The sequence below is a fragment of the Kineococcus rubinsiae genome, assembly GCF_011839805.1.
Classification (GTDB): domain Bacteria; phylum Actinomycetota; class Actinomycetes; order Actinomycetales; family Kineococcaceae; genus Kineococcus; species Kineococcus rubinsiae.
In genome coordinates this window covers 1-45654 of sequence record NZ_VWPY01000035.1, presented here as the reverse complement: position 1 = coordinate 45654, position 45654 = coordinate 1, and the positions used below count along the sequence as shown (strand labels likewise).

The 45654-nt window shown below is 75.5% G+C and carries 43 protein-coding genes, 1 rRNA gene and 1 pseudogene; 24 read left to right on the top strand and 21 right to left on the bottom strand.

The genetic code is table 11. From position 1 onward, the window contains the following. A pseudogene (locus F1544_RS15940) lies at positions 1-719 on the bottom strand (hypothetical protein); the annotation flags it as partial. Positions 720-874: 155 nt separating this feature from the next. Between F1544_RS15940 and murJ the strand changes: the two are divergent. Then, entirely contained in the window at positions 875-2593 is a 1719-nt protein-coding gene (murJ, locus tag F1544_RS15935; RefSeq protein ID WP_208971992.1) for a murein biosynthesis integral membrane protein MurJ, read from the top strand. A 6-nt stretch (positions 2594-2599) separates the two neighbouring features. Here murJ and F1544_RS15930 read toward each other — a convergent pair whose 3' ends face one another. Together F1544_RS15930 and F1544_RS15925 are read right to left on the bottom strand one after the other, a co-directional pair. Then, positions 2600-4819 carry a DUF6049 family protein gene (locus F1544_RS15930; RefSeq protein ID WP_167587057.1) on the bottom strand — a complete coding sequence of 740 codons (2220 nt, stop codon included), beginning with the start codon at positions 4817-4819 and terminating at the stop codon, positions 2600-2602. Between the two features lie 7 nt (positions 4820-4826). Continuing rightward, positions 4827-5303, bottom strand: coding sequence for an NUDIX hydrolase (locus F1544_RS15925; RefSeq protein WP_167587056.1), 477 nt, complete (start codon positions 5301-5303; stop codon positions 4827-4829). A 135-nt stretch (positions 5304-5438) separates the two neighbouring features. On the opposite strand from F1544_RS15925, the gene F1544_RS15920 reads away from it, so the two are divergent. After that, on the top strand, positions 5439-6920 hold the full coding sequence (locus F1544_RS15920; protein ID WP_373368089.1) for a CCA tRNA nucleotidyltransferase: 1482 nt from the start codon (positions 5439-5441) through the stop codon (positions 6918-6920). Between the two features lie 48 nt (positions 6921-6968). Here the strand turns inward: F1544_RS15920 and F1544_RS15915 are convergent, their stop codons facing one another. Beyond that, complete coding sequence (locus F1544_RS15915; protein ID WP_167587055.1) at positions 6969-7613, bottom strand: PilZ domain-containing protein; 645 nt, start codon at positions 7611-7613, stop codon at positions 6969-6971. Between the two features lie 224 nt (positions 7614-7837). Between F1544_RS15915 and F1544_RS15910 the strand changes: the two genes are divergently transcribed. Continuing rightward, positions 7838-8464, top strand: a complete 627-nt coding sequence (locus tag F1544_RS15910) for a hypothetical protein (protein ID WP_167587054.1) — start codon at positions 7838-7840, stop codon at positions 8462-8464. Positions 8465-8474: 10 nt separating this feature from the next. On the opposite strand, the gene F1544_RS15905 is transcribed toward F1544_RS15910, so the two are convergent. After that, a complete protein-coding gene (locus F1544_RS15905) occupies positions 8475-8921 on the bottom strand; it encodes a ChaB family protein (RefSeq protein WP_167587053.1) in 447 nt (148 codons plus the stop codon). A gap of 71 nt (positions 8922-8992) precedes the next feature. Further along, positions 8993-10600, bottom strand: coding sequence for an MFS transporter (locus tag F1544_RS15900; RefSeq protein WP_167587052.1), 1608 nt, complete (start codon positions 10598-10600; stop codon positions 8993-8995). 87 nt (positions 10601-10687) lie between these two features. On the opposite strand from F1544_RS15900, the gene F1544_RS15895 reads away from it, so the two are divergent. Next, positions 10688-11251 (top strand): TetR/AcrR family transcriptional regulator, encoded by a 564-nt coding sequence (locus F1544_RS15895; protein ID WP_167587051.1) that lies wholly within the window; start codon positions 10688-10690, stop codon positions 11249-11251. Between the two features lie 117 nt (positions 11252-11368). Then, on the top strand, positions 11369-12709 hold the full coding sequence (locus F1544_RS15890; RefSeq protein ID WP_167587050.1) for a GGDEF domain-containing protein: 1341 nt from the start codon (positions 11369-11371) through the stop codon (positions 12707-12709). Positions 12710-12716: 7 nt separating this feature from the next. Here the strand turns inward: F1544_RS15890 and F1544_RS15885 are convergent, their stop codons facing one another. Continuing rightward, positions 12717-14498, bottom strand: a complete 1782-nt coding sequence (locus tag F1544_RS15885) for an ABC transporter ATP-binding protein (protein WP_167587063.1) — start codon at positions 14496-14498, stop codon at positions 12717-12719. 105 nt (positions 14499-14603) lie between these two features. Between F1544_RS15885 and F1544_RS15880 the strand changes: the two genes are divergently transcribed. Further along, positions 14604-15086 carry a MarR family winged helix-turn-helix transcriptional regulator gene (locus tag F1544_RS15880; RefSeq protein WP_208971991.1) on the top strand — a complete coding sequence of 161 codons (483 nt, stop codon included), beginning with the start codon at positions 14604-14606 and terminating at the stop codon, positions 15084-15086. A gap of 105 nt (positions 15087-15191) precedes the next feature. Here F1544_RS15880 and F1544_RS15875 read toward each other — a convergent pair whose 3' ends face one another. From F1544_RS15875 to F1544_RS15845, 7 genes are all read right to left on the bottom strand, one after another. After that, entirely contained in the window at positions 15192-15761 is a 570-nt protein-coding gene (locus F1544_RS15875) for a hypothetical protein (RefSeq protein WP_167587049.1), read from the bottom strand. Between the two features lie 8 nt (positions 15762-15769). Further along, the gene (locus tag F1544_RS26490; RefSeq protein WP_167587048.1) at positions 15770-16321 is read right to left on the bottom strand and encodes a DUF6286 domain-containing protein; all 552 of its coding nucleotides are present in this window, start codon (positions 16319-16321) and stop codon (positions 15770-15772) included. Then, positions 16318-16764 carry an Asp23/Gls24 family envelope stress response protein gene (locus F1544_RS15865; protein ID WP_167587047.1) on the bottom strand — a complete coding sequence of 149 codons (447 nt, stop codon included), beginning with the start codon at positions 16762-16764 and terminating at the stop codon, positions 16318-16320. The genes F1544_RS26490 and F1544_RS15865 overlap by 4 nt, the downstream gene beginning before the upstream one ends. Then, entirely contained in the window at positions 16757-16936 is a 180-nt protein-coding gene (locus F1544_RS15860; protein ID WP_167587046.1) for a DUF2273 domain-containing protein, read from the bottom strand. The genes F1544_RS15865 and F1544_RS15860 overlap by 8 nt, the downstream gene beginning before the upstream one ends. 42 nt (positions 16937-16978) lie before the next feature. Next, entirely contained in the window at positions 16979-17239 is a 261-nt protein-coding gene (locus F1544_RS15855) for an Asp23/Gls24 family envelope stress response protein (RefSeq protein WP_167587045.1), read from the bottom strand. A 35-nt stretch (positions 17240-17274) separates the two neighbouring features. Then, positions 17275-17730, bottom strand: a complete 456-nt coding sequence (locus tag F1544_RS15850; RefSeq protein WP_167587044.1) for an Asp23/Gls24 family envelope stress response protein — start codon at positions 17728-17730, stop codon at positions 17275-17277. A 149-nt stretch (positions 17731-17879) separates the two neighbouring features. Further along, entirely contained in the window at positions 17880-18521 is a 642-nt protein-coding gene (locus tag F1544_RS15845; protein ID WP_167587043.1) for an FMN-dependent NADH-azoreductase, read from the bottom strand. Positions 18522-18661: 140 nt separating this feature from the next. On the opposite strand from F1544_RS15845, the gene F1544_RS15840 reads away from it, so the two are divergent. Both F1544_RS15840 and F1544_RS15835 read left to right on the top strand, forming a co-directional pair. Next, positions 18662-19273, top strand: coding sequence for an RNA polymerase sigma factor (locus F1544_RS15840; RefSeq protein ID WP_308470115.1), 612 nt, complete (start codon positions 18662-18664; stop codon positions 19271-19273). Between the two features lie 7 nt (positions 19274-19280). Next, positions 19281-19718 carry a hypothetical protein gene (locus F1544_RS15835; RefSeq protein WP_167587042.1) on the top strand — a complete coding sequence of 146 codons (438 nt, stop codon included), beginning with the start codon at positions 19281-19283 and terminating at the stop codon, positions 19716-19718. A 6-nt stretch (positions 19719-19724) separates the two neighbouring features. Here the strand turns inward: F1544_RS15835 and F1544_RS15830 are convergent, their stop codons facing one another. Beyond that, positions 19725-20906, bottom strand: a complete 1182-nt coding sequence (locus tag F1544_RS15830) for a PucR family transcriptional regulator (protein WP_308470114.1) — start codon at positions 20904-20906, stop codon at positions 19725-19727. A gap of 154 nt (positions 20907-21060) precedes the next feature. Here F1544_RS15830 and F1544_RS15825 point away from each other — a divergent pair, with 154 nt between their 5' ends. The 4 genes from F1544_RS15825 to F1544_RS15810 all read left to right on the top strand — a co-directional run bounded on the left by F1544_RS15825 (position 21061) and on the right by F1544_RS15810 (position 24561). Continuing rightward, positions 21061-21987, top strand: a complete 927-nt coding sequence (locus F1544_RS15825) for a proline dehydrogenase family protein (RefSeq protein ID WP_167587040.1) — start codon at positions 21061-21063, stop codon at positions 21985-21987. A gap of 80 nt (positions 21988-22067) precedes the next feature. Then, the gene (gene pruA / locus F1544_RS15820) at positions 22068-23693 is read left to right on the top strand and encodes an L-glutamate gamma-semialdehyde dehydrogenase (protein ID WP_167587039.1); all 1626 of its coding nucleotides are present in this window, start codon (positions 22068-22070) and stop codon (positions 23691-23693) included. 50 nt (positions 23694-23743) lie between these two features. Then, the gene (locus F1544_RS15815; RefSeq protein ID WP_167587038.1) at positions 23744-24217 is read left to right on the top strand and encodes a phage holin family protein; all 474 of its coding nucleotides are present in this window, start codon (positions 23744-23746) and stop codon (positions 24215-24217) included. Next, positions 24214-24561 carry a DUF3618 domain-containing protein gene (locus F1544_RS15810; RefSeq protein ID WP_167587037.1) on the top strand — a complete coding sequence of 116 codons (348 nt, stop codon included), beginning with the start codon at positions 24214-24216 and terminating at the stop codon, positions 24559-24561. The genes F1544_RS15815 and F1544_RS15810 overlap by 4 nt, the downstream gene beginning before the upstream one ends. Positions 24562-24615: 54 nt before the next feature. On the opposite strand, the gene F1544_RS15805 is transcribed toward F1544_RS15810, so the two are convergent. After that, positions 24616-25656: an LLM class flavin-dependent oxidoreductase gene (locus F1544_RS15805; protein WP_167587036.1), complete on the bottom strand. Its 1041-nt coding sequence runs from the start codon at positions 25654-25656 to the stop codon at positions 24616-24618. A 144-nt stretch (positions 25657-25800) separates the two neighbouring features. Between F1544_RS15805 and F1544_RS25885 the strand changes: the two genes are divergently transcribed. After that, a complete protein-coding gene (locus tag F1544_RS25885) occupies positions 25801-27873 on the top strand; it encodes a PP2C family protein-serine/threonine phosphatase (RefSeq protein ID WP_167587035.1) in 2073 nt (690 codons plus the stop codon). On the opposite strand, the gene F1544_RS15795 is transcribed toward F1544_RS25885, so the two are convergent. After that, positions 27804-28250, bottom strand: a complete 447-nt coding sequence (locus F1544_RS15795; RefSeq protein ID WP_208971989.1) for a hypothetical protein — start codon at positions 28248-28250, stop codon at positions 27804-27806. The two genes, F1544_RS25885 and F1544_RS15795, sit on opposite strands and share 70 nt — an antisense overlap. A gap of 20 nt (positions 28251-28270) precedes the next feature. Then, positions 28271-28573: a DUF427 domain-containing protein gene (locus F1544_RS15790; RefSeq protein WP_167587034.1), complete on the bottom strand. Its 303-nt coding sequence runs from the start codon at positions 28571-28573 to the stop codon at positions 28271-28273. A gap of 171 nt (positions 28574-28744) precedes the next feature. Here F1544_RS15790 and F1544_RS15785 point away from each other — a divergent pair, with 171 nt between their 5' ends. From F1544_RS15785 to F1544_RS15760, 6 genes are all read left to right on the top strand, one after another. Then, positions 28745-29629 (top strand): oxidoreductase, encoded by an 885-nt coding sequence (locus F1544_RS15785; protein ID WP_167587033.1) that lies wholly within the window; start codon positions 28745-28747, stop codon positions 29627-29629. Between the two features lie 73 nt (positions 29630-29702). After that, positions 29703-30686: an HAD family hydrolase gene (locus F1544_RS15780; RefSeq protein WP_167587032.1), complete on the top strand. Its 984-nt coding sequence runs from the start codon at positions 29703-29705 to the stop codon at positions 30684-30686. Further along, entirely contained in the window at positions 30683-31504 is an 822-nt protein-coding gene (locus F1544_RS15775; protein ID WP_167587031.1) for a thymidylate synthase, read from the top strand. Before F1544_RS15780 ends, F1544_RS15775 begins: the two co-directional genes overlap by 4 nt. A gap of 13 nt (positions 31505-31517) precedes the next feature. After that, entirely contained in the window at positions 31518-32036 is a 519-nt protein-coding gene (locus F1544_RS15770; RefSeq protein WP_167587030.1) for a dihydrofolate reductase, read from the top strand. A gap of 87 nt (positions 32037-32123) precedes the next feature. Next, on the top strand, positions 32124-32429 hold the full coding sequence (locus tag F1544_RS15765) for a pilus assembly protein (RefSeq protein WP_167587023.1): 306 nt from the start codon (positions 32124-32126) through the stop codon (positions 32427-32429). A 78-nt stretch (positions 32430-32507) separates the two neighbouring features. After that, entirely contained in the window at positions 32508-33227 is a 720-nt protein-coding gene (locus tag F1544_RS15760) for a DsbA family oxidoreductase (protein WP_167587029.1), read from the top strand. Positions 33228-33254: 27 nt separating this feature from the next. On the opposite strand, the gene F1544_RS15755 is transcribed toward F1544_RS15760, so the two are convergent. Continuing rightward, positions 33255-33833, bottom strand: a complete 579-nt coding sequence (locus F1544_RS15755) for a TerD family protein (RefSeq protein ID WP_167587028.1) — start codon at positions 33831-33833, stop codon at positions 33255-33257. 173 nt (positions 33834-34006) lie between these two features. Between F1544_RS15755 and F1544_RS15750 the strand changes: the two genes are divergently transcribed. The 4 genes from F1544_RS15750 to F1544_RS15735 all read left to right on the top strand — a co-directional run bounded on the left by F1544_RS15750 (position 34007) and on the right by F1544_RS15735 (position 40355). Further along, the gene (locus F1544_RS15750) at positions 34007-35251 is read left to right on the top strand and encodes an MFS transporter (RefSeq protein ID WP_167587027.1); all 1245 of its coding nucleotides are present in this window, start codon (positions 34007-34009) and stop codon (positions 35249-35251) included. Between the two features lie 146 nt (positions 35252-35397). Further along, positions 35398-36897 (top strand): amino acid permease, encoded by a 1500-nt coding sequence (locus F1544_RS15745; protein WP_208971988.1) that lies wholly within the window; start codon positions 35398-35400, stop codon positions 36895-36897. Between the two features lie 246 nt (positions 36898-37143). Continuing rightward, entirely contained in the window at positions 37144-38391 is a 1248-nt protein-coding gene (locus F1544_RS15740; RefSeq protein WP_167587026.1) for a multidrug effflux MFS transporter, read from the top strand. Further along, positions 38388-40355, top strand: coding sequence for a M13 family metallopeptidase (locus F1544_RS15735; protein ID WP_167587025.1), 1968 nt, complete (start codon positions 38388-38390; stop codon positions 40353-40355). The genes F1544_RS15740 and F1544_RS15735 overlap by 4 nt, the downstream gene beginning before the upstream one ends. Before the next feature lie 27 nt (positions 40356-40382). On the opposite strand, the gene F1544_RS15730 is transcribed toward F1544_RS15735, so the two are convergent. Both F1544_RS15730 and F1544_RS15725 read right to left on the bottom strand, forming a co-directional pair. After that, positions 40383-41963, bottom strand: coding sequence for a diguanylate cyclase (locus F1544_RS15730; protein ID WP_167587024.1), 1581 nt, complete (start codon positions 41961-41963; stop codon positions 40383-40385). Between the two features lie 140 nt (positions 41964-42103). Beyond that, positions 42104-44752 carry an MGH1-like glycoside hydrolase domain-containing protein gene (locus tag F1544_RS15725; protein WP_167587058.1) on the bottom strand — a complete coding sequence of 883 codons (2649 nt, stop codon included), beginning with the start codon at positions 44750-44752 and terminating at the stop codon, positions 42104-42106. 719 nt (positions 44753-45471) lie between these two features. Here F1544_RS15725 and F1544_RS15720 point away from each other — a divergent pair. Further along, positions 45472-45654 (top strand): 16S ribosomal RNA (locus F1544_RS15720); the annotation flags it as partial.

Sequence of the window (45654 nt, the reverse complement as noted above, 5' to 3'; positions counted from 1 at the left end):
GCGTCGGCGACGCCGGCGGCGGCGGCGCGGGCGGCCGCGGCGGCCAGGGCGTCGCGCCGGGCCTGCTCCTCCTCGGCCGCGACGGCCTCCACGACGGCCCGGTCGGCGCCGGCGAGCAGGCCCTGCTGCTCCGCGAGGGCGGACTCGACCTCGGTGCGGGCCGCGGCAGCGGCCTCCCGGGCGGCGACCTGCTGCCGGCGCACCTCCGTCAGCCGGGCCTCGGCGCGCGCCGCGTCCTGCGCGGACCCGTGCGCCGTGACGACCGTCGCGGCGTCCGCGGCGACGACCGTGCGGGCCAGGCGCAGGTGCGCGGCCACGGCGTGCAGGTCCCCGGCGCTGCTCAGGGCACTGGACAGGACGGCGGGGGCGCCGCCGCCCATGTAGAGGGCGCGCACGCGCCGGGTGGCGGCGGAGTGGCGGCGCAGGCTGGTGCCGTCGGCCGCGTCGAGCACGGCCTGGGCGCGCACCTCGGCGGTCATCGCCGCCTGTGCCTCGGTCTGGGCCGTGCTGTACGCCTCGGTGGCGATCTCTGCCTGCAGCCGCAGCCCCTCGACGCGGGCGCGCAGGGCGTCGGCGCGCTCCTGCAGGCGGGCGCTGCCGGGAGCGGCCGCGGTGACGCCGGGCTCGGCGTGGGCGGGCGGGGCGGCGAGGGAGCTGGCAGGGACGAGGAGCGCGGCGGTCAGCAGCGAGGCCGCCGCCGCACGCGCTCCCCTTCCCATGCCGTGGTGGTCGGCACGCAGGCCCCGCGCCTTGACGGCGTCGCGGGGCCGGACGGGTGGGCCGGGCGCGTCGGCGGCGCCCGTCGGGTCCCCGCACGGGGGCGGTCGCGGGGTGCCGGGCACACGACGGGCCGCGGATCGGCGACCATCGTGGCGTGAGCACCGCACCCGACCCCGCGCCCGGCGGTCCCGCCGCGACCGACCCGGCCCCGCCCGTGCCCCGCCGAGACGCGGGCGACGGCGCGGCCTCGCTCGCGCGTTCCAGCGCGCTCATGGCGTCGGGGACGCTCGTGTCGCGGGTGCTGGGGTTCGTCCGGGCCGCCGTGCTCGTCGCGGCCGTCGGGGGCACGTCGGCGGGCGTCGGGGGTCAGGTGTTCGACGTCGCCAACAAGGCGCCGAACAACTTCTACATCCTCATCGCGGGCGGCGTCCTGAACGCCGTCCTCGTGCCGCAGATCGTCAAGGCGTTCCGCCTGCCCGACGGCGGCCGGGAGTTCGTCGACCGGCTCATCACCCTGGCCCTGCTGATGATGGCGGGCGCGACCGTCGTCATCACCCTCGCCGCCCCGCTGGTCGTGCGCCTGTACGCGAAGGACTGGACCCAGGACTGGCTCGTGCTCGGGGCGGCCATGGCGTTCTGGTGCCTGCCGCAGGTGTTCTTCTACGGCCTCTACACCGTGCTCGGGCAGGTCCTCAACGCCCGCGGCAGCTTCGGGCCGTACATGTGGGCGCCCGTGCTGAACAACGTCGTCGCCATCGCGGGCATCGCCGTCTTCATCGCCCTCTTCCCGGACGGCGACGTCCTGACCGCCGGTGCGTGGACGCCCGGCATGGTCGCGCTGCTCGCGGGTACCGCCACGGCGGGCGTCGCGCTGCAGGCGGTGATCCTCGTGTGGCCGCTGCACCGCGCCGGGTTCCGCTACCGCCCGCGGTTCCGCTTCCGCGGCATGGGCCTCGGCAGCGCCGGCCGGGTGGCGGGCTGGACCTTCGCCGGGGTCGCCCTGGGTCAGCTCGCGTTCATCCCGACGTCGCAGGTCATGACGTCCGCGGGCTTCGCGCTGAACCGCGCCGGCGTCAACGGGGCCTCGGGCAACTCCTACACCTACGCCTACCTGCTGTTCATGCTGCCGCACGCCCTCGTCGCCGTGTCCCTCGTGACGGCGCTGTTCACGCGCCTGAGCCGGTCCGCGGTGGCCGGTGACGTGCGCGCCGTGCGCCGCGACTTCTCCTCCGGCGCCCGCACGGTCGCCGCGGCGGGGGTGCTGGCCACCGCCGCCTTCGTGTCCCTCGGCCCGTCGATCGGCGCCGCGATGTTCGACCGGGGCCGGCCCATCGGCTGGGTGCTCGTCGCCATGGCCGCGGGGCTCGTGCCGTTCAGCGTGACGTACCTCGTGCAGCGGGTGTTCTACGCCTACGAGGACGCGCGCACGCCCTTCACGGTGCAGGCCGTCGTCGCCGTCATCACGACCGTCGGCAACGCCGTCTGCTGGTTCCTGCTGGAGCCGCGCTGGCAGGTCATCGGCATCGGCGCCTTCATGAGCCTGTCCAACGTCGTCGGCTGCGTCCTGGGCCTCGTGCTGCTGCGCCACCGCTTCGGCGCGCTCGACGGCGGCGGGATCGACGGGCACCGGCTGCTGCGGACCCTCGTCCGGCTGCTGATCGTCGGCGTCGCCTCGGCGCTCGCGGGCACCGCGGTCGCGCGGCTCGGCGCCGGCTTCGACGACACGCGGCTGGGCAGCGCGGGCATCGTGGTGGTCGGCGGCCTCGTCGTGCTGGCCGTCTTCGCGGTGCTCTGCCGGCTCATGCGGGTCCGGGAGCTCGAGGACCTGCTGTCCCCGCTGCTGCGCCGCGTCCCGGGCCTGCGGCGGGGCTGAGCCCGGTCAGCCGCGCTCGGCGCCCGACGCCTCGCCGACGGGCAGCGCCTGCTCGGCCTCGTCCATCCGCCGCCGCGGGCGGCGCACGGCCCGCACCACCCCGACGACCAGCAGCAGGGCCGCGAGCCCGCCCACGGCCCCGGTGATCCAGCCCTCCACGCCCATGCGGACGTTCAGGGTCACGGGCACGGTCGCGCCGATCGGGAAGCCGCCCGGCGAGCGCAGGGTGGCGTCGACGACGACGCTGCCGTTGGCCAGCGCCCGCACCGGCACGGCGACCCGGACCTGGCTGTGCGCGGCGATCGTCTGCTCGGGCACCGCGGTGAGCTGCACGCGGGGGGCCCGGGCGCGCAGGACGACCTGGACGCGCACGGGGACGTCGAGCTCGTTGACGACCGTCACGGGCAGCTCGCTGCGGGTCGCGGCGAGGTTGCGGGTGCTGCCGCCCACGATCCGGACCCCCTCGGCGAGGGCGCCGATGGCGTCCGCGAGCCGGCGCCGGGCGTCCGGCAGGCCGCCCGCGTGCCCCCGCCAGCTCGCCGACAGCAGCGCCAGCGCCGCGCGGCGCCGGTCCTCCAGCGCCGGGTCCTCCCCCTGCAGGGCCGTGCCGAAGGCGTCGACGTCGGCGACGGCCGCGCTCACCGCGGCCACGTGCGCCGTGGGCAGCTGCGCCCGGGCGGCGTCGGCCGGGAGCACCGGGCCGCTGCGCGCGACGTCGGGGGCGGGCGTGGCCAGCAGCTCCTCGACGCCCTGCAGCTGCGCGAACCCCGAGTCCTGCAGGGCGGTGGTCAGGGCCGTCATCGTCGCCGGGTCCGGGTCGACGGAGCGGGGGGCGACGGCGAGCAGGCTCCGGCCGTCGTTGGGCCGCTGCAGGCTCGTGGTGGCGGCCTCGGCGACGAAGCGCTGGACGAGGGCGGCGCCGGCGTCGGGCCGGGAGACGTCGGCGAGCACGCCGGACAGCGTCGAGTCCGCCACGAGGCCCGCGAGCTCGGTGCCGTCGACGTCCAGGTCGCTGCGGCCCGTCGGGGTGTAGGTCAGGTCGTCGTCGGTCGTGGGGGTGCTGTCGTCGTCGAGCACGACCGCGCGGTCCCCGGCCCCGGCCAGGACCTCCAGCAGGGCCGGGCCCGCGGCCTCGTCGGCGGGCCACGCGACCCCGTCGAGGACGTCGGCGCCCGCGTCGCCGAGCTGGCTGCGCACGGCATCGCCGCCGCTCGCCGCCGCCAGCAGCGATGCGCCCGCCGTCGTCCGGGCCAGCGAGGCCAGGTCGGGGTCGGCGTAGGGCAGCGGGAGGACGTCGCGGCCCGCGGAGGCGGTCCGCAGCGCGGCCAGCCACGCCGCCGCGGCCGCCTGCTCGCCGCTCGCGGCGCTCGGCGACGGGGTCGTCCCGGCCGCGGCCGCAGCGGGCGCGGCCGCCGCGGCGGGGGTGGCGAGCGCCGCGACGGAGTCCAGCAGCGCCGGGTCCACGGCCCAGGACACGCGGGGGTCGGGGACGGCCTGGAGCAGGTGGGTGAGGCGGCCGTCGGCGCCGAGCTGCTCGCCCACCTCGTCCGCGCTCAGGAGGCCGTCGACGGGGGCGTCCCCACCCGCCTCACCGGTGCGCCCGGCGACCAGCGGCAGCAGCAGGGTCACCTTCGTCGGCGCGGTGCCGGGGGCCGCGGCCGTGACGAAGGTGCGGACCAGCCCCGCCCGGCGGGTCCCGGACTGGACCTCGACGGCCGCGGCGTGCGCCCCGCCGGCGCGCGGCAGGTCGGCGGCCGCGAGCGTCAGGACGACCTCCGCCTCGCCGCCCGCGAGCAGCTCGCCGCCCCCCTCGGCGGGCGCGCCCACGGCGACCCGCTCGGAGGTGACCGTGCTGCTGCCGAGCGAGCGGCTCGCCGGGGCCTGCGCCCAGCCCTGCACCGACTGCCGGGTGACCAGCGCCGAGCGCTGCACGACCAGGCGCGCCTGCAGGCCCGCGACCGTCGCGCGGGAGGTGTTGCGGACCCGGACGCGCACGGTGACGACCGCGCGGGCCGGGTCGTCGGCGGCGTAGGAGCTGGGGGTGACCTGCAGGAGGGTGACGGTCAGCGGCAGCACCGCGGCGGACGTCGCGGAGGGGGACGGGCTCGTGCGGGAGGGCGACGTCGTGGCCGCGACGGCCCCCGACGCGGGCACCGCGGCCACGCCCAGCGCCAGGGCGGCCGCCGTCGCCCCGCGCGCGAGCCTCCCCGGCCGGCGCGGCGTCACCCGCGGCTCACGCGAGTTCGCTGAGGCGGTGCGAGGCGGCCTCGGCCACCCGGCGCTCGTTGGGGAAGGCGAGGCGGGTGTCGAGCTCCGGCAGGGGGATCCACGCGACGTCGACGGCCTCGGCGTCCGGGTCGTTCTCGACGGTGAGGTGCCCGCCCGTGGCCAGCAGCAGGAAGAGGTGGACGACCTTGTGGATGCGCCGCCCCTCGGCGGAGAACCAGTAGTCGATGCTGCCCAGCGGCTCGACGACGCGGCCCCGGATGCCGGTCTCCTCCTCGATCTCGCGGACCGCGGCCTCCTCGAGCGTCTCGGCGCCCTCGAGGTGGCCCTTGGGCAGGCACCACTCGTGGCGCCCGGCCCGGTTGACCCGGCAGATCACCGCGGCGCGCGGGGTGCCCGTGGAGGTGTCGACGACCAGCCCACCGGAGGAGGTCTCCTGCACGGTGGGCAGCCGCCGTCGCGGATCCCTCGCAGGCTTGACCATCGGCTCACTGTAGCCAGCGCTCCTGAGGCCTTCGGCACGCTCGAGCGCTCCCGGGCTCTGGCACCCTTGACCACCGTGCTGCCCCGTCCCTCCGCCCCCCCGCCCGCCCCCCGCGACGCGGGCCCCGGTGCCGCCGTGCTGGCCGCGGCCCTCGAGGACGCCCGGCGCCGCGCGGTCGGGGCCCTCGAACCGGTCATGAGCGTGCTCGTCGACCTCGGCCGCGTCTTCGCGGGCGCGGGCCACGACCTGTCGCTCGTCGGCGGACCCGTGCGCGACGCCTTCCTCGGCCGCCGCTCCGCGGACCTCGACTTCACGACGTCGGCCCGTCCCGACGTCACCGCGAAGCTGCTGCGCGCCTGGGGCGACGCCTACTGGGAGATCGGCCGGGAGTTCGGGACCATCGGGGCCCGCCGCACGGTCGCGGGTGAGGACGTCGTCGTCGAGGTCACGACCTACCGCGCCGAGAGCTACGACGCCTCCTCCCGCAAGCCCGAGGTCTCCTACGGCGACGACCTCGTGGGGGATCTGTCCCGGCGCGACTTCACCGTCAACGCCATGGCGCTGCAGCTGCCGTCGCTGGACTTCGTCGACCCCCACGACGGGCTGGCCGACCTCGCCGCGGGAGTGCTGCGCACGCCCGGCACGCCGGAGCAGTCGTTCTCCGACGACCCGCTGCGGATGATGCGGGCCGCGCGGTTCGCGGCCCAGCTGTCGATGCGGGTGGCCCCGGAGGTCGTCGCGGCGATGACCGCGATGGCCGAGCGCATCACCATCGTCTCCGCGGAGCGCGTGCGCACCGAGCTGGAGAAGCTGCTCGTCGCCCCCGACCCGGTGGCGGGGCTGCGGCTGCTGGTGGACACGGGGCTCGCGGAGCAGGTGCTGCCGGAGCTGCCGGCGCTGCAGCTGGAGATCGACGAGCACCACCGCCACAAGGACGTCTACGAGCACTCCCTGACCGTGCTCGAGCAGGCCATCGGCCGCGAGGACGGCCCGGACGGCGAGGTGCCCGGCCCGGACCTGGTGCTGCGGCTGTCCGCGCTGCTGCACGACGTCGGCAAGCCGCGCACGCGGCGCTTCGAGGACGGCGGCGGCGTGAGCTTCCACCACCACGAGGTCGTCGGGGCGAAGCTCGTCGCCAAGCGGATGAAGGCGCTGCGCTTCGACAACGACACGACGAAGGCCGTCGCGAAGCTCACCGAGCTGCACCTGCGCTTCCACGGCTACGGCGACGGGGAGTGGACGGACTCCGCCGTGCGCCGCTACGTCACCGACGCCGGGCCGCTGCTGCCGCGCCTGCACAAGCTGACCCGCAGCGACTGCACGACGCGCAACCAGCGCAAGGCGCGACGGCTGGAGGCGGCCTACGACGACCTCGAGGTGCGCATCGCGCGGCTGCGCGAGCAGGAGGAGCTCGACTCCGTGCGCCCCGACCTCGACGGCAACGCGATCATGGAGGTCCTGGGGATCGGGCCGTCCCGCGTCGTCGGGCGCGCCTACCAGCACCTGCTGGCGCTGCGCATGGACCGCGGCCCGCTGGACCGTGACACCGCCGTCGAGGAGCTGCACCGCTGGTGGGCCGACCAGCCGGAGTCCCAGCAGGGGGAGACCGGGGCCTGACCCGCCGTGATCATGCAGGGAGTACCTGCACGATCACGGAGGGGCGGGTCAGTCGTCGCGGTTCTGGCGCGCCAGCTCGATGAGGACGCTGCGCTCGAGGGCGTCCGCGGCATCGCGGTCGAGCGAGACGAAGCGGACGACGGCCTCGCCCGTGGACTCGTCCACGCGCAGGACCTCGCCGCGGGCGCGGACCTCGACCCCCTCCTGGAGGTCGAGGGAGAGGTCGACCTCCTCGTGGGCGCGCGGCAGCAAGCGGCCCTCGAGCCGGACGCCGGTGCGGGAGATGTCGACGGTGACGGCGTCGCTGTCGCCCGTGGGGGTGCTCAGGTGCGCGGGCACGGACGTCGTGGCGCGGACCGCGCCGCGGCGCGTCTCCGCGGCCAGCAGCATGACGCCGGTCAGCGCCAGCTCGTCGTCGCGGTGGGCCTGGGCGACGGCCTGGAAGACGGCGTGCGGGACGACGGAGCCGTCCTCCTGGGCCTCGGTGCTGACCCAGACGCGCTGCCCGTCGAGCGCCGCGACGGACTCCGGGGTGGCGCTGACGTAGCTGGTGACGACGAGGCCGGCGGCGCTCGCGGTCCACGACCGCACGGTCGCGGTGTGCACGGTCGCCGACGAGGTCGGCATGAGGGTGACCATCGTGTCGACGGCTGGTCCCTCCGTCATGAGCAGGCTGCCCTGCGCACCGTTCATCCGTGCCCCCGTCTCAGGTCCTCGCACCGTTGCGGTCATTCGAGTGACCACGCGCACACGCTACGTCACGAACGGGGGTGACTCCATCCGAACGCCGCAGGTCACCCGTTCGCCCGGGAGGCGAGCCGTGACGCTCTGCGGCGCGGGTGGACGGGTCCGGCGGTGCCGCCGGGCCCGGCCGCCGGTAGCGTCGGCGCCGCCCTGACCGGACCGAGGAGGTTCCCGTGCTCCGCGTGCCCACCCCGGTGCTGCGCCTGCGCCGCCCACCGGCGCCACCCGCCGCACGCCCGACGGCTGCCGCCCCGGCGACCCCCGCGCCCGTGGACCCGGCGCTCGCGGTCTACCTCAACGAGCACCTGGCGGCCGCCGGGTCGCTCGCCGCGGACCTGCGCCGCGCCGCCCGCTCCGAGGAGCTGGGCGCCGAGCGGGACGCGCTGCTGCGGCTGCGCCGCGAGGTGGCGGCCGACCGCGCGGCGCTGCGGGCCGTCATGCGCGACCTCGGCATCGGCACCGACTGGGCCGTGCTCGGGCTGACCTGGGCGTCCGCGCGCGTCGGGCAGCTCGCGCCGCTGCTGCAGCGGCTGCCCGTGCTGGACCGGGTCCCGGCGGCCGCGGCGCCCCGGCGCAGCGCCGTGCAGGTCCTGCTGGACCTCGAGGCGCTGGAGGCGTCCCTGCGCCGGCGCGAAGCCGTGTGGCGCGTGCTGGGCGACCGGGCCGCGGCCCACCCGCAGCTGCGCGCCGCGGCCTTCGGCGAGCTGCTGGAGCGCTCCGCCCGGCAGGCCGGGGAGCTGCACGCGGCGCACGCGCGCCTCGCGGCCGCCCTGTTCGGCGGGTCCGCTCAAGCCTCCTGACGGCGTCGCGTCAGGAGCGGGCCTCCGCGGTCGCCTTGTCGTTGGCCTTGCGCAGCGCCTCGACCAGCTCGGCCTTGCTCATCGAGGAGCGGCCCTTCACGTCGGCCTCGCGGGCCAGGTCCAGGAGGTGGCTCTTGGTCGCCCCCTCGTCCACGCCGCCGGAGGAGCGGCGGTCCGTGTCCGCGCCGCCCTCGGACTGCGGGTCGGAGGGACCCTTGCGGCCGCCCTCCTTGGGCGCCCAGTGGTCCCCGACCTTCTCGTGCGTGTGCTTGACCGCGCCCCACGCGACGCGGTTCGCGCGCTGCTCATCGCCGTCGTAGGACTCGGCCGCGGAGTCGTGGGCCTTGGCGTAGGTGTCCTGCGCCTTGGTGTCCGAGCGCTGCAGCGTGCTGGGCAGCTCCGACTGGCGGGCGTGACCGGCCTTGGTGACCTTCGGCGACGGCGACTTCTTCGGCACGGCTTCCTCCGGGGGACGGCGGACGCGGGACGGCGGGTCCGAGACGGGAGACGGTGGACGGAGCGCCGACGCTACGCGCGCACCGGCTCCGCCACCTCCCGGGCACCGGACCGGGCCGCGGGCCGCAGCTGCCGCCAGACGACCAGCGCGGCCGCCGCCGTGAGGGCCACGCCCGCCGCGGCCGTGACGTCGAGCCCGGCGCTGAACGCCTCGCGGGCGCTGGCCAGCAGCTCCGGCCCGCCCGCGCCCGCGGGCAGCCGGCCGGCGAGGTCGACCGCGCCGCCGAGGGTCTCCCGGGCCGCGTCCCCCTCGCCGCCGCCGAGGTTCCAGGGCAGCTGGACCTGCGAGCGGTAGACCGCGTTGAGCAGGCTGCCGAGCAGCGTGGTGCCGAGCACCGCGCCCACCTCGTAGGCCGTCTCGGAGATCGCCGAGGCCGCGCCGGAGCGCTCCGGCGGGGCGGTGGAGAGGATCGCGTCGTTGGTGAGGGTCTCGGCGAGCCCCGCCCCGGCCGAGAGCAGCACGAAGGCGAGCGCCAGCTGGACCGCGCCGCGCACCGCGTCCCCCGAGCCGAGGAAGGCCGCGACGACGTACCCGGCGCTGCCCAGCAGCAGGCCCGTGGCGATGAGCAGGTCGAGGCGGAACCGGCGCGCGAGGCGTGCGGCGAGCAGGCCCGCGACGATCGAGCCGACGGCGCCCGGCAGCAGCAGCAGGCCCGCGGGTACAGGCCGCAGGTCCAGGACGAGCTGCAGGTACTGCGACGTCGCGAACAGCATCCCCGTCATCCCGAGGATGCTCATGAGGTTCGCCAGCACGGCCGTGCGGAAGACCGGGATGCGGAACAGGGCGACGTCCAGCATCGGGTCGGCCAGGGTGTTCTGCCGCCGCACGAACAGCACGCCGAGCGCGACGCCGGCGACGAGCGCCGCGACGGCGGGCAGGCTCGGCCCCGCGTCGGCCAGGGCCTTGATGCCGTAGACGACCCCGGCCATGGCGAGGATCGACACGGCCGCGCTGAGCAGGTCCACGCGCCCCGGGGCCGGGTCGCGGCTCTCCCTGACGAGGATCGGCGCGAGCACCAGCAGCAGCACCATGACGGGCACGTTGAGCAGGAAGACCGAGCCCCACCAGAAGTGCTCGAGCAGCCAGCCGCCGACGATCGGGCCGAGCGCGGCACCACCGGCGAAGCCCCCGGCCCAGACGGCGAAGGCCGTGCGCCGCTGCTCGCGGTCGGTGAAGGTGCTGCGCAGCAGCGACAGCGTCGACGGCATGAGGGTCGCGCCGAACACGCCGAGGGCGAAGCGGGCGGCGACCAGCCCCTCCGCGGAGTCGGCCGTGGCGGCCAGGAGCGAGACGACGCCGAAGCCCGCGCCACCGACGACGAGGAGGCGGCGGCGGCCGAAGCGGTCGCCGAGCGTGCCCATGAGGACCAGCAGCCCCGCGATCGCCAGGGAGTAGCCGTCGACGATCCACAGCAGCTGCGTGCCGCTCGGCGCGAGGGACTCGCTGATGAAGGGCAGCGCGAAGCTCAGGACCGTCGTGTCGACGGACACCAGGAGCACGGGCAGCACGAGCACGGCGAGGGCGGCCCACTGGCGGGCGGTGGCCTTCGCGGGGGCGGCGGCGGGTGCGTCGAGGCGCGGGTCGGGTCGGGGGGCGCTGGTCGGGGAGGGCGGGGTCATCTCGTCGTCTCTGCGTGCGGGTCGGCGGGGGGTGGGCACGACTGTACCGTCTGGACGGTCAACGGTCCGAGTCCTTAACCTCTTCCCATGCCGTCCCGCACGCCCTCCGCTCCCGACGCCGCCACCACCGCGGCCCGCTCCACCCGGGACCGCCTGCTCGACGCGGTCGAGCAGCTGCTCGCCGAGGCCGGCCCGCGCGCCGCGACCCTGGACGCGGTGGCCGCGGCCGCCGGCGTCTCCAAGGGCGGGCTGCTCTACCACTTCGGCACCAAGGACGCCCTCGTCGAGGGCCTGCTCGGGCGCCTGCGCACGCTCGCGCAGGAGGACCTCGCCCGCATGCGCTCGGCCCCGGAGGGCGCGGCGCGCTACTACGTCCGCACGTCCGTGGTCGCCTCGGGCGACCCGCTGCAGCGCGCGACCATCGCCGCCCTGCGCCTGGTCCAGGACGCCGACCGCCGCGCGGTGGAGGCCTTCACCGAGATCTCCGAGGCGTGGCGCGTGGCCATCGAGGAGGAGCTGGGCGACCGGGCGCTGTCGCGGGTCGTGCAGCTCGTCGGCGACGGGCTGTGGATGAGCGCGTCGATGGGCGTCGTGCCCCCCGACGTCGAGGAGGTCCTCGCCGCGCTCCCCGGCCTGCCCGCCGCCGGCTGAGCAGGCGCCGGCTGCGGGCAGGGCCGGGAGCAACCCGTTCGGCTGCTCGTGCCGGCGCCCGCGCGCGCCGATGACTCCCTCGACGGACCCGCACGACGACGAGGAGGTGGACGGGACGTGCAGACCTCGCCCCCGGCGCTCGACGCGCCGCAGCACCTCGACGGGCCCCAGCACCTCGACGCCCCGCAGCACCTCGTCGACGTCTGGGCCGCCTTCCCCGACCCGGCCTGGACCGTGGACGACGCGGGCCTCGTGCTGGCCTGGAACCCGGCGGCCGCCGCGACCTTCGGCTGGTCCGCGCCCGACGCGCTCGGCCGCCCGCTCGAGGACCTCGTCGGCCGGCCCCTGACATCGACGGCGGGTGGGGTGCTGCTGCGCCACCGCGACGGGGCCGCGGTCACCGGTGACCTGACGCTCTGGAGCGCCACGGGTCCCGCCGGGGAGGCGCTGCACCTGGGCTGCCTGCGCGCGGTCGCCGGGCGCGGCCCGCTGGAGCGGCACTTCGAGGACTCCGGCGACTCCATCGTCACGGTCGACGGCGACGCCGTGGTGCGGTCGCTGAACGCGGGCGCCGAGCAGCTGTGGGGCGTGCGCGCCGCGGACGTCGTCGGGCGGCCCATCGCGGAGATGTACCGCGCCGACCCGCCGCGCCTCGCGCTGCACCTGGAGACGATGTTCGCGGCCTTCCGCGCCGGCCGCCCGTGGCGCGACGTCGAGATCGACACCACGCGCCTGGACGGGCGGGAGCTGCGCCTGGTGGCCGCGGCGAGCGCCCTGCTGGACGCCGACGGCGCGGTCGCGGGGGCGGTCCTCGTCTCGCGCGACGTGACCCCCGTGCGGGAGCTGGAGCACTCGCTGCGGGTCGCCACCCGGGCCCTGCGGGCCCGCGCGTCGCAGCGCGTGCAGACGACGCAGCGCGACGCCCTGACCGGGGTGGCCTCGCGCAGCCTCCTGCAGGAGCGGCTGACCCTGGCGCTCGCGGAGGCGGCCGCGTCGGGGGAGCCGCTGCGCGTGCTGGCCGCGGACCTCGACGGCTTCCGCGCCGTCAACGACTCCTACGGCCACCCCACGGGGGACGCGCTGCTCATCGCCTTCGCCGAGCACCTGCGCTCGCAGCTGCCGCTGTCGGCCACGGCGGGCCGCCTGGGCGCCGACGAGTTCGCGGTGGTGCTGCCGGGGCTGAGCGAGGCCGACGCCGCGGGCATCCTGGCCCGCGTCACCGACTGGGTCCCGCCTGCCCCGCTGCCCAGCCGCGGGCGGCGCGACGCCGACCAGCTCGTCGGCGTCAGCGCCGGGGTGGTCCTGGCCCGGGAGTCGGAGTGCCGCGCGTCCTTCGACACGGGCGTCCGCTCGGTCCTGGCCCGCGTCGACGACGCCGTCGCGGTGGCCAAGGACCTGCGGCGGGCCGCGACGGCCGCGGCCCCGCGCTCCGACGGCCCGGAGCGTCGCGCCCGCTGAGGACCGGTCAGGCCGAGGGGACCCGGGCCTCGTCGGCCGCCACCAGCTCGGCGTAGCGCCCGCCGCGGGCGCTGAGCTCGGCGTGGGTGCCGCGCTCGACGACCCGGCCGGCGTCCAGCACGACGATCTGGTCCGCGCTGCGCACGGTGGAGAGCCGGTGGGCGATCGTGATGGTCGTGCGGCCCGCGGACAGCTCCGCGAGCGCCCCGGCCATGGCCCGCTCGGTGCGGGTGTCCAGCGCGCTGGTGGCCTCGTCCAGCAGCAGGACGGGCGGGTCGCGCAGCACGGTGCGGGCCAGCGCGATGCGCTGCTTCTCGCCGCCGGAGAACCGGTAGCCGCGCTCGCCCACCACGGTGTCGTAGCCCTCGGGCAGCGAGGCGATGAGGTCGTGCACCTGGGCGACGCGGGCCGCGCGCTCCAGGTCGGCGTCGGTGGCGTCGGGCCGGGCGAAGCGCAGGTTGTCCGCGACGCTCGCGTGCAGCAGGAACGTCTCCTGCGTCACGACGCCCACGGCGTCGGACAGCGAGCGCGCCGTGACGTCGCGGACGTCGGTGCCGTCGATCCGCACGGAGCCCCCGTCGACGTCGTAGAGGCGGGCCAGCAGGTAGCCGAGCGTCGTCTTGCCGGAGCCGGTGGCGCCGACCACGGCCAGCGACGTGCCCGGGGGGACGTCGAGGTCGACGTGCTCGAGCGTCGGGGTGGCGGCGCCGGGGTAGGCGAAGGACACGTCGCGGAGCTCCACGTGCCCGCGCACGGCCGGCAGCGCCACGGCCGTCGGGGACTCGACGACCTCGGGCGGGGTGTCCAGGTACTCGAAGACGCGCGTGAACAGCGCCATGGAGGCGTGCAGCCGCACCACGATGCGCAGCAGGCTGCCGAGGGGCCGGAACAGCTGCCCCTGCAGGGTGACGAGCGCGACGAGGGTGCCGACGCTGAGGTCGGTGCCGCTGCCCCGCAGGTGCCCGCCCAGCAGGTAGGTCAGGGCGGGGATCGCGGCCATGGTCAGCGTGATGACCGACCACTGCCAGCGCCCGGCCATCTCCGAGCTCACCTCGAGGGCGGAGACGTCCTGCGACTGCTGGGCGAAGCGGCGCACGACCTCGGGCGAGCGGCCCGTGGTGCGGGTCAGCAGGATCCCGGAGATCGACAGCGTCTCCTCGACGGTGGCGGACATCTCCGCCATCTGCCGCTGGCGCTGCGCGGTGATGCGGCGGCGCAGGCGGCCGACGCGGCGGTTCAGCCACAGCGACACGGGCATGATCGCGAAGGACAGCAGCGCGAGGCGCCAGTCCAGGGCGAGCATGGCGATGGCGGTGACGACGACGGTCGTGAGGTTCTGCACGAAGTCGGTCGCGGTGCTGGTGACGACGGTCTGCATGCCGCCGATGTCGTTGGCGATGCGGGACTGGACCTCGCCCGTGCGGGTGCGGGCGAAGAAGCCGAGCGACATGCGCTCCAGGTGCGCGTACAGGCGCACGCGCAGCTCGTGCATGACGCCCTGGCCGATGCGGTTGGTCAGCAGCCCCTGGACGACGTCGAGGACGGTGCCGATCGCCGCGATGGCGACGAGACCGCCGGCGAGCCACGCCAGCAGGCGCAGGTCGGTGCGGGGCAGCGCGACGTCGACGATCTCGCGCAGCAGGAACGGGCTGGCCACGCCGGCGACGGCGCCGACGGCGATGAGCGCCCCGACGACGGCGAGGGTGCGGACGTGGGGGCGGAACAGCTGCGCGACGCGGCGCAGCTCGGCGGCGCCGGGGCGAGCGCCGGTCTCGGGGGTGTGCTTCATCGGGCGGAACGGGTCACGAGCGGGGTCACCGCGCACGGGCGGACCTCCTGGGTCGGTGCGGTCTCCTCACAGTGAGGTTACCTCAGCATCAGGTAAGCTCGCCGCGTGAGCGTTTCTTCCCGGACCGAGCAGGTCGACTCCGACGCGGTCGAGCTCGCCGAGCTCCTGCGGTCCCTGCAGTGGCGGCTGCGCCGCCGCGCGGGCGCCGACCTCGGCGACCTGGGCATCACCCCCGCGCAGGGCCGCGTCCTGCGCGTCGTGGCGCACAGCGACGAGCCGCCGCGCATGGGCCAGCTCGCGGAGCACCTGCACATCGCGCCCCGCTCGGTGACCGACCTCGTCGACCCGCTGGAGGAGGCCGGCCTGCTGCGCCGCGAGCAGGACCCGGGCAACCGGCGGTCCTGGCGGCTGCTCCTGACCGAGGCCGGGCAGCAGGTCCACGCCGAGCTGCGCCGGCGCTCGCGGGCGTCGGCCGCCGCGGCCTTCGCGGTGCTGGACGCCGACGAGCGGGCGGCGCTGCGGACCCTGCTGCAGCGCGTCGACGCGGGTCTGGACGACGACGGGGCGGGCGCCCCGGCCCGCCCATGAGCTCAGGTCCCCGGTCCCCGGACGCGACGACGCCGCCCACCCGGGGGGTGGACGGCGTCGCAGCGGGGAGCCCAGGAGGCGCGGGGCCTTAGGAGGCGCAGGCCCCTAGGAGGCGCGGGGCAGACCGCGCGCCCGGCGGGCGACGGCCACCTGCACGCGGGCCTGCACGTCGGTGCGGCCGATGACGCCCAGGACGTCCTCGCAGACGCCCTCCGCGGCGGTCACGACCGCCGGGATGTCAGCGGTCGGCTCCACGACGGCACGCAGGGTGACGATCCGTCCGCCGCGCGGGCCGCGCGACAGGCTGCCGCGGGCCGAGCGGACCCCGGCGGTGGTGCCGAGGACGTCGGCCGCGACCGAGACGGGGGAGTCGAGGTCCAGGGCCAGTCGGCGCCCGGGGGCGCTGCCGGTGAGGGCGACGGTCCCACCGGCGCGCGCCGGCAGGTGCCCGACGAGCCAGCGGATGCCGAGCAGGGCGAGGACGACCCCGCCCACGGCCGCGGCAGCGGTCCACCACGAGGCGTCGAAGGCCCGCGTGAGGGCCCCGGTGCGCAGCTCCTCGGGGGCCGTGACCGCGGCCGGCAGGCGGCCGGCGCCCCAGAGCGCCGTCGCGACGCCGCCCACGAGCAGCACGAGCCCGAGCAGCAGGACGAGCACGCGGTCCAGTGCGAGCACGGAGCGCTTCACCGTGCACCTCCCTCGTCGTCCTCGGGGCGCAGCCGCACGACGATCGCCGGCGGAGTGGTCAGGGCGGACAGCTGGTGGGCGACGGCGGCGCGCACCGGCTCCTCGACCCCGTCCCGGGAGGTGGCGCGGCCCCGGACGAGGACGCGCTTGCGGGTCGCCTCCGCCGAGACGTCCAGGACGCCGTCGACGTCGCGCGCCGCACCGGCCGCGAGCCGGGCCACGTCGCGGGCGGAGAGGTAGGACATCGCGCCGACCGCGAGCGTGCGGCGGGTGCGCCGACGCAGGGCGACGACGACGAGCCACAGCCCCAGCAGGGCGGCGACGACCCCGACGGCGATCGCGGCGCCGCCGGGGGCGGTGCCGTCCAGCGCGCCGGCGGCCGGCGGCAGCCAGGTGGAGCCGCCGACGACGCCGCCGGTGACGAGGGCCTCGCGCACCAGCAGGGCGCCGAGGGCGACGAGCAGGACGGCCAGCACCGGGCCGACCACCCCGACCGGGCCGGAGCCCGTGGGCGGTGCGGCGCGGCGGGTGCCGGTCTCGGCGCTCACCGGACCCTCGCCCGGGTCGGGGCCGCGGACAGCACGACCTTCGCGACGGTGACGGCCACGGCGTCGACCCGGACGCCCGCGAGGGCCTCCAGGCGCTCGGCGACCCGGTCGCGGACGCGGGCGGCGACCTCGGCCGCGGGGCGCGGCCAGAGGGTCGCGACCTCGATCTCGACCCGCACGCGGGAGCCCGCCCGCACGCAGGAGGCGCGCGGCAGGGTGCGCCCGAGGGCGCCGCCGACCGCGGTGGTCACGTTCCCGGTCAGGCTGCCGTCCGACGACGTGCGCGGGGCGACCCCGTCGACGCCGGCCGCGGCCGCCTCGGCGATGCGCTGCACGACGCGGTCGGCGACCACGAGCCGGCCGCGCGCCCCGGCCTCGGCGAGGGCGGGCGGGGCGGTCGGCGCCGGGTGCCCGGCGAGCACCGCGGTGGCGGGCTCAGCCACGGCTGCGGCCGGGCAGGAGACCGGCCAGGTCGATGCGGCCCTCGAGGTGGGCGCCGACGAGGTAGCCGACGACGCCGAGCAGCAGGGCCAGCAGGAACCAGCCGAGGCCGCCCACGGCGGCCACGAGGGCGAGGAGCAGACCGGCGAAGAGGCCGGCGAGGGAAGGTGACACGAGAGCTCCCGGGACGAGGGACGAGCGGTGGGGGGAAGGAGGTCAGACGGCGTCGAGGACGTCCTCGACGTGCACCTGCACGGGCAGGTCCACGCGGGCCGCGACCACGGCGTGCACCTGCTGCGCGACGGCCTGGGCGGGGTGCCCCGCCGCGAGGACGAGGTGCACCTCCACGGCGTCGCGACCGCTGCGGATGCCGGTGACCCGGCGCCCCGGCAGGTAGGTCGCGACCTCGCCGAAGCGCCCGGGGTGCAGCCGGGCCACGCCGGGGACGGCCAGGACGAGCTCGGCGAGCTCGTCCACCGCGGCCGTCCCCGGGGTGCGGGGGTCGGCAGGCGTCACAGGACGCGCGCGGGACGGGCGGTGTCGTCGTCCTCGACGTCGTCCTCGGGCAGGTGGATGTCGTTGACGGAGATGTTGACCTCGGTGACCTGCAGGCCCGTCATGCGCTCGACGGAGTCGATGACGTTGCGGCGCACGGCGGTCGCGAGGTCGTCGATGGCCACGCCGTACTCGGCGATGATGTCGAGGTCGATGGCGGCCTGGCTCTCGCCGACCTCCACGGAGACGCCCTGGGAGTGGTTGGTGCGACCGCCGGGGATGCGCTCGCGCAGCGCGCCGACCGCGCGGGCCGCGCCGCCGCCGACCGCGTGCACGCCGGAGACGTCCTTGGTCGCGATGCCTGCGATCTTGGAGACGACGGTGTCGGCGATCGACGTGGTGCCCTGGTTGCTGGAGAGGCGGCCGGGGGACACGGAGCCGGCGGGGGCGGGGGTGAGGGTCTTCTCGGTCATGGGGGCTGCTCCTCGGACGCTGGTTGCCCCACCGGTGCCCGGCGGGGTGACCGGCCGCCGCAGCGGTCGGTCACCAGGTGGGAGTCGCTGCGGCCCCGAACCTCACGGTCGAGGACGCGTGACCTGCGCCACACCCCCGTCCGGGGGCCTCAGCCCAGGGTCGCGCCCAGCTCCGCGAGGCGGGCGCGCGCCGCCTCGAACTCCTCGTCGGCGCGGGTGCGCTCGGGGGCCATGCCCTCCAGGCGCGCGGCCAGGGTGCGCGTGGCCTTGACGACCGTCACCGGCATCCCGAAGGCGGTCCCCAGGACGATGTCGAGCACGGGGACGCCGTGGTCCCAGTCCGCCGTCGGTGAGCCCACGTCGTAGGTCGCGCCCGCGGTGGAGACCACGACGGCCGGGCGCCCGGCCAGCGGCTGGGCGCTGCCGTCGAAGGGCGTGGTGACACCGGGGACGTGGACGTGGTCGACCCACACCTTCAGCGTCGAGGGCAGCGAGTAGTTGTAGAGCGGGGCCCCGACGAGCAGGACGTCGGCGCTGAGCAGCTCGGCGATGACCGCGGCCTGCACGGCCTCGACGTCGGCGGGCGGCGTCGCGCCGGGCGCGCGCAGGTGCGGCGGCCAGTGCAGCTCGTTGTCCAGCAGGTGCGGCAGCGGGTCCGCAGTGAGGTCGCGGTGGGTGACGGTGTGCTCGGGGCCGCGGGCGCGCCAGGCGTCGGCGAAGGCCGCGGTGAGCTGCCGGGACTTCGAGCCGGCCCCGCTGATGGAGGAGTCGAGCTGCAGCAGGTGGGGCATCCGGGGTCTCCTCGGGTGGGGGCGGGTCGCGCGGACACGCTAGCCGCCCGAGTTGCCGATCACGGTCGGGGCTGGTGCGATCCAGTCTCGCGCGGGCGCCCTCCGGGACCGGGGGCCGCGGCCCGCGCCCGAGGAGGGTCGTGCGCGGTCGGGGCCTCGTCGCGCGCGCCCCCGGTGCTCCGGCGGACGCCGCCGAGGTCGACGACGACGTCCTCGCGCGCCGGGCGGCCATGGGCGACCGCGGGGCCTTCGCGGCCCTCGTCGAGCGGCACGGGCCCGCGCTGCACCGCTACGCGCGCCGGCTCCTGCACGACGACGGCGCCACGGAGGACTGCGTGCAGGAGGCGTTCCTCGCGGCCTGGCGCGGGCTGCCGTCCTTCCGCGGCGAGGCCGCGGTGCGCACCTGGCTGTTCACGCTGGCGCGCCACCAGGCCTTCGCCGAGCAGCGCCGCGCGGCGGGCAACCGCACCCGCCCGCAGCTGCGGGCGGTGGACCCGGCGGACCTCGTCGACGCCGTCGACCCGCGCGCCGACCCGGCGGGCGTCAGCGAGGAGGGGCAGCTGCTGGCCGACCTCGACGCGGCCCTGCGCCTGCTCCCCGAGCGGCAGCGCTCGGCGTGGATCCTGCGGGAGGTGGAGGAGCTGTCCTACGCGGAGGTCGGGGCCGTCCTCGACGTCACCCCGACGGTCGTGCGCGGCCTGCTCGAGCGGGCACGCGCCTCGCTCGTCACTACGCTCGCGGCATGGCGGTGAGGCACGCGTGAGCGCGGAGGAGGACCTCGCCCGGGCGACGGGTCTGCTGCGCGCGCACACCGACTCCACGTGGTCCGGGGTGCGCGAGGCGGTGCTGGCGCGCGCCGCGGCGGCCTTCCGCCCCTCCGCGCCGGTCCGCGGCCGGCACGCCCTGGGCGACTTCCTCGTGGCGTCCGACGTCGTCGTGGCGCAGCTGCGGACGGCGGTCGACGCGGTCCCGGGCGCGACGGCCGCGCGCATCCTCTGCACGACGGGCGAGGAGGACGTCCTGCAGCAGGTCGTCGTCGAGCTCTCGGTGCGCTTCGGCGAGTCGCTGCACGAGGTCGCGGCCGCGGTCCGCGCCGCCGTGGTCGCCGAGCTCGCGGTCCTGCTCGGGGCGCTGTCGCCCGGAGCGGACGGGGTCCGCGCGGACGTCCACGTCACCGACGTCGACCCGCGGGACTGAGCGCCCTCACCCCAGGACGAGCGCCAGGTGCAGGGCGAGGCGGTCCCGGCCGTCGTCGAGGTCGTAGCCGGTGACGTCGGCGATGCGCCGCAGCCGGTGGTAGAGCGTCTGGCGGTGGATCGAGAGGCTCGCGGCGGTGCGCTGGGCGCTGCCCGCGAGGTCGAGGTAGGCCCGCGCGGTGCGCAGCAGCTCCGGGTCCCCCGCCAGCAGGCGCCGGGCCCGCTCGTCGACAACGGCGCCCCGCAGCCCGTCGGCGTCCGCGAGCGCCAGGAGGCGGTGGGCGCCGAGCGCCGACCAGGCGCGGACGTCGACCTCGCCCGTCCCCCGCTCCGCCGCCGGTCCGGTGCCCCGCGCCAGCCGGGCGGCCCGCAGCCCGGCGTCGGCCTGCCGCCAGCCCAGGTGGGCCCGGTCGGCCGCGACGACGCCCGACACCCCGGCGTCGACCCCGGCGGGGTGCTGGGCGAGCAGCGTCTGCGCCGCGCGGGCCGCGAGGCGGGCCGCGCGGTCCTCCTCCGTCGCGGGGTCGTCGCCGGCGGGCACGACGAGGGCGGCGCGGCCGCCGACGGGGGAGGTGAGCACCGCCCGGGGCAGCAGCCACGAGTTCACGGGCCCCGCGGGCGCGCCGTCGGCGGGCGCGAGCGCGACCACCACGAGCCGGCCGTCGCCGGGCAGCAGCCCCTCGCGCGCCAGCTCCTCGGCGGCGCCCGCCCGGGCCCCCGCGTCGGCGGACAGCAGCTCCCCGACGGCCCAGCGGGAGCGGTCGCGGGCCCGCGAGCGCACGGCCAGGGTCGCGGCGACCTGCTCGACGACGTCGGCCACGGAGGCGAGCGCCGCCGCGGTGACGCGGGCGTCGGGGTCGAGCAGCCAGAGGTAGCCGTAGGTGACCGATCGCCAGCGGACGGGGACGCACCACCGGGGCAGGCGCCCCGCGGCCGGGTCCCCGGGGATGCGCAGCGGGGCGTCGGCGCCCGCGATGCCGAACCCGGCGAACAGCTCCTGGACGGCGGCGGAGGAGCGACGGCGCAGGATCGAGCGGCGCCGCACCTCGTCGATGACGTCGTCGTGACCCGAGGAGGCGACCAGGTGCAGCTCGCGGTCCTCCAGCGTCGCCGGGGCGCCCGTGCCCTCCGCGACGGCGTCGACGAGCTCCTGCAGCTCGGCCGGGGGCGCGGCGGGTGGCGTGGGCACGAGGGCAGTCTGCCGCGCGGACCGGTTCGCCGTCATCCAGGTGGATGACGAGGTGCGGCCGGATCGTGACGTCTGTCCCTGTCGCCGGCGCCCCGGCAGGCCTAGCGTCGTGCCAGCGCCTCCACCGGGGCGCACCCCGACGGAGGAGGTCGACGTGTTCGGACAGGTGCTCCTGGGAGTGGCCGGCAACACCGCCGTGCGGGCGGCCGTGACCCGCAGCAGCCTCAGCCGCGGGGTCGTGGACCGCTTCGTGGCGGGCGAGGACGTCGACCAGGCGCTCGCCGCCGTGCGGGCGCTCGCCGGGCAGGGGCTGCGCGTCACCCTCGACCGGCTCGGCGAGGACATCACCGACGACGCCCAGGCCGGGCAGACCCTCGCGGGCTACGGGCAGCTGCTCGACCGGCTCGCCGCCGACGGGCTCGCGGCGGGCGGCGAGGTCTCCGTGAAGCTGTCCGCCCTCGGCCAGGCGCTGGGCGCCGACGGGCCCGCCCGCGCCACCGAGCGTGCCCGGGAGCTCGTCGCGCACGCCACCGGCCTGGGCGTCGACGTCACCCTCGACATGGAGGACCACACGACGGTCGACGCGACGCTCACCACGCTGCGGGAGCTGCGGGCGGAGTTCCCGCGCGTCGGGGCCGTGCTGCAGTCCGCGCTGCTGCGCACCGAGGGCGACGCGCGCGACCTGGCCGTCGCCGGCTCCCGGATCCGCCTCGTCAAGGGCGCCTACGCCGAACCCCCGTCGGTGGCGCACGCCGCGAAGGCCGACGTCGACAAGGCCTACGTGCGGTGCCTGAAGGTGCTGCTCGGGGGCGCGGGCTACCCGATGGTCGCCACGCACGACCTGCGCATGGTGCAGATCGCGCAGGACCTCGCGCAGAGCCTCGGCCGCACGCCCGACTCGATGGAGTTCCAGATGCTCTTCGGCATCCGGACAACCGAGCAGCAGCGCCTCGCCGCCGCCGGGCACACCGTCCGCGTCTACGTGCCCTACGGCACCGACTGGTACGGCTACTTCTCCCGGCGCCTGGCCGAGCGGCCCGCGAACCTCGCGTTCTTCGCCCGCTCCCTGGTCACCCGCTAGTCCCTGGAACTCCGGGACCCCAGCTCCGAAACCCGAGAACTCCGAACCCCGAACTCCCACCCCGAGCCGAGGAGGCCGCCGTGCAGTCCGTGACCCAGGTGCCCGCCGCCTACAACGAACCCGTCCACTCCTACGCGCCGGGCAGCCCGGAGCGCAAGCGGCTCACCGAGCAGCTGACCGAGCAGGCCGCGAACCCGGTCGAGCTCACGCAGACCATCGGGGGCGTGCAGACGCTCGGCGGCGGGGAGCGCGTCGACGTCGTGCAGCCGCACCGGCACGCGAGCGTCCTCGGGACGTTCGGCACGGCCACCCGCGCCGAGGCGCAGGCCGCGGCCGACGCCGCCACGGCCGCCGCCCCCGCGTGGGCCGCGATGTCCTACGACGAGCGGGCCGCGGTGTTCCTGCGCGCGGCCGACCTGCTGGCCGGCCCGTGGCGCGAGCGGATCGCCGCGGCGACCATGCTGGGGCAGTCGAAGACCGCGCAGCAGGCGGAGATCGACGCCCCGTGCGAGCTCGTCGACTTCTGGCGCTTCAACGTGGAGTTCGGCCGGCGCCTGGTCGCCGAGCAGCCGATCAGCTCGCCGGGGGTGTGGAACCGCCTCGACCACCGCCCGCTCGAGGGTTTCGTGTACGCCATCACGCCGTTCAACTTCACCGCGATCGCGGGGAACCTGCCGACGGCCCCGGCGCTCATGGGCAACACGGTCGTCTGGAAGCCCAGCCCGACGCAGACGCTCTCGGCGCACTGGACCATGCGCCTGCTCGAGGCCGCGGGCCTGCCGCCCGGCGTCATCAACCTGCTGACGGGTGACGGCCGCGACGTCTCCGACGTCCTGCTCGCCGACCCGCGCCTGGCGGGGATCCACTTCACGGGCTCGACCGCGACGTTCCAGCACCTGTGGCGGACGGTGGGGCAGAACATCTCCTCCTACCGCACCTACCCGCGGCTCGTCGGTGAGACCGGCGGCAAGGACTTCGTCCTGGCCCACCCCTCGGCCGACCCGGCCGTGCTGAGCACCGCGATGCTCCGCGGCGCGTTCGAGTACCAGGGGCAGAAGTGCTCGGCGGCCTCGCGCGCGTTCGTCCCCCGCTCGGTGTGGGCGCGCATGGGCGAGGAGTTCCTCGCCGACGTGGACGGCCTGGAGTTCGGCGACGTCAGCGACCTGCGGAACTTCGGCGGCGCCGTCATCGACCGGCGGGCCTTCGCCAAGAACGCCGCGGCGATCGACCGGGCGCACGCGACCGCGGGCCTGACCGTGGCCGCGGGCGGCACGTACGACGACAGCGAGGGGTTCTTCGTGCGCCCCACGGTCGTCCTCGGCGAGGACCCGGCGGACGAGGTGTTCCGGGAGGAGTACTTCGGGCCGCTGCTCGGCGTGCACGTCTACGAGGACGACGCGTGGGAGGACGTGCTGGGCCTCGTCGACGCGGGGTCGCCGTACGGCCTGACCGGCGCCGTCATCGCCACCGACCGCGCCGCGGTCGCGCAGGCGTCCACCGCGCTGCGCTTCGCGGCGGGGAACTTCTACGTCAACGACCGGCCCACCGGTGCGGTCGTCGGGCAGCAGCCCTTCGGGGGTTCGCGGGCCTCGGGCACCAACGACAAGGCCGGCTCGATCCTGAACCTGCAGCGCTGGACGAGCCCCCGCGCGGTCAAGGAGACGTTCGTGCCGGCGACCGAGCACGGCTACCCGCACATGGGGTGAGGCCCTCGTCTCGGGTGTCGGGAGGCGGGGCGGCGCGGTACACAGGGAGCATGTCCCCACCGACGAGCTCCACCACCGGGGCCCACCGGCTCAGCGTCCACCGCGACGAGTCAGCCGGCGGGTCCGCCCCCGCGGCCCCGTCCGACGCCACGGTCGGCCAGCTGGTCAGCGACCTCACCCAGCAGATGTCGCGCCTCGTGCGCGACGAGGTCGCCGTCGCGCAGCTCGACCTCAAGGCCAAGGGCAAGAAGGCGGGCTTCAGCCTCGGGGCGTTCTCCGCCGCCGGGCTGCTGGCCTTCTTCGCCCTCGGCTCCCTCGTGGCCACGGCGGTCCTCGCCCTGTCCCACGCCGTCGACGGGTGGCTCGCGGCGCTGATCGTCGCGGTCGTCCTGCTCGTCCTGGCCGGCGTCGCCGCGCTGGTCGGCAAGAAGGAGCTCGACCAGGCCACCCCGCCGCTGCCCCAGGCGTCGATCGACGGTCTGAAGACCGACGCCGCCACCGTCAAAGAGGGTCTCAAGCGATGAGCGTTCCCCCCGGCACCCCGCCCCCCGGCGACCGCGACGCCCTCGTCGCGGACATCATCGAGACCCGCGAGCGCCTCGCGGCCACGGCCGACGCGCTGGCCGCCAAGGCCGACGTCAAGGCGCAGGCGCAGCACAAGGTCGACGACCTCAAGGTCGCCGTCAGCGAGAAGAAGGACCAGGCGCTCGACTCCGCCCAGGAGCTCAAGGCGCAGGCCTTCGGCCGCTACCAGGAGGCCAGCGACAAGGCCCCCGGTTCGCCGAAGCAGCAGAACACCGCGCTCCTCGTGGCCGTCGTCGCGGTCACGACCGTGGCGGTCTGGCTGGTCCTGCGCAAGAAGGACTGACCCCACCCCTCCGTGATCATGCAGGTAGTACCTGCATGATCACGGAGGCACCGGTCAGACGTGCGCCGCGGCCTCCGCGCGCACGATCGGCGCCACCTCGGTGCCGAGGAGCTCGATGGCGTGCAGAACGTCGCGGTGCGGCATCGTCCCCACGCTGACGTGGAGCATGAACCGGTCGATGCCGAGGTCGGCGCGCTGGCGCAGGACCTTCTCCGCCACCTCCTGCGGCGAGCCGACGAGCAGCGCCCCGCGGGGGCTGCGCGCGGCCTCGTAGCTGGTGCGGCTGTAGCGGTGCCAGCCCCGGTCGGCGCCGATGGCGTTCATCGCGACCTGCATGGGCGGGAAGTTCACCTCGACGGCGCGCTGCGTCGTGTCGGCGACGAAGCCGTGCGAGTGCGTGGCCACCCGCAGCACGGACTCGTCGTGCCCGGCCGCGCGCCCGGTCTCGCGGTACAGCTCGACCAGCGGCGCGAACTGCTCGGGCCGCCCGCCGATGATGGCGACCGCCAGCGGCAGGCCGAGCGTCCCGGCGCGCACGACGGAGGCGGGGTTGCCGCCGACGCCGATCCACACGGGCAGCGGGTCCTGCACGGGGCGCGGGTACACGCCGCGGTCGACGATCGCCGGGCGGTGCCCGCCGCGCCAGGTGACCTTCTCCGAGGCGCGCACGGCGAGCAGCAGCTCGAGGTTCTCCGCGTACAGCTCGTCGTAGTCGTCGAGGTCCTGGCCGAACAGCGGGAACGACTCGATGAACGACCCGCGGCCGGCGATGATCTCCGCCCGCCCGCCCGAGAGCCCGTCGAGCGTCGCGAAGTCCTGGAAGACCCGGACGGGGTCGGCCGAGGACAGCACCGTCACCGCGCTCGTGAGGCGGATCCGCTCGGTGCGGGTCGCCGCGGCCGCCAGCACGACGGCGGGGGAGGAGGACGCGTAGTCCGGGCGGTGGTGCTCGCCCAGGCCGTAGACGTCCAGGCCGACCTGGTCGGCGAGGACGATCTCCTCGACGACCTCGCGCAGCCGCTGGGGGTGGGGCATGACCTCACCCGTGCGGGGGTCCGCGGTCGTCTCCGCGAACGAGCTGATCCCGATCTCCACGTCGTCCACCCTCTCAGCGACGCCCCGGCGGCGTCTGCATGAACTCTCAACCACCCGGTCCGGGGGCCTCTTCCCGCGCCGCGGGAGTCTCGCGCGCCTCGCGCCGCAGAGCGGTCGCGGCCGGAAACCCCGTAGATTCCTCCGGTGCCTGGATCCTCCCCCTTCGACGGCGCAGGCTCTCTGCGGGAGGCCTACCAGGCCGTCGACTGGGTCTCGACCTCGCTGGGCGATCCGCAGGGCTGGCCCACCGCCCTGCGCCGGGCGCTGCGCCTCGCGCTCACCACCCGCTTCGCGGTGCTCATCACCTGGGGCCCCGAGCACGTGATGCTCTACAACGAGGCCTACGCTCCGCTCATCGGGGCCAAGCACCCGGCCCTGGGCCGTCGCGCGGCAGACGTCTTCCCCGAGGCCTGGGACGACCTCGGTCCCCTCTTCGACGGCGTCGTGGCGGGTACGGGGGCGACGTGGTCGGAGGACCAGCTGCTCCTCCTGGACCGCCACGGCTTCGCGGAGGAGACCTACTGGACGTTCTCCTTCTCCCCCCTGACCGACGACGACGGGGTCATCCGCGGCGTCCTCGACATCGTCGACGAGACGACCCGCCAGGTCGTCGACCGGCGTCGGCTGGAGCTGCTGGCCCGTCTCGGCGAGCTGACGAGCGACCTCGAGAACTCGGCCGACCTCCCGGCCCGGGCCGTCGAAGTCCTCCTCACGGCCCCGCTGGACCTGCCTGCCGTCGACGTGCGGCTGCCGGGCGCCGACGGCGGGGAGCACCTGCCCGGGCCGCTGGCCACGCTCGGCACCCACGAGGTCCTCGTCGGCGACACCCCCGACGGCCGCCTCGCCTGGCTGCGCCTGCCGGGCGCGCACCCCGGGGCTTCGGGCGTGCTCACGGTCGCGCTCTCGGAGCACCTGGCGCCGGACGGCACGTACCTGGAGTTCCTCCGCCTCGTCGCGGCCGCCCTCGGCAACGCCCTGTCGGTGGCCGCCTCCTACGAGGCGGAGCGCCGCCGCGCCGACCTGCAGGAGGTGCAGGCCGCGCGGCTGCGCAGCCTGGTCGACGTCGCGCAGGCCCTGCCCGACGCGGCCGACGAGGCTGGGGTGCTGGACGTCCTCACGCGCGAGACCGCGGCGCTGCTGCACAGCGACGCCGTGGCGCTGGGCCTGCTGGTGCCCGACGAGGAGGGGCTGGAGCGGCGCCTGCGCCTGTTCGGCCACGACCTCGACCAGGTCGGCGATGCCGTCGCGCGCGCCCTGCGCGGGGCCGCGTCCTACGAGGACGTGCCCTCCGGCGGCAGCGTCGCGGTCCTGCCGCTGCGCACGGCCGACACCGTCACCGGCGCGCTCGGGGTGTCCTGGCGCCGGGCGCGGGACTTCCCCGCCGAGGACCGCGACCTCCTCCAGGTGCTCGCGGCCTCCACGGCGCAGGCGCTGGACCGCATCCGCGCCTCCCGCGCCGAGCGGCAGGCCGCCGAGGCCGTCCGCTCGCTCGCGGAGACGCTGCAGCGCAGCCTGCTGACGGCTGCGCCGCAGCCGGAGGAGCTGCAGATCGCCGTCCGCTACCTGCCCGCGGCCGAGCACGCCCAGGTGGGCGGCGACTGGTACGACGCGTTCCTGACCTCCGCCGGCGCGACCTGCGTGGCCATCGGCGACGTGACCGGCCACGACCAGGAGGCCGCCGCGGCCATGGGCCAGGTCCGCAACCTGCTGCGGGGCATCGGCTACAGCCTCGAGGTGTCGCCGGCCTCAGCGCTGACGTCGCTGGACCGGGCCATGCGGGACCTGGGCGTGGGCGCGCTCGCGACGGCCGTGCTGGCCACCGTCGAACGCATCGAGGGCACCCAGACCTGGCGGATGCGCTGGACCAACGCCGGGCACCCCCCGCCCCTGGTCGTCGCGGGCGGGCAGGCGCACCTGCTGACGACCGAGCCGGACCTGCTGCTGGGCCTGGAGGCGGACTTCCCGCGCGCCGACCACGTGCACGGCCTGCCGCCGGGCGCGATCGTCGTGCTCTACACCGACGGGCTCGTCGAGCGCCGCGGCGAGTCGGTGGAGGAGGGCCTGCAGTGGCTCGTCGAGGCGACGACGGGCATGGGGGACCTGACGCCCGACGAGGTCTGCGACGCGCTGCTGGCCCTCGTCGACGGTCACACCGACGACGACGTGGCCCTGCTCGCCCTGCGCGTGCGGCCCGTGGTGGGGCCCGCCGGCGCGTAGCCGCCGTCGGCGAGCCCGGCCCACCGCTCGAAGACGTTGCGGTAGGGCCGGTTGCGCGTCACCAGGGCGTTCAGGCCGTACAGGGCCGTGAAGGCCGTGGTGCCCAGCAGGGCGTACTGGTCGGCGTGGCGGAGCTCGTGGCGGCGGCGCTCCGGCCCCCCGAGCCCGCCGTGCAGCCACGCGTTGCCGATCGTGGTGCCGCCGCGCGCGTAGGAGCCGGGCCGCATTCCGGAGCACTCCACGAACAGGTCCGGGCCCAGGACGAACGTCGCCCCGTGCGCCCGGGCCCAGGCGACCGCCAGGGTCGTGGCGGGCAGGTTCCGCCCGGCGCGCGCGACGATCCACGCCCACCGCGCCACCGTCCGCACGTCCACCACCGCGACCACCCCTCAGCGACTCACGGCGTGACGGTGACCGCCGGGCTGAACGCCACGTAGCCCGTGAAGTCGCGCCCGACGCGCTCGACCGCAGACGGCTTCAGGTCCGGGTAGCTCCACGCGCCGTCGGGCGCCGAGCCCTCGGCCGTCGTGACGTCGAAGTACTGCGCCGGTCCCTTCCAGGGGCACGTGTACGGCGTCCGGCTCTCGGTGAAGACGCCCTCGGTCAGCGACGACGGCGGGAAGTAGGGGTTGCCCTCGATGCGGATGACGTCCTCGTCGGCCGCCTCGGCGACCACGACCCCGTTCAGCAGTGCCTTCAACGCGTCCTCCTCGACCGGACCGGACGCGGTCGTCCGGCGCCGTCAGGCTATGCCGGATCCCGCCCGCCGCACGGGGAACCGGGCCACCACCCGGGCCACCACCCGGGCCACCGTCCGGGCGCCACCCCGGGCGGTGGCGGACGGGGTGGGGCCCGTGCCTAGGGTGCCCTCGTGGCGACCCCCGGGTTCAGCGTCGACGACCTGCCGGACCAGCACGGGCGGACCGTGGTGGTGACGGGAGCGAGCAGCGGCATCGGCCGCTCCGCCGCGCGCGCCCTGGCCGGGGCGGGCGCCCGGGTGGTCCTCGCGGTGCGTAACGCCGACCGCGGCCGCGCCGCCGCCGCGACGATGCCGGGCGACACCGAGGTCCGGGTCGTGGACCTCGCGGACCTCGCGTCGGTGCGTGCCTTCGCGGCCGGCTGGGAGGGCCCGCTGGACGTCCTGGTCAACAACGCCGGCGTGATGATGGTCCCGCTGGGGCGCACGGCCGACGGCTTCGAGCAGCAGATCGGCACCAACCACCTCGGCGCCTTCGCGCTGACGCAGCTCCTGCTGCCGCACGTCACCGACCGGGTCGTCGCGGTGTCCTCCTCCGCCCACCGGGCCGGGCGCGTGGACCTGGCCGACCTGAACTGGGAGCGCCGCCGCTACCAGCGCGTCGCCGCCTACGGGCAGTCGAAGCTCGCCAACCTGCTCTTCACCCTGGAGCTGCAGCGCCGGCTCACGGCGGCCGGCTCGGGCGTGCGGGCGCTCGCGGCCCACCCGGGCTGGGCCTCGACGGGGCTGCAGACCCGGTCGGAGAACCGGGCCGCCGTGCTGGCCGGGCGCGCCGCCAACGCGGTCTTCGCCCAGAGCGCCGACGACGGGGCGCTGCCCACGCTGTTCGCGGCGACGCAGGACCTCCCCGGCGGCAGCTACGCGGGGCCGGGGGGCGTGGGCGAGATGCGGGGTGCGCCGACGCTGGTCGGGCGCAGCCGCGACGCCAGCGACACGAGCCTGGCGAAGCGCCTGTGGACGCTGTCGGAGGAGCTGACCGGCACGGCCTGGCCGCTCTGACGCCCGCCCCGCGCGCGGCCCCGACGCGTCGCCGGTGCGCCGGGCACGGCCGGGGATCCGGGAGGATGGGGCCGTGAGCGCACCCGTCGCCGACCCCGCCGCCGGCCCCGCCCGGCCGCCCTTCGGCCTCCTCCTCGACGTCGACGGCCCGATCGCGAGCCCCGTCACCCGCTCCATCAGCGAGCCGGGCGTCCTCGAGGGCCTCCTGGCGCTGGCGTCGGCGGGCGTCCCGATCGTCTTCAACACCGGCCGCTCCGACGCGTTCCTGCGCCTGGAGGTGGTGGAGCCCCTGCTGGCCGCCGGCTTCCCGCCCGGAGCCCGCGTCCACGCCGTGTGCGAGAAGGGCGCCGTGTGGTTCTCGATCACGGCGGCCGGGATGGGCGAGGTCAGCGTCGACGAGAGCCTGGCCGTGCCCGCCGCCTACGGCCAGGCGGTCGAGCGGCTCGTCGACGAGCGCTACTGCGCCACGATGTTCTTCGACCGCACCAAGCGCGCCATGGTCTCCGTCGAGCAGCGCCTCGACGTCACGGCCGGGCAGTACCTGGAGCAGCGGCACGCCTTCGACGCCGACGCCCTCGAGGCCTTCGGGGTCCTCGGCCTCGGAGCCCGCTGGCTGGACGAAGTCCGCCCCGACGCCGCGGGCCGCGTCGACTACCGCGTGGACCCGACGATCATCTCCACCGACGTCGAGTCGGTCCTGCTGGGCAAGGACCGGGGCGCCGAGCGCGCGCTGGAGCTCCTCGCGACCGACGGGCCGATGCCGCTGGCGTGGCGCACGGTGGGCGACTCGCGCACGGACTACGCGATGGCCGACTGGCTGCACGCGCAGGGCCTGGAGGTGGCGCACGTCGACGTCCGCCCGGTCGACGGCGTCCCGGCGACGCCGTACCCGGTGCTCGCCGCCCAGCGCAGCACGAACGACGTGGCCGGCGCCGCGTGGCTCACCCGGCTCGTCGCCGTGGTGCGCGGCGAGGCCGCCGACGACGCGGGCTTCGACGACCACCTGCCGCAGGCGGCCCCGGGTAGCCTCGCGGCCGAGCGAGGGAGCGCCGCGTGAGCGATCAGACCGACACCCAGCACGTCGACACCCAGTACGAGGACCTGCTGCGCCACGTCCTGGAGCACGGGACGCCGAAGTCGGACCGCACGGGGACGGGCACGCGCAGCGTCTTCGGCCACCAGATGCGCTTCGACCTCTCGAAGGGCTTCCCGCTCGTCACGACCAAGCGGGTGCACTTCCGCTCGATCGCCCAGGAGCTGCTGTGGTTCCTGCGCGGGGAGTCCAACGTCGGCTGGCTGCGCGAGCGCGGCGTGACCATCTGGGACGAGTGGGCCGACGCCGACGGCGAGCTGGGCCCCGTCTACGGCGTGCAGTGGCGCTCGTGGCCGACCCCGGGCGGCGGCTCGATCGACCAGATCGCCCAGGTCCTCGAGACGCTGCGCACCGACCCGGACTCCCGCCGCATGGTCGTCTCGGCCTGGAACGTCGCCGAGGTGCCCTCGATGGCCCTGGCCCCGTGCCACGCGCTGTTCCAGTTCCACGTCGCCGACGGCCGGCTCTCCTGCCAGCTCTACCAGCGCTCCGCGGACCTCTTCCTCGGCGTGCCGTTCAACATCGCCAGCTACGCCCTGCTCACCGTGCTCGTCGCGCAGCAGGTCGGGCTGGAGCCGGGCGACTTCGTCTGGACGGGCGGGGACTGCCACGTCTACGACAACCACGTCGAGCAGGTCCGCGAGCAGCTGACCCGCACCCCGTACCCGTTCCCGACCCTGCGGGTGCGCCCGGCGGCCTCGCTGTTCGAGCACACCTACGAGGACTTCGAGGTCGTGGACTACCGGCACCACCCCTCGATCAAGGCGCCGGTGGCGGTCTGAGCGGGAGCCCGCGGTGATCGGCCTGGTCTGGGCCGAGGCGGCCAACGGGGTCATCGGCGCCGACGGCGCGCTGCCCTGGCGCATCCCCGAGGACACGGCGCACTTCAAGGCCCTCACGTCGGGCTCCACCGTGGTCATGGGCCGCGCGACGTGGGAGTCCCTGCCCCCGCGCTTCCGGCCCCTCGCCGAGCGCCGCAACGTGGTGCTGACCCGCCGCGCGGACTACGAGGCGCCCGGCGCCGAGGTCGTGCACGACCTGGCGGCGGCGCTCGCGGGCTCCGGCGACGTCTGGGTCATCGGCGGCGGCGAGGTGTACCGGGCGGCCCTGCCGCACGCCGACCGCCTCGTGGTCACCGAGCTCGCCGACGCCTTCCCCGGCGACGTCACGGCCCCCGACCGGGGCGACGGCTGGGCCCTGGACCACCGCGACCCCGCCGAGGGCTGGCGGACCTCCCGCACGGGGGCCCGGTTCCGCATCTCCACGTACGTCCGCAGCGCCACGCACGTCCGCCGAGGCTCGTCCGTCCGCTGACAGCCGCGAAACCCTCGCGGCGCGCGGGCCCGTGTGCGACGCTCGCTCATCGGGCCGTCCTCCGGCCCCGGCAGCGAGGAGCACGTCGTGACTCTCGTCCTCTCCCTCCTGGTCATCGTCGCGGTGGCGGCCCTCGTCGGCCGCGTCGCCGGGCGCTCGCGGCCCGGTGAGCGCCACTCCTCGACGGGCTCCGCGTGGTCCGGCGCCGACCTCGGCGACGGCGTCGACCTCACGGACGGCTCCGTGCCGCACCACGGCGGCTTCGGCGGCCACTCCCACTCCCACGGCCACTCCGCGGGCCACGACGGGGGCGGCTGGGGCGGTGGCTGGGGCGGCGACTCCGGCGGGTCCGCCGGGGGCGACTCCGGCGGTGGAGGCGGCGGCGGGAACTGACCGCCCCCTCCCCGGGATGGATCACGCGGGCGCGGACGTTGGCGCCCGTGGAACGTCCGTCGGGGTGGGGAGAGCGCTGTGCTGGTCGAGGTCTGGTCCGACGTCGTGTGCCCGTGGTGCTACGTCGGCAAGCGCCGCTTCGAGGCCGCGCTGAGCCGCTTCGAGCACCGCGACGCGGTCGAGGTCCGCTGGCGCTCCTTCCAGCTCGACCCCACGACCGTCTCCGCGCCCGGCAGGGCCGACGGCCCGGGTGACGGCCACGCGCGCTCCCTCGCGGCCAAGTTCGGCATGCCGCTCGCCGAGGCGACCCGCCTGGTGGACGACATGACCGCGACGGCCGCGGCCGAGGGCCTGGACTTCCACCCCGAGCTGCAGGTCGCGGCGAACACCGTCGACGCCCACCGCCTCCTGCACCTGGCCGCCGACCGCGGCGTGCAGGGCGCCGTGAAGGAGCGGCTGCTGCGGGGGAACTTCACCGAAGGCGAGGCCCTGGGCGACCGGGACACCCTCGTCCGGCTCGGCGCCGAGGCCGGGCTCGACGCGGACGAGGCGCGGACCGTCCTCGCGGGCGACCGCTACCTGGCCGAGGTTCGCGCGGACATCGCCGAGGCGGCGGCCCTCGGTGCCCGCGGGGTGCCGTTCTTCGTCGTGGACCGCCGCTACGGCGTCGCGGGCGCGCAGCCCGCCGAGCAGTTCCTCGCCGTGCTGGAGCAGGCCTGGTCCGAGCGGACCCCCGTCGTGCTGACGCCGGCCGGCGTCGACGCCGACGCGTGCGGCCCGGACGGCTGCGCGATCTGACGCCCGGCCGTCCGACCCGGGCGGCCCTCAGTCGACGTCGACGCCGAAGTCCGTGGCGATCCCGCGCAGCCCGTCGGCGTAGCCCTGGCCGACGGCCCGGAACTTCCACTCGCCGCTGTAGCGGTACACCTCGCCGAAGACCATGGCCGTCTCGGTCGAGGCGTCCTCGCTCAGGTCGTAGCGCACGACCTCGCTCTCGTCGGCTTGGTCGACGAGCCGGATGAACGCGCCCGCCACCTGCCCGAAGCTCTGCCGCCGCGCCTGCGCGTCGTGGATCGAGACGGCGAAGACGACCTTCTGGCACTCGGCCGGCACGACGGAGAGGTCGATGTCGATGACCTCGTCGTCGCCCTCGCCCGCGCCCGTGCGGTTGTCGCCCGTGTGGTGCACCGAGCCGTCGGGGCTGTCGAGGTTGTTGTAGAAGACGAAGTGCGCGTCGGAGAGGACCTTGCCGTTCGCGCCCAGGAGCAGCGCGCTCGCGTCGAGGTCGAAGTCGAGCCCCGTCGTGGTCCGGGCGTCCCACCCGAGGCCCACGTGGGCCCGCACGAGGTTCGGTGCGACCTTCGACAGGGAGACGTTGCCGCCCTTGGCCAGCGTGACGCCCATGGTTCCGTGCTCCTCCCGCGCGCCGCGGCCGGCGCCCCGAGCCGAAGCTAGCCGACGCGGCTGGACGGCGCCTCGGGGGTGGCCGGACCCGGCCGGCGGGGGGCGGCCGGGATGATCACCGACCGGCGGGTGGTTGCACGGGCGAACCGTCACCGCACCCCGCGAGGAGCACCGTGAGCACCCGGCCCGTCCGCCTGCCCCCCGCCACCGGCTTCTGGGCCGTCGCCGCGACGCTGACGGTGCTGCTCGCCGCCTCGGCCGCGCCGTCACCCCTGTTCCCCGTCTACGAGGACCGCTGGGGGCTCGGCCCGACCGCGGTCACCCTCGTCTTCGCCGTCTACGCGGCGACCCTGCTCCTCACCCTCCTCACGGCCGGCTCGCTGTCGGACCACCTCGGCCGCCGTCCCGTGGCGCTCGCGGGCGTGCTCGGGGTGGTGGCGGCCACGGTCCTGTTCACCCGGGCCGACTCGGTGGGCTGGCTGCTCGCGGCGCGCGCGCTGCAGGGCGTGAGCACCGGGGCGGCGATCGGCTCGCTGGGTGCCGCCCTGCTCGACCTGCAGCGCCCCGGCCGCCAGCTGGCGCAGCTCGTCAACGGGGCGGCCCCGCCGGTCGGCCTCACCCTCGGCGCCCTCGGCTCGGGCCTGCTCGTGCAGTTCGCCCCGGCCCCGACGCGCCTGGTCTACGTGGTCTTCGCGGCCCTGCTGCTGCTGTGCGCCGCGGCGCTGTGGTTCCTGCCCTCGACCGCCGAGCGCGTGCCGGGCGCCCTCGCCTCGCTGCGCCCGACGGTCGCGGTGCCGGCCGCCACCCGCCCCGCGCTGCTGCACGCCGCCCCGGCCTTCGTCGGCAGCTGGGCGCTGGGGGGCCTGTACCTCTCCCTCGGACCGTCGCTGGCCGCGCAGGTCCTCGGCCGCGGCGACCACCTCGTCGGCGGGCTCGTCGTCGCCTCGGTGGCCGGGGTGGGGGCGCTCGTCGGCGTCCTCAGCCGGCACGCCGACGCGGCCCGCGTCGTGGCCCTCGGCTCGGCGGCCTTCGTGGTGGGGCCGCTGCTGCTGGTCGTGGCGCTCGAGCAGCGCTCGACGGCCGGGTTCTTCCTGGGGGCCGCGCTGTCCGGGGTCGGCTTCGGCGCCGGCTTCCAGGGCGCGCTGCGGACCGTCCTGGCCACCGCCCCCGCGGCCGGGCGGGCGGGCGTCCTGTCGGCCGTCTACGTGCTCAGCTACCTGGCCTTCGGCGTCCCGGCCGTCGTCGCGGGCCTGCTCGCCCCCACCACCGGCCTCGAGCGCGCCACCGACGGGTACTCCGCGCTGGTCGTGGTGCTCGGCGTCCTCGGCCTCGTCCTCGCGGGGCGGGCGGCGCGCAGCGCCCGGGCGCAGCGGGTGCGCGGCGGGGAGCCGGGGCTGCCGCCGCTGCCCGGCGCCTGAGGGTCGCGCCGCGACGTCGTGGCCCCCGGACGGGGGGCTGAGAGGCGGCGGTCACGTGCCCGAAACGTGTCGAGCATGACAACGGAACGTGCACCTGCTCTGCTGTGCCGGTCCGCACAGCCCGTCAGGTGGAGGGAACAGCGCCCATGGCCACGGCCGACCGCAACTCGGGGGGCTCCCCCGCCCTCGTCAAGAACCAGGGACAGCAGGACTTCTCCCACGAGGACGGGGGCCTGCACAAGGGCCTCAAGAACCGCCAGCTCCAGATGATCGCCATCGGCGGCGCCATCGGCACCGGGCTCTTCCTCGGCGCCGGCGGCCGGCTGGCGACGGCGGGTCCCGGGCTGTTCATCGTCTACGGGATCTGCGGCTTCTTCGTCTTCCTCATGCTCCGCGCGCTGGGTGAGCTCGTCCTGCACCGGCCGTCGTCGGGGTCCTTCGTCTCCTACGCCCGCGAGTTCTACGGCGAGAAGGCCGCCTTCGTGGCCGGCTGGATGTACTTCTTCAACTGGGCGATGACCGCGATCGTCGACATCACCGCCATCGCGACCTACATGCACTACTGGCAGACGTTCTCCTCGGCCCCGCAGTGGCTGCTGGCCCTCATCGCCCTGGTCGTCGTCCTGTCCCTCAACCTCGTCAGCGTCAAGATCTTCGGCGAGATGGAGTTCTGGTTCGCGCTCATCAAGGTCGTCGCGCTGACCGCCTTCCTCGTCATCGGCATCGTGTTCCTGGCCGGGCGCTTCCCGATCGAGGGCCAGACGACCGGCCTGTCGGTCGTCTCCGACGCGGGCGGCTGGTTCCCGACGGGCGCCGTCCCGCTCATCGTCGTCATCTCCGGCGTGGTCTTCGCCTACGCGGCCGTGGAGCTCGTCGGCACCGCCGCGGGGGAGACCGAGAACCCCGGGAAGATCATGCCGCGGGCGATCAACACCGTCATCGTCCGCATCGTCGTCTTCTACTGCGGTTCGCTGATCCTGCTCGGGCTCCTGCTGCCCTACACGGCCTACTCCGCCGACGAGAGCCCCTTCGTGACGTTCTTCTCGAAGATCGGCGTCCCCGGCGCGGGCGACATCATGAACTTCGTCGTGCTCACGTCGGCGCTGTCGAGCCTGAACGCCGGCCTGTACTCCACCGGCCGCATCGTCCGCTCGATGGCCATGAACGGCTCCGCCCCGAAGTTCACGGCCAAGCTCAACAAGGGCGGCGTGCCCTTCGGCGGCATCCTCATCACCGGCGCCATCGCCGTCCTCGGCGTCGTCCTGAACGCCGTTGCCCCGGGCAAGGCGTTCGAGATCGTCCTGAACGCCTCGGCGCTCGGCATCATCGCCAGCTGGGGCACGATCGTGCTGTGCCAGCTGCGGCTGCACAGCTGGTCGAAGAAGGGGATCGTCGACCGCCCGTCCTACCGGCTGTTCGGCGCCCCGTACACGGGCTACCTCGTGCTGGCGTTCCTCGTGGCCGTGCTCGCGATCATGGCCTACGACGAGGACAGCCGGCCCACGGTCCTCTCGCTCGTCGTCATCATCCCGCTGCTCGTCGTCGGCTGGTTCTCCGTGCGCAAGCGCGTCCTCGCCGCGGCCGAGGAGCGGATGGGCTACACCGGCGAGTTCCCGGTCAAGGCCGACCGGCCCCGCCGCGACTGACGGTCGCCTCCGCGCCCGACGGCCGGGCACCCCCGCGGGGGTGCCCGGCTGTCGTCGTTCCCGGACGGTTCCACGCCGATCCTGCGAGGCGGGCCGCTGAACCGGTTCGGCGCCGCGACGCTCCGGAACAGGGCCCGGGCGCCCGGCGGGCCCTACTGTCGGAGGTGACGGACGGCGTCCCGCCGCCCCGCTCCACCCGACGGCGCGTGGAGCACCCTGTCGAGGCCCCCGAGGACCCCCTCCCGCATGACTGCTGTCTCCACCCCCGTCGCCGCCGCACGCCGCTCCACGGTCGGACTCGTCGTCCTCCTGGGCTCCATGGCCGCGCTGTTCGCCGTCACCATCGACCTCTACCTGCCCTCGCTGCCCCAGGTGGCCACCGACCTCGGGACCACGGCCGCGCAGGCGCAGGTCACCATCACGGGCGTCCTGGTCGGGGCGGGCTTCGGCCAGCTCCTGGTCGGCCCGCTGAGCGACGCGTTCGGCCGGCGCCGGCCCGCGCTCGTCGGCTTCTCGGTCTACGTCGTGGCCTGCCTGCTGTGCAGCACGGCGCAGAGCCTCGAGGCGCTGACGCTGTTCCGCGTCCTCGCGGGTGTCGGGGCCTCGGCCGGGTCCGTCATCGGCATGGCCGTCGTCCGCGACCTCTTCGTCGGCCCGGTCGCGGCCAAGCTGATGTCCCGCCTCGTCCTCGTCATCGGCGTCGCGCCCCTGTTCGCGCCGACGGTCGGCGGTGCGCTCGCGGGGCTGTGGGGGTGGCGGGTCGTGCTGGCCCTGCTCGTCGTCGCGGGCCTGGCGGTCTTCGTCGCCGTGTGGCGCCGGCTGCCGGAGACCCGGCCGCAGCCCACCGCCGCCGCCGGTCGGCCGGCCGCGTCACCGGCCGCTCGCGTGGGGCGGGCCTTCGCCGCGTACCTCCCGCTGCTGCGCGACGTCCGCTTCCTCGGGCTCGCGGTCGTGCCGGGCCTGACCATGGCGCTGATCCTCAGCTACGTCTCGGTGTCCCCGTTCGTCTTCAGGGAGGGCTTCGACCTCACCTCCGGGCAGTTCGCGCTGCTGTTCGCCGTCAACGGCACCGCCCTGGTCGGAGGGTCGCAGCTGAACGCGGCGCTGGTCGAGCGCTTCGGCTCGCAGGCCCTCCTGCGCACGGGCGTGCTGCTGTCGCTGGTGTTCGCCGCCGCGCTGCTGTGGGTGGTGCTCAGCGACGTGCACTCCCTGGTGGCTCTCGTCGTCCCGCTGTGGTTGCTGCTCGGCAGCAGCGGCCTGGTCACGCCCAACGCGGTCACGCTCGCCCTGGAGCCGCACGGGGCCAGCGCCGGCTCCGCCGCGGCCCTGGTCAGCGCGCTGCAGTCCGGCGTCGGTGGCCTCGTCAGCACGCTGACCGCGGTGGCCGGCGGCGACGCCACGGCGATGGCCGTCGTCATGGTGGGCGCCACGGTGGGCAACGGCCTGCTGCTGGCCGTGGCCGCGCACCGCTCAGGTCGTAGGCTCCGAGCATGAGCTCGACTCCGGACCAGCGACCCCCCGCGACGGGCTTCGACGAGACCGTCCGCCCCCAGGACGACCTGTTCCGGCACGTGAACGGGCACTGGCTGGCGACCACCGAGATCCCCGACGACCGCGCGGTCGACGGCGCCTTCATCCGGCTGCGCGACGAGGCCGAGGCCCAGTCGCGCGCCATCGTCGAGGAGTCCGCCGCCGCCGACGCGGCGCCGGGCACCGTCCAGCGCAAGATCGGCGACCTGTTCGCCAGCTTCATGGACACCGAGCGCATCGAGGCGCTGGGCGTCTCGCCGCTGGCCTCGGAGCTCGCGGCGGTCGACGCGGTCACCGACGTGGACGGGCTCGTGCGCCGGCTCGGCGCCTTCGAGCGCTCGGGCGTCGGCGGGCCGTTCGCCTACTGGGTCGACACCGACGCGGGCGCCTCGGAGAACTACGTCGTCTACGTGACGCAGTCGGGCCTCGGCCTGCCCGACGAGTCGTACTACCGCGAGGAGCAGTACGCGGAGATCCGCGCCGCGTACCAGGCGCACGTCGCGACGGTCCTGGAGCTGGGCGGCCGCCCGGACCCGGCGGGCAGCGCGGAGCGCGTCCTGGCGCTGGAGACGACGCTCGCGAGCCACCACTGGGACCGCGTGCGCAACCGCGACGCGAACCTCACCTACAACAAGGTCGACCGCGCCGGGCTGCAGGACCTGCTGCCGGGCGTCGACCTCGCGGCCTGGCTGGACGAGGCCCGGCTGCCCGCGTCCGCCTTCGCCGAGGTCGTCGTGCGCCAGCCCAGCTACCTGCAGGGCGCGGCCGCGGTGCTCACGGGCACCGACGTCGGCACGTGGCGCGAGTGGCTCGCGTGGCGGGTCCTGCACCAGGCCGCGCCCTTCCTGCCGGCCGCCTTCGTCGACGCCAACTTCGCGTTCTACGGCACGACGCTGACCGGCGCGCCGCAGCTGCGCGAGCGGTGGAAGCGCGGCGTCGGGCTCGTCGAGGGCAACCTCGGCGAGGCGCTGGGCGAGCTGTACGTCGAGCGGCACTTCCCGCCGGCCGCGAAGGCCCGCATGGAGGAGCTCGTCGCCAACCTGGTCGAGGCCTACCGCCAGGACATCGAGGCGCTGGACTGGATGACGCGGGAGACGAAGGACCGGGCGCTGGAGAAGCTGTCCCAGTTCACGCCGAAGATCGGCCACCCGGACACGTGGCGCGACTACTCCGCGCTCGAGGTCGACCGCGAGGACCTGCTGGGCAACGTCCGCCGCGCGTTCGCCTTCGAGGTGGACCGCGAGCTCGCCAAGCTGGGCGCGCCCGTGGACCGCTCCGAGTGGTTCATGACGCCGCAGACGGTGAACGCCTACTACAACCCGGGGATGAACGAGATCGTCTTCCCGGCGGCGATCCTGCGGCCCCCGTTCTTCGACCTCGACGCCGACGACGCCGCGAACTACGGCGGCATCGGGGCGGTCATCGGCCACGAGATCGGTCACGGCTTCGACGACCAGGGCGCCAAGTACGACGGCCTCGGCAACCTCCGCGACTGGTGGACCGACGCCGACCGCGAGGAGTTCGGCCAGCGGACCGCGGCGCTCGTCGCGCAGTACGACGCGCTCGAGCCGCCCGAGACCCCGGGCCAGCACGTCAACGGCGCCCTGACCGTGGGCGAGAACATCGGCGACCTGGGCGGCCTGACCATCGCGCACAAGGCCTACGCCATCTCCCTGGCCGGGGCCGAGGCGCCGGTCGTGGACGGCCTGACGGGCCCGCAGCGGCTCTTCGTCGGGTGGGCCCGGGTGTGGTGCGGCAAGGTGCGCCCGGCCGAGGTCGCCCGCCGGCTCGCGATCGACCCGCACTCCCCGCCGGAGTTCCGCTGCAACGCCGTCGTGCGCAACCTCGAGGAGTTCCACGAGGCGTTCGGCGTCCAGCCCGGCGACGGGCTCTGGCTCGACGAGGCGGACCGCGTCCGCATCTGGTGATGCGCGCCTGACGGGGTTGGGGGCGGCTCAGCCGGGCCGCCCCACCCGGTCCCGGCCGGCCTCCTTCGCCGCGTAGAGGGCCCGGTCGGCGGTGAGCAGCAGGTCGTCGGGGGTGCTGCCGTGCTCGGGGCTGGCGGCCACGCCGGCGCTGAGGGTGACGCGCAGCCGCACCCCCGCGGCGACGAGCTGGAGCTCTGCGCACGCCGCGCGCAGCTGCTCGGCGCGCGCGGCCGCGGCCGTCGCGTCGTGGTCGGGCAGGACGACGACGAACTCCTCCCCGCCGTAGCGGACGACGTCGTCGTAGCGCGCGGTGCGGCGCAGGGCCTCCGCGACGGCGATGAGGACGCGGTCGCCCACGGCGTGCCCGTGGGTGTCGTTGATGCGCTTGAAGTGGTCGACGTCCAGGAGCACCACGGCCGTCGGCCGCCCCTCGGGCCGGGCCCGCTCGAGCGCGCCGCTGAGGTCCTCGGAGAAGCGCCGCCGGTTGCGCAGCCCCGTCAGCGGGTCGCGCGTGGCCTCTTCGGCGAGGTCGGCGCGCAGGCGGTCGATGGTGGCGACGTGCGCGTGCAGCTGGTCGTTGGCGCGCTCCAGCGCCCGCTGCTGGGCGAGCTGCGCGCTGACGTCGCGCGCCACGACGAGCCGGCCGAGGCGTTGCCCGCGCCGGTCGTGGATGGGGCGGGTGCGCACGTCGAGGCTGACGCCGGCGGCGACCTCGACGACGGCGGCGCCCGCGGGGTCCCCGACCGCCGCGGCGAGCACCGGCCCGCCGAAGTCCACGAGGTCGCGGCCCACGGCGTCGGCGGCGGGCAGGCCGGCGAGCAGCGGCAGCAGCGCGGCCGCGGCCGGGTTGAGGTCCACGAGCCGGTCGGTGCGGTCGATGACGAGGACGGCGTCCTCGATGGTGTCCACGACGAGGCTGCGGGCCACGGGCAGGAGCCGCAGCAGGTCCTGGCGCAGGACGGCCCAGCTGAACAGCAGGCCGGTCACGGCGAAGCTCACGGGCGTGAGGTCGACGGGGAACCAGACCGGCGGCAGCGCGTTGACGGCGACGTTGCAGGCGACGGGGGCGCCGAGGGCCACGAGCATGGTCGTCAGCTGGCGGCGGGCCTGCCCGGTCGCCCGGCGCCGGGCCCGCACCAGCGCCAGCCCCCCGGAGGCGATGACGAGGTAGCTGTAGGCGGAGTGCACCCAGAACGCCCAGCCGGCCGTGGTCGTGCGCGTCGGCGGGTCGCCCGTCGCGGAGACGGTCGCGTGGAAGACGTGCAGCCAGGGGTCGAGCGCGAGGACGACCATCAGGAGCGCGGGCTCGACGAGCAGCAGGCGCCGCCACCGCGGCACCCCGCCCCGCGTGACGACGTCGGCGAAGCGCCGGATGGCCACCACGGTCGCGGCCACGCCGGCGAACTGCGGCAGCACCAGCAGGGCCTGGACGCGCAGCGGGACGCCCGCGTGGGCGACGGCGACGCTCGCGCCCCAGAGGGTCACCGACGCCAGGCCGGCGACGAGCGGCCCGGCCGCGGGGGCGCCCGTGCGCCGTCGCCAGCACAGCACCGCCGTGACGGCGGTGACCGCCGACGCGACGGCGACGAGCACGGCGAGCCCCGGCATCCGCCCGACCGTCCTCTCCCCGGGCGCCCGTCCCCGACGGGCGCGTCGTCCGGGTCATCGACCGGCGCGGCTCCCGGCCTGAGACGCCGTCCGGGTGGTCCGCGCCACCGTCCGGACGCCGGCGCGGCCGGGACGACCCGTCAGCGGGGGCGGGTCGGCGGTCCCGGGGGCAGGCGGGGGTGCAGGAGGTGCGCGACGAGCGCGGTCCAGCCGGTCTGGTGGGTCGCGCCGAGGCCCTCGCCGGTGTCGCCGTCGAAGTACTCGTTGAACGACGGGTGCTGCGACCACAGCGGGTCGTCGGAGGCCTCGATGCGCTGGCCGTCCGCCGGGCGCCGGCCGTCGACGGGCCGGAACAGGGACACGAGGCTGTTGTCGACGAGGTCGGCCGCCTCGACGAGGGTGATCCGCGTGCCGGAGCCCTTCGGGACCTCCAGGGTGAGGGAGTCGCCGAAGAAGCGCCCGTAGGTGCGCAGCTTGTCCGCCAGCAGCACGTTGACGGGGAACCAGATGGGCCCGCGCCAGTTGGAGTTGCCGCCGAAGAGCCCCGTGCGGGACTCGCCGGGCTCGTAGGTGATGGACGAGCTCTGCCCGCTGACCGACGTGGTGATCTCGTCCTTCACGGCGGCCGACAGCGAGCGGATGCCGTAGGTCGACAGGAACTGCTCGCTGTCGAACATGCGCTCGAGGATGCGCACCAGGCGGTCCTGGTCGAGCAGCGAGAGCAGCATGCGGCGCCCGCCGGGGCCGGAGTTGGTCAGCAGCGGCGAGGTGAGGTCCGGGCGCCGCCGCTGCAGCCAGCGCAGCCGCGACGTGAGGTCGGGGCACTCCTCGGCGATCCAGCCGGGCACGTCGGTCGCCCCGAGGATGGGCAGCAGCCCGACCATCGACGGCACCCGCATGGGCTCCGGGGTGCCGTCGGGGTGCAGCAGGACGTCGTAGAAGAAGCCGTCCTCCTCGTCCCACAGCGACACGTCCTGCGACCCGAACTGGTTCATGGCCTGCGCGATGGACAGGAAGTGCTCGAGGAACTTGGTCGCCGCGTCCTCCCACGCCGGGTCGTGGCGCGAGAGCTCCAGGGCGATCTTGAACATCTGCTGGCAGTAGAAGGCCATCCAGCTCGTGGCGTCGGACTGCTCCAGCCGGTAGCCGGGCGGCAGCTTGGCGGAGCGGTCGAACAGGCCGATGTTGTCCATCCCGAGGAAGCCGCCCTCGAAGAGGTTGGACCCGCTGGAGTCCTTGCGGTTGACCCACCACGAGAAGTTCAGCAGCAGCTTGGTGAAGACCCGCACGAGGAAGCCCTGGTCGCGGTAGCCGTCGAGGCGGTAGACGTGCCAGGCGGCCCAGGCGTGCACGGGCGGGTTGACGTCGCCGAAGGCCCACTCGTAGGCCGGCAGCTGCCCGTTGGGGTGCATCGACCACTCGCGGCACATGAGGACGAGCTGCTCCTTGGCGAACTCCGGGTCCACGTGCGCCAGGGGGAGGGTGTGGAAGGCCGTGTCCCAGGCCGCGAACCAGGGGTACTCCCACTCGTCCGGCATGGACACGACGTCGGCCAGCGCCAGGTGCCGCCAGCCGGAGTTGCGGCTGCCCCGCCCGCGCCGGGAGTCGGGCAGGGGCTCACCCGCCGGGTCCCCGTCCAGCCACTGCCGGACGTCGAAGCGGTACAGCTGCTTGGTCCACAGCAGGCCGGCGTAGGCGCGCCGGGCGACGTGGCGGTCCTCCGGGTCCAGGTCGGGATGGATGACGTGCTCGTAGAAGCGGTCGGCCTCGTGGCGGCGGTCGCGCATCACGGCGGCGAAGCCCCGGCCGAAGGTGTCCAGGCTCGGGGGGTTGCGGGACATGCGCAGGTTGACCGTGATGGTCTCGCCGGGCAGGACCTCGTCGAAGCGGTACCAGAAGGCCGCCTTGGTGCCCTGGCGCGCGGGGTTGACGGCCTTGCGGTCGCCCTGCACGATCCGCCGGTCGATCCCGTCCTTGGTGTAGGTCGTGAGGTTGCGCTCGGCGCCGAAGAGCTCGACGGCGTTCGTCTCGTTCTCGCAGAAGAGCACCTCGGGGCTGCCCTCGGCCGTGACGTAGTAGCGGCCCAGGTGGCCGTGCTCGCACTCGACGGCCTCCAGCCCCCCCACGGTGAGGGTGGGCGGCAGGACCTGGTCCATGGTCCCGCGCCGCTTGTCGAGCCCCCAGGACCAGGTGTTGCGGAACCAGATCTGCGGGACGAGGTCCAGCGGTGCCGCGTCGGGGCCGTGGTTGGTCGCCGTGATGGTCAGGCACAGGTCGTCGGGGGAGGCCTTGGCGTAGGTGACCGTGACGTCGAAGAAGCGGTTCTCGTCCAGGACGCCCGTGTCGCCGAGCTCGTACTCGCGCTCGTCGCGCCCGCGCCCGGCGTTCTCCTCCCGCAGCTGCGCGTAGGGGAACTCGGCCTGCGGGTAGCGGTAGAGCCACTGCATCCAGCTGTGCGACGGCGTCCCGTCCAGGGCCCACCAGTACTCCTTGGCGTCCTCGCCGTGGTTGCCCTCGCCGTTGGTGAGGCCGAAGAGGCGCTCCTTGAGGAAGGGGTCCTTGCGGTTCCACAGGGCCACGCCGAGGTTGAGGAAGCCGAAGCGGTCGCAGATCCCGCCGAGGCCGTCCTCGCCCCAGCGGTAGGTGCGGGCCCGCGCCTGGTCGAAGGGGAAGGAGGACCACGCGTCCCCGTCGGCGGAGTAGTCCTCGCGCACCGTGCCCCACTGACGGCCGGCGACGTAGGGACCCCAGAGGCGCCAGGGCCCGTCGGGCCCGGGGGACTCGGCCATGCGGGCGTGCTCGGGACTGAGGTGCTCGGATCCGTCGTGCTGGCTCCCGCTCGGCTGGCTCACCCGCCCATCCTGCCAACACCCGTCCCAGGCATCACCAGGAGCGCGTGGCGTGGCGTGGTGGAGCTGCTCCGGGACCGGACTTGCACCGTCGCCCCCGGACGCGTAGTGTTCTTCCTCGTTGCCCAACGTGCTGGGGCGGCCGCCGGACCTTCGGGTCGGAGGTCGGACAGCCCACCGAGGTGATCATCCCGAGGAACGTCGAAGGGGTGAGGTCTGGCCTCGTGCCGGGCCTGGGAAGAATGCAGGACCGGTCGTGGTTCAGGCCGGAGCGGGAATGTGAGAGCATCGTCCCGCGATCAGCAGGAACCACTCGGGAAACCGGGTGGTCGGGCCGGGTGAGAATCTGGTCTAAGATTGCAGCAAGCCGCTCGGGAAACCGGGTGGTGAGGCCGGGAGAGATTCTGGTCTAGACTGGGAAAGGCGCTGAAGATACTGCTTCACGGTGGTCGAACAGTGGTCGTCCGGTTCTTGAGAACTCAACAGTGTGCCAAGTGTTGATGCCAATTTGTTAACCCTGGGCATCTGGTGGTCTGGTCCTGCGTTGTGTGGGGCCAGGTGGCTGGGTGTTGAGGATTCCTTTGGTGTTGTGCCTTCCCTGGTTCGTCAGTGGGCTGGTGAGGTTATGATGCCGGGTGAAATGGTTCTCTAATGATTTTTCAACGGAGAGTTTGATCCTGGCTCAGGACGAACGCTGGCGGCGTGCTTAACACATGCAAGTCGAACGGTGAAGCCCTTCGGGGTGGATCAGTGGCGAACGGGTGAGTAACACGTGAGCAACCTGCCCCTGGCTCTGGGATAACCATCGGAAACGGTGGCTAATACTGGATACGACCCACGAT

What these genes read in the sequence shown, in the direction of transcription:
- F1544_RS15925 (WP_167587056.1), bottom strand. Translation starts at nt 5,303, where the DNA reads ATGGTCAAGCCTGCGAGGGATCCGCGACGGCGGCTGCCCACCGTGCAG.
- F1544_RS15915 (WP_167587055.1), bottom strand. Translation starts at nt 7,613, where the DNA reads ATGAACGGTGCGCAGGGCAGCCTGCTCATGACGGAGGGACCAGCCGTC.
- F1544_RS15900 (WP_167587052.1), bottom strand. Translation starts at nt 10,600, where the DNA reads ATGACCCCGCCCTCCCCGACCAGCGCCCCCCGACCCGACCCGCGCCTC.
- F1544_RS15895 (WP_167587051.1), top strand. Translation starts at nt 10,688, where the DNA reads ATGCCGTCCCGCACGCCCTCCGCTCCCGACGCCGCCACCACCGCGGCC.
- F1544_RS15885 (WP_167587063.1), bottom strand. Translation starts at nt 14,498, where the DNA reads ATGAAGCACACCCCCGAGACCGGCGCTCGCCCCGGCGCCGCCGAGCTG.
- F1544_RS15850 (WP_167587044.1), bottom strand. Translation starts at nt 17,730, where the DNA reads ATGACCGAGAAGACCCTCACCCCCGCCCCCGCCGGCTCCGTGTCCCCC.
- F1544_RS15845 (WP_167587043.1), bottom strand. Translation starts at nt 18,521, where the DNA reads ATGCCCCACCTGCTGCAGCTCGACTCCTCCATCAGCGGGGCCGGCTCG.
- F1544_RS15815 (WP_167587038.1), top strand. Translation starts at nt 23,744, where the DNA reads ATGTCCCCACCGACGAGCTCCACCACCGGGGCCCACCGGCTCAGCGTC.
- F1544_RS15810 (WP_167587037.1), top strand. Translation starts at nt 24,214, where the DNA reads ATGAGCGTTCCCCCCGGCACCCCGCCCCCCGGCGACCGCGACGCCCTC.
- F1544_RS15755 (WP_167587028.1), bottom strand. Translation starts at nt 33,833, where the DNA reads ATGGGCGTCACGCTGGCCAAGGGCGGCAACGTCTCCCTGTCGAAGGTC.
- F1544_RS15745 (WP_208971988.1), top strand. Translation starts at nt 35,398, where the DNA reads ATGGCCACGGCCGACCGCAACTCGGGGGGCTCCCCCGCCCTCGTCAAG.
- F1544_RS15740 (WP_167587026.1), top strand. Translation starts at nt 37,144, where the DNA reads ATGACTGCTGTCTCCACCCCCGTCGCCGCCGCACGCCGCTCCACGGTC.
- F1544_RS15735 (WP_167587025.1), top strand. Translation starts at nt 38,388, where the DNA reads ATGAGCTCGACTCCGGACCAGCGACCCCCCGCGACGGGCTTCGACGAG.
- F1544_RS15730 (WP_167587024.1), bottom strand. Translation starts at nt 41,963, where the DNA reads ATGCCGGGGCTCGCCGTGCTCGTCGCCGTCGCGTCGGCGGTCACCGCC.
- F1544_RS15725 (WP_167587058.1), bottom strand. Translation starts at nt 44,752, where the DNA reads ATGGCCGAGTCCCCCGGGCCCGACGGGCCCTGGCGCCTCTGGGGTCCC.